Source organism: Tsukamurella sp. USMM236, assembly GCF_037148755.1.
Taxonomy (GTDB): Bacteria; Actinomycetota; Actinomycetes; order Mycobacteriales; family Mycobacteriaceae; genus Tsukamurella.
The window spans coordinates 452,259-508,086 of sequence record NZ_JBBCSS010000001.1 but is presented as its reverse complement, the minus strand read 5'-3'; the positions used below and the strand labels follow the sequence as shown (position 1 = coordinate 508,086).

General features: G+C 71.5%; 55 protein-coding genes (1 of these 55 running past the window's edge). 25 read left to right on the top strand and 30 right to left on the bottom strand.

Annotated elements, in window-relative coordinates; genetic code table 11:
* Window positions 1-551, top strand: the final stretch of a protein-coding gene (locus WFK95_RS02290; RefSeq protein WP_336669764.1) for an Rv0361 family membrane protein. 1,492 nt of this gene lie to the left of the window's left edge; 551 of the gene's 2,043 nt are visible here — the last part of the coding sequence; the start codon falls outside the window, past its left edge; it ends in the stop codon at window positions 549-551.
* Window positions 548-1,048, top strand: coding sequence for a hypothetical protein (locus tag WFK95_RS02285; RefSeq protein ID WP_336669763.1), 501 nt, complete (start codon window positions 548-550; stop codon window positions 1,046-1,048). The genes WFK95_RS02290 and WFK95_RS02285 overlap by 4 nt, the downstream gene beginning before the upstream one ends.
* An 8-nt stretch (window positions 1,049-1,056) precedes the next feature.
* On the opposite strand, the gene fbaA is transcribed toward WFK95_RS02285, so the two are convergent.
* Window positions 1,057-2,085: a class II fructose-bisphosphate aldolase gene (gene fbaA / locus WFK95_RS02280; RefSeq protein WP_336669762.1), complete on the bottom strand. Its 1,029-nt coding sequence runs from the start codon at window positions 2,083-2,085 to the stop codon at window positions 1,057-1,059.
* Window positions 2,086-2,132: 47 nt separating this feature from the next.
* On the opposite strand from fbaA, the gene WFK95_RS02275 reads away from it, so the two are divergent.
* The 5 genes from WFK95_RS02275 (at window position 2,133) to WFK95_RS02255 (ending at window position 8,118) form a co-directional block, all read left to right on the top strand.
* A complete protein-coding gene (locus tag WFK95_RS02275) occupies window positions 2,133-4,004 on the top strand; it encodes a Na+/H+ antiporter (protein ID WP_336669761.1) in 1,872 nt (623 codons plus the stop codon).
* Between the two features lie 19 nt (window positions 4,005-4,023).
* Window positions 4,024-4,737 carry a DedA family protein gene (locus tag WFK95_RS02270; protein ID WP_224651535.1) on the top strand — a complete coding sequence of 238 codons (714 nt, stop codon included), beginning with the start codon at window positions 4,024-4,026 and terminating at the stop codon, window positions 4,735-4,737.
* 9 nt (window positions 4,738-4,746) lie between these two features.
* Window positions 4,747-5,382, top strand: a complete 636-nt coding sequence (locus tag WFK95_RS02265) for a DedA family protein (protein ID WP_336669760.1) — start codon at window positions 4,747-4,749, stop codon at window positions 5,380-5,382.
* A gap of 1 nt (window position 5,383) precedes the next feature.
* Entirely contained in the window at window positions 5,384-7,030 is a 1,647-nt protein-coding gene (locus WFK95_RS02260; RefSeq protein WP_336669759.1) for an ABC-F family ATP-binding cassette domain-containing protein, read from the top strand.
* 197 nt (window positions 7,031-7,227) lie between these two features.
* A complete protein-coding gene (locus WFK95_RS02255; RefSeq protein ID WP_336669758.1) occupies window positions 7,228-8,118 on the top strand; it encodes an oxygenase MpaB family protein in 891 nt (296 codons plus the stop codon).
* 6 nt (window positions 8,119-8,124) lie between these two features.
* Here the strand turns inward: WFK95_RS02255 and WFK95_RS02250 are convergent, their stop codons facing one another.
* Both WFK95_RS02250 and WFK95_RS02245 read right to left on the bottom strand, forming a co-directional pair.
* Window positions 8,125-8,973, bottom strand: coding sequence for an alpha/beta fold hydrolase (locus WFK95_RS02250; RefSeq protein ID WP_336669757.1), 849 nt, complete (start codon window positions 8,971-8,973; stop codon window positions 8,125-8,127).
* A gap of 28 nt (window positions 8,974-9,001) precedes the next feature.
* Window positions 9,002-10,117: a glycoside hydrolase family 76 protein gene (locus WFK95_RS02245; RefSeq protein WP_224651545.1), complete on the bottom strand. Its 1,116-nt coding sequence runs from the start codon at window positions 10,115-10,117 to the stop codon at window positions 9,002-9,004.
* A 124-nt stretch (window positions 10,118-10,241) separates the two neighbouring features.
* Between WFK95_RS02245 and WFK95_RS02240 the strand changes: the two genes are divergently transcribed.
* Complete coding sequence (locus WFK95_RS02240; RefSeq protein WP_336669756.1) at window positions 10,242-10,478, top strand: type II toxin-antitoxin system Phd/YefM family antitoxin; 237 nt, start codon at window positions 10,242-10,244, stop codon at window positions 10,476-10,478.
* Window positions 10,475-10,846, top strand: a complete 372-nt coding sequence (locus WFK95_RS02235) for a type II toxin-antitoxin system VapC family toxin (protein ID WP_336669755.1) — start codon at window positions 10,475-10,477, stop codon at window positions 10,844-10,846. Before WFK95_RS02240 ends, WFK95_RS02235 begins: the two co-directional genes overlap by 4 nt.
* A 15-nt stretch (window positions 10,847-10,861) precedes the next feature.
* Here WFK95_RS02235 and WFK95_RS02230 read toward each other — a convergent pair whose 3' ends face one another.
* The 4 genes from WFK95_RS02230 to WFK95_RS02215 are packed head-to-tail and all read right to left on the bottom strand — an operon-like array spanning window position 10,862 to window position 13,282.
* Entirely contained in the window at window positions 10,862-11,569 is a 708-nt protein-coding gene (locus WFK95_RS02230) for a TrmH family RNA methyltransferase (RefSeq protein WP_374201372.1), read from the bottom strand.
* Complete coding sequence (pyrE, locus tag WFK95_RS02225) at window positions 11,566-12,114, bottom strand: orotate phosphoribosyltransferase (RefSeq protein WP_336669754.1); 549 nt, start codon at window positions 12,112-12,114, stop codon at window positions 11,566-11,568. The genes WFK95_RS02230 and pyrE overlap by 4 nt, the downstream gene beginning before the upstream one ends.
* On the bottom strand, window positions 12,111-12,806 hold the full coding sequence (locus WFK95_RS02220) for a hypothetical protein (protein WP_224651553.1): 696 nt from the start codon (window positions 12,804-12,806) through the stop codon (window positions 12,111-12,113). Before WFK95_RS02220 ends, pyrE begins: the two co-directional genes overlap by 4 nt.
* Window positions 12,807-12,838: 32 nt before the next feature.
* On the bottom strand, window positions 12,839-13,282 hold the full coding sequence (locus WFK95_RS02215) for a hypothetical protein (protein ID WP_224651555.1): 444 nt from the start codon (window positions 13,280-13,282) through the stop codon (window positions 12,839-12,841).
* Window positions 13,283-13,399: 117 nt separating this feature from the next.
* On the opposite strand from WFK95_RS02215, the gene WFK95_RS02210 reads away from it, so the two are divergent.
* From WFK95_RS02210 to WFK95_RS02200, 3 genes are all read left to right on the top strand, one after another.
* Entirely contained in the window at window positions 13,400-13,786 is a 387-nt protein-coding gene (locus WFK95_RS02210) for a YidH family protein (RefSeq protein ID WP_224651557.1), read from the top strand.
* Window positions 13,787-13,811: 25 nt separating this feature from the next.
* Window positions 13,812-14,060, top strand: coding sequence for a hypothetical protein (locus WFK95_RS02205; RefSeq protein ID WP_336669753.1), 249 nt, complete (start codon window positions 13,812-13,814; stop codon window positions 14,058-14,060).
* A 61-nt stretch (window positions 14,061-14,121) separates the two neighbouring features.
* Window positions 14,122-15,042 (top strand): phosphotransferase, encoded by a 921-nt coding sequence (locus WFK95_RS02200; protein WP_336670134.1) that lies wholly within the window; start codon window positions 14,122-14,124, stop codon window positions 15,040-15,042.
* Between the two features lie 71 nt (window positions 15,043-15,113).
* Here WFK95_RS02200 and WFK95_RS02195 read toward each other — a convergent pair whose 3' ends face one another.
* Entirely contained in the window at window positions 15,114-15,488 is a 375-nt protein-coding gene (locus WFK95_RS02195) for a PPOX class F420-dependent oxidoreductase (RefSeq protein WP_336669752.1), read from the bottom strand.
* Window positions 15,485-16,510, bottom strand: coding sequence for an alpha/beta hydrolase (locus tag WFK95_RS02190; protein ID WP_224651562.1), 1,026 nt, complete (start codon window positions 16,508-16,510; stop codon window positions 15,485-15,487). The genes WFK95_RS02195 and WFK95_RS02190 overlap by 4 nt, the downstream gene beginning before the upstream one ends.
* A 64-nt stretch (window positions 16,511-16,574) precedes the next feature.
* Here WFK95_RS02190 and WFK95_RS02185 point away from each other — a divergent pair, with 64 nt between their 5' ends.
* Window positions 16,575-18,038, top strand: coding sequence for an FAD-dependent oxidoreductase (locus WFK95_RS02185; RefSeq protein WP_336669751.1), 1,464 nt, complete (start codon window positions 16,575-16,577; stop codon window positions 18,036-18,038).
* A 4-nt stretch (window positions 18,039-18,042) separates the two neighbouring features.
* Here the strand turns inward: WFK95_RS02185 and WFK95_RS02180 are convergent, their stop codons facing one another.
* The 6 genes from WFK95_RS02180 to WFK95_RS02155 all read right to left on the bottom strand — a co-directional run bounded on the left by WFK95_RS02180 (window position 18,043) and on the right by WFK95_RS02155 (window position 26,972).
* The gene (locus WFK95_RS02180) at window positions 18,043-18,681 is read right to left on the bottom strand and encodes a TetR/AcrR family transcriptional regulator (protein ID WP_224651566.1); all 639 of its coding nucleotides are present in this window, start codon (window positions 18,679-18,681) and stop codon (window positions 18,043-18,045) included.
* Between the two features lie 10 nt (window positions 18,682-18,691).
* Window positions 18,692-20,452 (bottom strand): ABC transporter ATP-binding protein, encoded by a 1,761-nt coding sequence (locus WFK95_RS02175; protein WP_336669750.1) that lies wholly within the window; start codon window positions 20,450-20,452, stop codon window positions 18,692-18,694.
* Window positions 20,449-22,302: an ABC transporter ATP-binding protein gene (locus WFK95_RS02170; RefSeq protein ID WP_336669749.1), complete on the bottom strand. Its 1,854-nt coding sequence runs from the start codon at window positions 22,300-22,302 to the stop codon at window positions 20,449-20,451. The genes WFK95_RS02175 and WFK95_RS02170 overlap by 4 nt, the downstream gene beginning before the upstream one ends.
* A 170-nt stretch (window positions 22,303-22,472) precedes the next feature.
* A complete protein-coding gene (gene clpB, locus WFK95_RS02165) occupies window positions 22,473-25,025 on the bottom strand; it encodes an ATP-dependent chaperone ClpB (RefSeq protein ID WP_224651571.1) in 2,553 nt (850 codons plus the stop codon).
* 234 nt (window positions 25,026-25,259) lie between these two features.
* Complete coding sequence (locus tag WFK95_RS02160) at window positions 25,260-25,901, bottom strand: SGNH/GDSL hydrolase family protein (RefSeq protein WP_224651574.1); 642 nt, start codon at window positions 25,899-25,901, stop codon at window positions 25,260-25,262.
* A gap of 246 nt (window positions 25,902-26,147) precedes the next feature.
* Window positions 26,148-26,972, bottom strand: coding sequence for an SGNH/GDSL hydrolase family protein (locus WFK95_RS02155; RefSeq protein ID WP_336669748.1), 825 nt, complete (start codon window positions 26,970-26,972; stop codon window positions 26,148-26,150).
* Between the two features lie 189 nt (window positions 26,973-27,161).
* On the opposite strand from WFK95_RS02155, the gene WFK95_RS02150 reads away from it, so the two are divergent.
* Entirely contained in the window at window positions 27,162-28,310 is a 1,149-nt protein-coding gene (locus WFK95_RS02150) for an FAD-binding oxidoreductase (RefSeq protein ID WP_336669747.1), read from the top strand.
* Between the two features lie 84 nt (window positions 28,311-28,394).
* On the opposite strand, the gene WFK95_RS02145 is transcribed toward WFK95_RS02150, so the two are convergent.
* Genes WFK95_RS02145 through dnaK form a run of 4 tightly spaced genes read right to left on the bottom strand, consistent with a single transcriptional unit; the run spans window position 28,395 to window position 32,445 of the window.
* Window positions 28,395-28,790: a heat shock protein transcriptional repressor HspR gene (locus tag WFK95_RS02145; protein ID WP_336669746.1), complete on the bottom strand. Its 396-nt coding sequence runs from the start codon at window positions 28,788-28,790 to the stop codon at window positions 28,395-28,397.
* A 2-nt stretch (window positions 28,791-28,792) separates the two neighbouring features.
* Window positions 28,793-30,034, bottom strand: a complete 1,242-nt coding sequence (dnaJ, locus tag WFK95_RS02140) for a molecular chaperone DnaJ (RefSeq protein ID WP_336669745.1) — start codon at window positions 30,032-30,034, stop codon at window positions 28,793-28,795.
* Between the two features lie 15 nt (window positions 30,035-30,049).
* Window positions 30,050-30,601 carry a nucleotide exchange factor GrpE gene (gene grpE, locus WFK95_RS02135; protein WP_224649864.1) on the bottom strand — a complete coding sequence of 184 codons (552 nt, stop codon included), beginning with the start codon at window positions 30,599-30,601 and terminating at the stop codon, window positions 30,050-30,052.
* Window positions 30,601-32,445 carry a molecular chaperone DnaK gene (dnaK, locus tag WFK95_RS02130; protein ID WP_336669744.1) on the bottom strand — a complete coding sequence of 615 codons (1,845 nt, stop codon included), beginning with the start codon at window positions 32,443-32,445 and terminating at the stop codon, window positions 30,601-30,603. The genes grpE and dnaK overlap by 1 nt, the downstream gene beginning before the upstream one ends.
* Window positions 32,446-32,886: 441 nt before the next feature.
* Between dnaK and WFK95_RS02125 the strand changes: the two genes are divergently transcribed.
* Window positions 32,887-33,201 (top strand): hypothetical protein, encoded by a 315-nt coding sequence (locus WFK95_RS02125; protein ID WP_336669743.1) that lies wholly within the window; start codon window positions 32,887-32,889, stop codon window positions 33,199-33,201.
* Between the two features lie 253 nt (window positions 33,202-33,454).
* Here WFK95_RS02125 and lon read toward each other — a convergent pair whose 3' ends face one another.
* Complete coding sequence (lon, locus tag WFK95_RS02120) at window positions 33,455-35,794, bottom strand: endopeptidase La (protein WP_336669742.1); 2,340 nt, start codon at window positions 35,792-35,794, stop codon at window positions 33,455-33,457.
* 147 nt (window positions 35,795-35,941) lie between these two features.
* Window positions 35,942-37,960, bottom strand: coding sequence for a heavy metal translocating P-type ATPase (locus WFK95_RS02115; RefSeq protein ID WP_336669741.1), 2,019 nt, complete (start codon window positions 37,958-37,960; stop codon window positions 35,942-35,944).
* Window positions 37,961-38,028: 68 nt separating this feature from the next.
* Here WFK95_RS02115 and crtI point away from each other — a divergent pair, with 68 nt between their 5' ends.
* Window positions 38,029-39,477, top strand: coding sequence for a phytoene desaturase family protein (crtI, locus tag WFK95_RS02110; RefSeq protein WP_336669740.1), 1,449 nt, complete (start codon window positions 38,029-38,031; stop codon window positions 39,475-39,477).
* Window positions 39,478-39,539: 62 nt separating this feature from the next.
* Here crtI and WFK95_RS02105 read toward each other — a convergent pair whose 3' ends face one another.
* The 3 genes from WFK95_RS02105 to WFK95_RS02095 form a co-directional block, all read right to left on the bottom strand.
* Window positions 39,540-40,865 (bottom strand): MFS transporter, encoded by a 1,326-nt coding sequence (locus WFK95_RS02105; RefSeq protein WP_336669739.1) that lies wholly within the window; start codon window positions 40,863-40,865, stop codon window positions 39,540-39,542.
* 158 nt (window positions 40,866-41,023) lie between these two features.
* Window positions 41,024-41,503: an SRPBCC family protein gene (locus tag WFK95_RS02100; RefSeq protein WP_224649850.1), complete on the bottom strand. Its 480-nt coding sequence runs from the start codon at window positions 41,501-41,503 to the stop codon at window positions 41,024-41,026.
* Window positions 41,504-41,514: 11 nt separating this feature from the next.
* Window positions 41,515-41,853: an ArsR/SmtB family transcription factor gene (locus WFK95_RS02095; RefSeq protein WP_336669738.1), complete on the bottom strand. Its 339-nt coding sequence runs from the start codon at window positions 41,851-41,853 to the stop codon at window positions 41,515-41,517.
* A gap of 157 nt (window positions 41,854-42,010) precedes the next feature.
* Here WFK95_RS02095 and WFK95_RS02090 point away from each other — a divergent pair, with 157 nt between their 5' ends.
* The 4 genes from WFK95_RS02090 (at window position 42,011) to WFK95_RS02075 (ending at window position 45,815) form a co-directional block, all read left to right on the top strand.
* Window positions 42,011-42,907, top strand: coding sequence for a metal-dependent hydrolase (locus tag WFK95_RS02090; protein ID WP_224649846.1), 897 nt, complete (start codon window positions 42,011-42,013; stop codon window positions 42,905-42,907).
* A 124-nt stretch (window positions 42,908-43,031) separates the two neighbouring features.
* Complete coding sequence (locus tag WFK95_RS02085; RefSeq protein ID WP_336669737.1) at window positions 43,032-44,039, top strand: PDR/VanB family oxidoreductase; 1,008 nt, start codon at window positions 43,032-43,034, stop codon at window positions 44,037-44,039.
* Window positions 44,040-44,049: 10 nt separating this feature from the next.
* Window positions 44,050-44,946 (top strand): alpha/beta fold hydrolase, encoded by an 897-nt coding sequence (locus WFK95_RS02080; RefSeq protein WP_336669736.1) that lies wholly within the window; start codon window positions 44,050-44,052, stop codon window positions 44,944-44,946.
* The gene (locus WFK95_RS02075) at window positions 44,943-45,815 is read left to right on the top strand and encodes an alpha/beta fold hydrolase (protein ID WP_336669735.1); all 873 of its coding nucleotides are present in this window, start codon (window positions 44,943-44,945) and stop codon (window positions 45,813-45,815) included. Before WFK95_RS02080 ends, WFK95_RS02075 begins: the two co-directional genes overlap by 4 nt.
* Window positions 45,816-46,035: 220 nt before the next feature.
* Here WFK95_RS02075 and WFK95_RS02070 read toward each other — a convergent pair whose 3' ends face one another.
* The 3 genes from WFK95_RS02070 to WFK95_RS02060 form a co-directional block, all read right to left on the bottom strand.
* Window positions 46,036-46,332: a PadR family transcriptional regulator gene (locus WFK95_RS02070; RefSeq protein ID WP_336669734.1), complete on the bottom strand. Its 297-nt coding sequence runs from the start codon at window positions 46,330-46,332 to the stop codon at window positions 46,036-46,038.
* A 26-nt stretch (window positions 46,333-46,358) separates the two neighbouring features.
* Window positions 46,359-47,366, bottom strand: a complete 1,008-nt coding sequence (locus WFK95_RS02065) for a hypothetical protein (protein ID WP_336669733.1) — start codon at window positions 47,364-47,366, stop codon at window positions 46,359-46,361.
* A 177-nt stretch (window positions 47,367-47,543) separates the two neighbouring features.
* Window positions 47,544-48,362, bottom strand: a complete 819-nt coding sequence (locus WFK95_RS02060; RefSeq protein WP_336669732.1) for a phytoene/squalene synthase family protein — start codon at window positions 48,360-48,362, stop codon at window positions 47,544-47,546.
* Between the two features lie 59 nt (window positions 48,363-48,421).
* On the opposite strand from WFK95_RS02060, the gene WFK95_RS02055 reads away from it, so the two are divergent.
* Window positions 48,422-49,291 carry an exodeoxyribonuclease III gene (locus WFK95_RS02055; protein ID WP_224649836.1) on the top strand — a complete coding sequence of 290 codons (870 nt, stop codon included), beginning with the start codon at window positions 48,422-48,424 and terminating at the stop codon, window positions 49,289-49,291.
* Window positions 49,292-49,361: 70 nt separating this feature from the next.
* On the top strand, window positions 49,362-50,618 hold the full coding sequence (locus WFK95_RS02050) for an oxygenase MpaB family protein (protein ID WP_224649834.1): 1,257 nt from the start codon (window positions 49,362-49,364) through the stop codon (window positions 50,616-50,618).
* Here the strand turns inward: WFK95_RS02050 and WFK95_RS02045 are convergent, their stop codons facing one another.
* The 3 genes from WFK95_RS02045 to WFK95_RS02035 all read right to left on the bottom strand — a co-directional run bounded on the left by WFK95_RS02045 (window position 50,619) and on the right by WFK95_RS02035 (window position 52,379).
* Entirely contained in the window at window positions 50,619-51,113 is a 495-nt protein-coding gene (locus tag WFK95_RS02045) for an FBP domain-containing protein (protein WP_336669731.1), read from the bottom strand.
* A gap of 241 nt (window positions 51,114-51,354) precedes the next feature.
* The gene (locus WFK95_RS02040; RefSeq protein ID WP_336669730.1) at window positions 51,355-51,876 is read right to left on the bottom strand and encodes a TetR/AcrR family transcriptional regulator; all 522 of its coding nucleotides are present in this window, start codon (window positions 51,874-51,876) and stop codon (window positions 51,355-51,357) included.
* Window positions 51,873-52,379 carry an SRPBCC domain-containing protein gene (locus tag WFK95_RS02035; protein WP_336669729.1) on the bottom strand — a complete coding sequence of 169 codons (507 nt, stop codon included), beginning with the start codon at window positions 52,377-52,379 and terminating at the stop codon, window positions 51,873-51,875. Before WFK95_RS02035 ends, WFK95_RS02040 begins: the two co-directional genes overlap by 4 nt.
* A 130-nt stretch (window positions 52,380-52,509) precedes the next feature.
* On the opposite strand from WFK95_RS02035, the gene WFK95_RS02030 reads away from it, so the two are divergent.
* The 3 genes from WFK95_RS02030 (at window position 52,510) to WFK95_RS02020 (ending at window position 55,771) form a co-directional block, all read left to right on the top strand.
* Window positions 52,510-54,021: a flavin-containing monooxygenase gene (locus WFK95_RS02030; RefSeq protein WP_336669728.1), complete on the top strand. Its 1,512-nt coding sequence runs from the start codon at window positions 52,510-52,512 to the stop codon at window positions 54,019-54,021.
* Window positions 54,022-54,101: 80 nt separating this feature from the next.
* A complete protein-coding gene (locus tag WFK95_RS02025) occupies window positions 54,102-54,728 on the top strand; it encodes a TetR/AcrR family transcriptional regulator (protein WP_336670133.1) in 627 nt (208 codons plus the stop codon).
* Between the two features lie 5 nt (window positions 54,729-54,733).
* Window positions 54,734-55,771 carry a DUF6670 family protein gene (locus tag WFK95_RS02020; protein ID WP_336670132.1) on the top strand — a complete coding sequence of 346 codons (1,038 nt, stop codon included), beginning with the start codon at window positions 54,734-54,736 and terminating at the stop codon, window positions 55,769-55,771.
* The last annotated feature ends 57 nt before the right edge of the window (window positions 55,772-55,828 follow it).

The following is a 55,828-nucleotide window of genomic DNA, read 5'->3' as shown; positions in this document are numbered from 1 at the left end:
CGCCCGATCTCGCGAAGCCGGACACCGCGCAGACGCCGCAGGAGAACGCGGCGCGGCAGTCGCCCGAGTACTACGCGCCGCAGGGCGGCCAGGAAGCCCCGTCGAAGGGCAAGCGCACGCTGTGGATCGTGGCGGCCGCGGTGGTGGCGGTGGTGGTGATCGTCGCGGCGATCGCGCTGCTGGTGCCCAAGTCGGGCTCCGGCTCGTCGACCGACCCGCGGCAGCAGGCGGCGAACGCGACGACGTCGTTCATCGACGCGGTGGGCCGCGGCGACCTCGCCGCCCTGCGCCAGCAGACCTGCGGCAACGCCAAGGTGTACTACGACGGGCTCAACGACGGCCAGTGGCAGCGCGTCTACGGCAACGCCAAGGCCGACGGCCTGCTGCCCGAACTCGACGGCCTGCAGGCCGTGGACGTGCGCGGCGACAAGGCGGAGGTCCAGGTCGAGGTGCACTACGCCAACAACCCGAGCGCGAAGGTGCGCAACACCCTCACGCTGGAGAAGGACGCGGACACCTGGAAGGTGTGCACGCGCGTCGGGGCGCGATGAGCACCCCGTCGGAGGAGCCCACACTCCGCAATCCGAAGCCCGAGCCCAAGCCGGAACCCCCGCAGGCCCCGAAGCCGGAGCCGCGGACGGCACCGTCGGAACCCAAGCTCGCGTACTCCGAAGTGCCGGACCGGCCCACGCCGCGGACCGACCGGATCGCCCGCGGCGCGGGCCGCGTGACGCCGCCCCGGCGCACCGCGACGCCGCCGATGGCCGCCCCGCACCCGATGGCGCCGCGCCCGCACCCGACGCACGGCGCGCAGCAGCCGCACCGTCCGCCCGCCGCGCAGAGCCGCGCGCCGCATGCCCGGCCCCCGCAGGCTCCCCACCGACCCGCCGGGCCGGCGCAGGGCGCACCGTCGAACCAGCCCGCCCCGCAGGCGCCGGATCCGGCCCCGAAACGCGCACGGCCGCTGCTCACCGGCCCGGAGTGGGCGGCGGCAGCGGCCATGATCGTGCTCGTGCTGGCGGTCCTCCTGGGACTGGCGCTGGCCTGAGCTACTAGCTACTTCGCGCTGATGGACTTGCCGGCGGAGTGCAGGTCGTTGCACGCCTCGACGACCCGCTCGGCCATCGACGTCTCCGCCTTCTTCAGGTAGGAGCGGGGGTCGTAGACCTTCTTGTTGCCGACCTCACCGTCGATCTTGAGCACCCCGTCGTAGTTCGACAGCATGTGCCCCGCCACCGGCCGGGTGAACGCGTACTGGGTATCGGTGTCGACGTTCATCTTCACCACGCCATAGCTCAGGGAGTCCTCGATCTCCGACTTCAGCGACCCCGAACCGCCGTGGAACACGAAATCGAAGGGCTTGCTCCCCGCCGGCAGGCCCAGCTTCGCCGACGCCACCGCCTGACCGTCCCGCAGCACCTCCGGCCGCAGCTTCACGTTGCCCGGCTTGTAGACGCCGTGGACGTTGCCGAACGTCGCCGCCAGCAGATACCCCTCCGCGCCCAGCGCGTCGACGGTCTTCGCGAAGTCCTCATCCGAGGTGAACAGCTTGTCGTTGATCTCGTTCTCGACGCCGTCCTCCTCGCCGCCGACCACGCCGATCTCGATCTCCAGGATGATCTTCGCCGCCTTCGCCTTCGCCAAAAGGTCCTGCGCGATCTCCAGATTCTCCTCCAGCGGCACCGCCGAGCCGTCCCACATGTGCGACTGGAACAACGGGTTCTGGCCCTTGTCCACCCGCTCCTGCGAGATCGCCAGCAGCGGCCGCACATAGCTGTCGAGCTTGTCCTTCGGGCAGTGATCGGTGTGCAGGGCGACGGTCACGTCGTACTGCGCCGCCACCACATGCGCGAACTCGGCCAACGCGACCGCGCCGACCACCATGTCCTTGACACCCAGGCCGGAGCCGAACTCGGCGCCGCCGGTGGAGAACTGGATGATCCCGTCGCTGCCCGCATCGGCGAAGCCCTTGATCGCCGCGTTGATCGTCTCGCTCGACGTGCAGTTGATCGCCGGATAGGCGTAACCGCCCTCACGGGCGCGGTCCAGCATCTCCCGGTAGGCCTCGGGGGTGGCGATGGGCATGTCTGTCCTCCTGAGCGGTTCGGCGTTTCAGTGAAAGACTATCGCCCATGGAGCTCGCTGTTGGGCTGGTCGCCCTCGTCGCCACCGTTCTGGTGGTCAGTGCATTCTGTGACCGTCTCGGTCTCGCCGCGCCGTTGGTGCTGACGGTGGTCGGCATCGGGGTGTCGTTCATCCCCGCGGTGCCCGAGGTGCCGCTCAACCCCGACGTGGTGCTGCTGGGCCTGTTGCCGCCGCTGTTGTACGCGGCGGCGTCGAAGGCCTCCCTCGTCGACTTCAAGGAGAACATCCGGCCGATCGGGATGCTCTCGGTCGGGCTGGTGCTCTTCACGGCCGGCGCCGTCGGCGTGGTGACCTCGTACCTGCTCGACATCCCGTTCGCCGCCGGGCTCGCGCTGGGCGCCATCGTCGGGCCGCCCGACGCGGTGGCCGCGACCGCGGTGGGCCGGCGCATCGGCCTGCCCCGCCGGGTGACGACGCTGCTCGAGGGCGAGTCGCTGTTCAACGACGCCACGTCGATCGTCCTGCTGCGGACCGCGATCGCGGCGGTCGCCGGCACCATCGGCTTCTGGCAGGTGCTGGGCTCGTTCGCGCTCAGCGCGGTGGGCGGCGTGGCCGTCGGCGTCCTCGCCGCGCTCGCGATCCGATTCGCGCTGCGCCGGCTGACGGACCCGGTGCTCACCACCGGCATCAGCCTGATCAGCCCCTGGATCGCCTACCTGCCCGCCGAGCACATCCACGCCTCGGGCGTCGTCGCGACGGTCGTCGCGGGGCTCATCGTCGCGTATCGAGCACCCACCGACCAGACGGCCATCGGCCGGATGTCGGCGCGGATCAACTGGAGCACCATCCAGTTCCTGCTGGAGAACGCCGTCTTCCTCCTCATCGGCCTGCAGATGCGGACGATCTTCGTGGGCGCGGACAACTCGCCGATCGGCTGGCCGCTGATCATCACGACGTGCATCGCCGTGATGATCACGGTGATCCTCGCGCGGATGGTGTGGTGCGCGCCGTCGGCGCTCATCGCGATCAAGGTGGACGACGCCGACGAGCGCCTCACCGCCGGCGAGACGACGGTGCTGTCCTGGGCCGGCATGCGCGGCGTGGTCACCCTCGCGGCCGCGTTCATCCTCCCGCTGGACTTCCCCGACCGCGAGGTGCTCGTGTTCGCCGCGATGGTCGTGGTGGCCGGCAGCCTCCTGATCCAGGGTTCGACGCTGCCCGCGCTGGCCAAGCTGCTCAAGGTGCAGGGGCCGAACGCGCGCACCGACGCCCTGCAGCAGGCCGTGGTGATGCGGTCCGCCCTCAACGCGGGCCTGGCGCGACTCGACGAGATCGCGGCGAGCCCGGAGAACACCGTGCCGGCCACCGTGCTCGACGGGGTGCGGGAACACACCATCAACCGCGAGCGCGCCTTCTGGGAACGACTCGGCCCGGACTCCGCGAACACCCCCGCCGCGCAGCTGCGCGCGGTCCGGCTGCAGATGATCGACGCCGAGCGGGCGGAGGTGCTGCGGATGCGCGACGCCGGCCAGGGCGATCACGAGGTGCTCGAGCAGGTGCTGTCCAACTTCGACGTCGAGGAGGCGATGCTGGAGGTCTCGGCGGTGCGCAGCGAGCGCATCGCGGTGGCCGAACTGCTCACGCCGCCGTGGGCGCAGGACGAATGTGACCATCTTCGCGTTTCGGACGATTTCGCCGACCCGGTGCCGCTCAGCGAGACCTGCGTCGAGTGCGTGGAATCGGGGCAGAACCCCGTTGCCCTGCGACTGTGCCTGACCTGCGGACACGTCGGCTGCTGCGACTCCTCCGAGGGCAAGCACGCGACGGTCCACCACGAGCTCACCAACCACCCCGTGATCCGGAGCTTCCAGCCCGGGGAGTCGTGGCGCTGGTGCTACATCGACGAATTGCTGAAATAGAGCCGGTATCCTGGCAGGCGTGTATGTCAACGACCTGACTCTGGCCGCCTCGACCACCATGCAGGCGTTCGCCCTCAAGGACATCACCGATCCGGTGGCCGTCCTCAACGCCTTCGGCGGCATCGCCCTGGTGGGCCTGCTGCTCGTGGTGTTCATCGAATCCGGCGTGCTGTTCCCGGTGCTCCCGGGTGACTCGCTGCTGTTCGTCGCGGGTCTGCTGACCGCGGCCGGGACCGGCGCCGCCGTCGGCGAGGCCACCTACACGGGCTCGGCGATGTCGCTGCCGGTGCTGTTGATCGCGACGCCCATCGCGGCGATCCTCGGCTCCCAGGTCGGCTACTTCATCGGCCGGTTCGGCGGCGAGAAGTTCTTCACGCCCGACGCGCGCTTCCTCAAGACGAAGTACCTCGACGAGTCGCACGAGTTCTTCGAGAAGTACGGCCCCGCCACGCTGATCCTGGCCCGCTTCGTCCCGTTCGTGCGCACGTTCGCGCCGATCGCCGCCGGAGCCGCGAAGATGAGCTACAGCAAGTTCGTCATCTGGAACGCGATCGGCGCCGTGATCTGGGCCGACGGCATCATCCTGCTCGGCGTGTGGCTCGGCAAGATCTCGTGGGTCCGCGAGAACATCGACATCATCTTCCTGGCGATCGTCGCCGTCTCCGTGCTGCCGATCGTGTGGGGCGTGGTCAAGAAGTTCCTCGCGGGACGCCGCGCCGACGCGGCCGCCTAGGCCCCGTCCGTGCTCGAATTCGTCCAGACCGCCGGGCCGGTGATGATCTGGCTCGTCGTGGCCGGGTTCGTCTTCTGCGAGTGCGCCTTCATCATCGGGCTGTTCCTGCCCGGCGATTCGCTGCTGCTCACCGCCGGCCTCGCCATGGCCACCACCGGCCACTCCGCGGCGTCGGTGTGGGGGCTCGCGCTGGCGGCCTTCCTCGCGGCGATCGCCGGTAACCACGTGGGCTACGGCATCGGCGTCACGATGGGCGACCACGTGCTGGCCAAGCAGGACGGCCGCTACCTCAACGCGCACAACCTGCACCGGGTCAAGGAGTTGATGGACAAGCACGGCTTCTTCTCCGTGCTCATCGCCCGCTGGATCCCCTGGGTCCGCACGCTGTGCCCGCTCGTCGCCGGCGCGGTCGGCATGGACAAGCGGAAGTTCACCGTCGCCTCGGTACTCGGCTCGCTGATCTGGGCGCCGTTCCTGCTGCTGGTGGGCTACTACGCCTCGTCGGCGCTGCAGGACTACAAGTGGATCCTCGACTGGGCGCTGCGCGGCATGATCGTCATGCTCGTCGCCGGCACCATCGTCGGGATCGTCGGCTACCGGCGCGAGATGCGCAAGCCCAACGTCACCGTGGACCTCGACGACTGACATGACCGTCCTGCAGACCCGCGACCTGACGGTCGCGTACGCCGATCGCACCCTGTTCTCCGGCCTCGACCTCGTGATCGCGCCGGGCGACGTGGTGGGCCTCGTCGGCGCCAACGGCGCCGGGAAGTCGACGCTGCTCAAGCTGCTCGCCGGGGTGGGCGCGGACGGCGGCCCCGACGTGAGCGGCGCCGTCGACCTCTCCCCCGCCGACGCGGAAGTCGGGTACCTGGCGCAGGAGCACGAGCGCCGGCCCGGCGAGACGGTCGCCGAGTTCGTCGCGCGGCGCACCGGCGTCGCGGCCGCGCAGGAGGCGATGGACGCGGCCGCGCTCGCTCTCGGCGACGATCCCGACACCGACCTCTACACGCCCGCCCTGGACCGGTGGCTCGCCCTCGGCGGCGCCGACCTGGAGCAACGCCTGGACGCGATCCTGTCCGACGTGGGGCTGGACAGCCCGGACTCGGAGATGACGGGGCTCTCCGGCGGGCAGGCAGCGCGCGCGGGCCTCGCGGCCGTGCTGGCCTCGCGGTACGACGTGCTGCTGCTCGACGAGCCCACCAACGACCTGGACCTCGCCGGCCTGGAGCTGCTGGAGCGCTTCGTCGCGGACGCGGCGACCGCGATCGTCGTGGTCTCGCACGACCGGGAGTTCCTGGCCCGGACGGTGACCACCGTGGTGGAGCTGGATCTCGCGCAGCAGCAGATCGGCGTCTATGGCGGCGGCTACGAGGCGTACCTCGTCGAGCGCGACGTCGCGCGGCGGCACGCGCGCGAGGAGTACGAGGAGTACTCGGGCAAGCTCTCCGACCTGCAGGACCGCGCGCAGATGCAGCGGAACTGGATGGAGCACGGGGTGCGCAACGCGCGCCGGAAGATGAAGAGCGGCACGGATTCCGACAAGGCCGGCCGGAAGGCGCGGCTCGAGTCGACGGAGAAGCAGGCGTCGAAGGCGCGGCAGACCGAGCGCGCGATCGAGCGGCTCGAGGTGGTCGCCGAGCCGCGCAAGGAGTGGGAGCTGCGGATGTCGATCCTCTCGGCTCCCCGCAGCGGCACGGTCGTGGTGACCGCGTCCGGGGCGTGCGTCTCCTATCCCGGGCTGACCGTCGGGCCCGTGACGGTGTCCGTCGAGTACGGCGACCGGATCCTGCTCACCGGTCCGAACGGCGCCGGCAAGTCGACGCTGCTGGGGCTGTTGCTGGGGCGCCTCACGCCCTCCGCCGGGACGGTGACGCTCGGCTCCGGGGTCGAGGTGGGCGAGGTCGACCAGGCCCGCGGGCGCTTCCTGTCCGACGGTCCGCTGCTCGACGCCTTCTGCGCGGAGGTACCGGAGACGCCGCCCGCCGACGTGCGGACGCTGCTCGCCAAGTTCGGGCTGCGCGGCCACCACGTGCTGCGGCCGGCCTCGTCGCTCTCCCCCGGTGAACGGACCCGCGCCGCGCTGGCGCTGCTGCAGGCCCGCGGCGTGAACCTGCTCGTCCTCGACGAGCCGACCAACCACCTCGACCTGCCCGCGATCGAGCAGCTCGAGGAGGCCGTCGAGTCCTTCGACGGCACCGTCATCCTGGTGACCCACGACCGCCGGATGCTCGACACCGTCCGCGCGACGCGCCGCTGGCGCATGGCCGACGGTGCCCTGACCGAGGACTGACGCCGGTGCGGCGCCGCTGCGCGCCCTGTTCGTCCGGCGCGCTCTCGGATTCTGTCCGTTGCGGACACGGTGTCCGTCGTGGACAGGATCCGAGAGTCGCGCCATCGCTCCCCACGCCCGTTGTCGACCGTCCGTGTGACCTCTTGCACATCTGTATAAGTCGACTTACAGTGAGGTCAGCCCACCGAGGAGACGTCATGCAGAAGATCGACCGCAACCGCGGCCTGAACCCGGAGACCGACTTCGTCGAGATCTCGCGGAATCTCGGGACGTACGACTTCCCGTGGGACATCACCCAGGCCCTGAGCTTCGCACTCTTCCGCACCTACGCCGTGCCCAGCATCGGCCGCCTCCTCGCGGACACGGGCGAGTTCACCGAGCGGGTGCAGAAGCGCTACGACGACACGGCCCTCCTCCTCGAGGTGCCGCTGCTCAAGGGCTTCGCCAGCCCCGAGGGCAAGGCCGCCGTCCGGCGCATCAACCAGATGCACAAGATGTACGACATCTCCGACGACGACATGCGGTACGTGCTGTGCACCTTCGTCGTGGTGCCGATCCGCTGGAACGCCGACTACGGCTGGCGGAAGCTGACCGAGGCGGAGAAGCTCGCGACGGTCCGCTACTACCAGACCCTCGGCAAGCACATGGCGATCCCCGACATCCCCGCCACGTACGACGAGTTCGCCGACTACATGGACCGCTACGAGGCCGAGCACTTCGCCTTCGACGAGGGCGCCCGCCGCGTCGCCGACTCCACTCTCGAGCTGCTCAAGAGCTTCTACTTCGCGCCCGTCCGCCCCGCGATCGGCGTCTTCAGCCGCGCTCTCATGGACCCGCCGCTGCTCGCCGCCTTCCACTACGACGATCCGGGTCCCGTCGTGCGCCGGATCTCCGTCGGCGCGATGAAGCTCCGCGCCCGGCTTCTCGCGGTCCTGCCGTCCCGGCGCCGCCCCGCGCTGGTGAAGAACAACCACCGGATCCGCAGCTACCCGAAGGGCTTCCGCACCGAGGGCCTCGGCACCTTCGCGCCGGGCTGCCCCGTGCATCGGGGCGCCACATCCGACGCCCCGAGCCTGGAAGCGCACTAGCCGCGCTCAGGCCTCCCCGCCGAGCACGTGGCGGCGGATCTCCGGGATCACGACGTCCCACGTCGCGGGCGGCGGGATCTCGTGGCCGGCGCCGTGCAGCACCACGAGGCGCGCGTCCGGGATCAGCCGCGCCAGCGCCTCGCCGTGCGGCAGCGGGAACAGCGGGTCGTCGGCGCTGTGGATCACCAGCGTCGGGGCGACGATCGCCGCGGGGTCGACGGGCGGCGCCGGCTCCGCGAGGAAGTGGTTGTTCAGCGACGACTCCATGGTCCGCGTGCGGCGCACCTCCCGCGTCGCGATCGCCCGCGTCCGCTCCTCGTCGAGCCCCGCAGGGCCGGCGTAGGGCCGCTCGACGTCGACCCGGTAGTCGATGACGGCCGCCTCGTCGGACCAGTCTATCTCGGGCGGCGGCTCCGAGAACGTCGCCGCCACGGCGGGCGTCGGGCCGGGCAGCGGGTCGTGATCGCCGCCCGCGGGGCTGGACTCGATGAGCGTCAGCGACAGCACCCGCGCGGGTGCGCGGACCGCCAGCGTCTGCCCGATCCCGGCGCCCATCGACATCCCGACGACGTGCGCGGCGCCGACGCCGAGGGCATCGAGGATCCGCAGCGGGTCGGCCGCGAGGTCGGCGCCGGTGTACGTGGGCGCGCCGGGCGGCGAGGTCGACGATTCGCCGCTGTCGCGGTGGTCGTAGCGGATCACCCGCAGGTCGTCGCCCGCGAGCCGGGCGCAGAACTCGGGCGTCCACCAGTCCATGGATTGCCCGCCGCCGGCGACAAGCAGCACCGTCGGCCCGTCGGCGCGGCCGATGACGTCCACCGCGAGCGCGGCACCGTCGACCTCGATGACCTCCATGGCGACCTCCTGGGTCTCGGTGCCCGGCTCAGTGTCGCGCGAGCGCTGCCGCAGCCTCCATCGCCATCCAACCACCGACCTGCACGGACAGGTCGCGTTCGGGCGTCTCGCTGGAGCGCACGGTGCCGCCGGTGAAGTAGGCGGGCGCGTCGGTGCTGCCGGGGATGCGGGCGTCGCGGGTCCAGTCCGCGGAGAACAGCACGCGGCCGTCGAGCTCGCGCGTGCCGTGCCAGGCCGCCTCGGCGGAGGCGAAGACGATCTCCGACGCCAGGGTGCGCGCGTCCTCGGCGTCGGGACCGCGCAGGGCGCGGGCCGCGACCGCGAGGTACCGGATGAGGATGCCGTTGAACAGGCCGCCGTCGCCCCCGTCCCCGCCGGTGATGACGGCACCGTCGGTCATGTGCTCGGCGACCGCGGCGATGAGGCCCGCGGCGCGGACCGCGTGCGTGGGCGCCAGGTCCGAGGAGAGCTCCGCGTCCAGGCCGATGGTGACGCCCTGGTTGTAGGAGTACTTCTCCGGGTAGATCTTCCCGACGTCGGGGCTGTCGTAGTCGCCGTCGACACCGTCGTTGATGAGGCCGGTCTCCAGGTCCAGCAGGCGCCGGTACAGCCAGTCGGAGGTCTCCTCCGCGCGCTCGAAGCGGCCCATCCGGGCGAGGAAGATGCCGGCCGGGCCGTTGGCGGGCGCGTTGAGGAACAGGCCCTTGGTGCGCCAGGTGATGCCGCCGCCGGCGTCGGGCACCCACGCGTCGTAGAGGGTGTCACGGAGCACGCGCAGCCGTCGCGCCGAGTTCAGGCCCGCGTGGCGCTGCGCCCGCTCCAGCGCGAGCCCCATCCACGCCATGTCGTCGTTGTACGAGTTGGTGACGCGGAAGAAGTTCCGCACGCGGTGGCCGCGTGCGATGCGCAGCACCAGCTTCCGGGTCGACGGTGCGCCGTCCCGGACGTAGGCGTCCACCGCCACGTCGAGCAGGTGGGCCTGCCACCAGTAGTTCCAGCTGACGAACAGCGAGTCGCGCCGGGTGGCGGGGTAGGCGGGCGTGCCGAGCAGGGTGCCGGGGATGCCCCACACCGGTTTCAGGTGCCGCTCCACGACCGCGGCCTGCGCCGCGGCCGCGCGCTGATTCCACTCGACCGAACTCATGATGACATCACATCACGGGTCACCGACGAGTGCACGTCGCCGCAGGTCAGGGCAAGCCCCAGGAGGGGGTATCCCCGCCCGACATCATCTGGTCAGACCTGACCAACCCAGGTATCGTGAAAGCATGGGCAGCGCCGAGTTCAACATCTACGCCGCGAAGTCGCAGTTCTCGCGGTTGGTCGCGCGCGCCGAGCAAGGAGACCGGATGACCATCACTCGCAACGGCAAGCCGGTCGCGCGGCTCGTCCCCTACGTCCCCGACCACCCCGCGCGACGGCCCGGGGCGTGGGCCGGGCTCGAGGTCCCGGACGACTTCGACGCGCTCACCGAGCAGGACCTGCAGGACTGGTACGGCGAGTGAGACTCCTCGTCGACACCCACGTCCTGCTGTGGTGGCTCGCGGACAGCCCGAAGCTGAATCCGACGCACCGATCACTGATCCAGGCTCCGGACAACGAGGTGCTCGTCTCCGCGGTCGCGGTCGCCGAGGTCGCCATCAAGGCGTCGCTCGGCAAGCTGGATGCGCCGGCGCTGACCGAGCAGTTCCTCCTCGACGAGGGCTTCGCCCCGCTGCCGCTCGACGCCCGCCACGCCGCGGCCCTCCGCGAGCTGCCCTGGCACCACCGCGACCCGTTCGACCGCATGATGGTCGCGCAATGCCTGGTCGAGCAGGTGCCGCTCCTCACCGTCGATGAACGGATCCGCGAGTACGGGATCGACACCCGCTGAGTCGGCCCGCCGCGGTCATCGGGCGGCGTCGAGGTCCGCGTGCTCGCGGACCCAGGCGTGCATCGCGATGCCGGCGGCCACGCCGACGTTGATCGACCGGGTCGAGCCGAACTGGGCGATCGACACCGTCGTCCCCGCGACGTGCCGCGCGCCCCCGGAGACGCCCGGCCCCTCCTGCCCGAACAGGAGCAGGCACCGTCGGGGCAGGGAGGCGCGCTCGAGCGGCACGGAGCCCGGCAGGTTGTCGACGGCGACGATCGGCAGGTCGCGCTCCGCGCACCACGCGGCCAGCGCGTCCGTGTCCTCGTGGTGGTGCAGGTGCTGGTAGCGGTCGGTGACCATGGCGCCGCGCCGGTTCCAGCGGCGGCGTCCCACGATGTGCACGGCCCGCGCGCCGAAGGCGTTCGCGGTGCGCACGACGGTGCCGATGTTGGCGTCGTGCCCGAGGTTCTCGATCGCCACCTCGAAGGGATGCCGGCGGGCGTCCAGATCGGCGACGATCGCCTCGCGCGTCCAGTACCGGTACGCGTCGACGACGTTGCGGCGGTCGCCCTCCGCGAGCAGGTGGGGGTCGTACCGGGGGTCGGTCGGAGCCGGGACGCCCGGATTCTCCGAAGCCCACGGACCCAGCCCGACGGTGTGCGGTCCGGGCAGGCCCGTCACCCACTCGGTCGGCCCGAGTTGCTCGTCCGGGCCGCCCTCGGCGTCGGACGGGTCGGTCACAGCCCCAGGTCGGCGAGGCCGAGCACCGAGCGGTACTCGAGGCCCTCGGCGGCGATGACGTCGGCGGCGCCGGTCGCGCGGTCCACGACGGTCGCGACGCCGATGACCTCGGCGCCGATGTCGCGCAGCGCTCGGACGGCGGTGAGCGGCGAGTTGCCGGTGGTCGTGGTGTCCTCGACGACGAGGACGCGCTTGCCGACCACGTCGGGGCCCTCGACCTGGCGCTGCATGCCGTGCGCCTTGGCGGCCTTGCGGACGACGAAGGCGTCGATCGGCCGGCCGGGGGCGTGCATGACGGCGGTGGCGACGGGGTCGGCGCCGAGGGTGAGGCCACCGACGGCCGTGAAGTCCCAGTCGGCGGTGAGCTCGCGCAGCAGCGCGCCGATCAGCGGGGAGGCCTCGTGGTGCAGCGTCGCACGGCGCAGGTCGACGTAGTAGTCCGCCTCGCGGCCGCTGGAGAGCGTGACCTTGCCGTGCACGACGGCCAGCTCACGGACGAGCTCGGCGAGCCGGGCCTTGGCGGCCGGGTCGAGAGGAGCGGTCACCGGCCGGACTCCTTGCCCGAGCGGACGGGCACGGGCTGGCCGGGATCGCGGGGCCCGCCCGACGTGACGACGCGGGCGTGGCCCTCCGGCGGGAGGACGCGCAGCAGGTCGCCGAAGCGGCGCACGGCCTCGAGCGCCTCGTCGAGGTCATCCGGGTCGTCGGTCGCCGCCATGGACGCCACGGTCCACTCGCCCTCATTCCACAGGGACTCGATGTAGTCGGGCACCTGCTCGGCGAACGTGATCATGCGGCGATCGGCGACGCGGCGCGCGACCTCGGCGTTGTTCGTGTACAGCACGCGCGGGCCCAGGGCTCCGAGCGGCTCCATGCCGGGCTCCCCGGGGGCGGGGCGACCCTCGGCCCGCAGGTCCAGCAGCGCGCCGGACGCGGCGCCGCGGCTGACGGCCACGATCGTCGCGGCCTCCTGCAGGTCGAAGACGTAGGCGGCGGCCCCGAAGTAGGCGCCGTGGGCCACGTCGACGATCGCGGGGTCACCGGGGACGGCCATGCCGCCGCGGTGGAATTCGTCGTGCAGCGACGGGTCGGCGGCGCTGTAGACGAACTCGCGCTGCGCGGCCCAGTCGGCGCGCTCGGAGTTCACGGCGGGCGAGTGGTTGCGCTCATACCAGATGAGCGCGGCGGCCAGCGCCGCGCAGACCACCGCGAGGATCAGGAACACTACGTACGACATCGCCACCTACAGTAGCGCGTCGACCGGGGAGTTCACCCGACAGACGGGGTACCGGCGACCGAGATCTGACCGGCGTAGATCGCGAGCGCCGACTTACCGTCCGCGCTCACCTGGATCATGACCACGTCGCCCACCTCGAGATCGGACAGCGTGCTGCCGTGTGTGGTGGTCACCTGGGTGGTGGGGCCGGTGCGCAGGACGACGGTGCCGCCGTCGGGCGCCGAGCGCACGGTGATCGCGGCGTCGCCGACGGAGGTGATCGCGCCGATGACCTCGCGGCCGGGCGTGATGGCGACGGACCGCTGGTCACTGACGGAGACGCCGGCGGACTGGGCCGCGGGCAGGACGCGGCGGGCGCTGCCCAGGTCGGCGGACATGTGCAGCGCGTAGGCGATGCCCGCGCCGACGACGCCGATACCCAGCAGGCACAGCACGACGGCGGGCCAGGGGCCGCGGGAGCGTGCGTCACCACCCATCGGCGACCACCTCCTCGCGTCCGTTCGTCAGTTCATCGTGCGCCTCGTCGAGCGCGCCCTGCGCGAAACTATTCGTCGTGTCTGAGACGGGCCTGTGAATGTGGCGGGACAATGTCTATGCACCCCGCTAACGTTGTCGGCGTGGGACGACTGTGGCCGCCGCGCGCCCTCACCGATGGTGAGGCGCCGGACGCGCGGTTCACTCTGGCGAACGAACGCACCTTCCTCGCGTGGATCCGCACGTCGCTGGGGCTCGTCGCCGCCGCGGTCGGCCTGGAGGCCTTCGCGCCGCACGTCGTGCCGGAGCCGGTCCGGACGCCGCTGGTCGTGGCGCTGCTCCTCGTCGCGTCCGCGCTGGCCGGGTACGCGTTCGTCCGCTGGCTGGCGGTGGAGGGCGCGATGCGCACCCGCCGCGAGCTGCGCGGCACCCCGGCGACGCTGGTCCTCGCCGCCCTGATCGTGCTCGCCGGCGCCGTGCTCGCCGTCTCGCTCCTGGTGACGTGAGGGCCCCTGACGTGAGGCCGCCGAGGTGAGCGCACCGTCGACCCAGGCGGCCGAACGGACCCTGCTGGCGCGCGTGCGCACCGCCGTCGCGCTGGTGCTGACCTGCGCGATCGTCGCGCGGGCAGTGCCCGACGCGCCCGCGGCGATCGCGTGCCTCGTCGTGGCCGTCGCCGCCGTGATCACGCTGCGGACGCGGCCGCCCGTCTCGCATCTGGTGCTCGCGGGGTGTGTCGTCGCGCTCGCGGTGGTCGGGCTCCACGCCACGACGCGCTGACGGTTCGGCAAATCCTTCGACTTCGCGCGACGAATCGGACACTATGGCCCGCGTGAACGACATGACCGACACCGAACGCGCCGCCCGCACGGCCGCCGCCGTCGACGCCGCGACCGGCGCCGCCCGCGAGCTGGGCCTCGATGTCGCGGGCACGACGGTGCTGCACGACCTGTTCTCCGTGGTGGTGCGGCTGGAGCCGGCGCCCGTGGTGGTCCGCATCCCGACAGTGCTGCCGTCGACCGAGACCCCGCAGACGCTCGCGCGCCGCCAGGCCGACGAGCTGGCCGTGACCGCCTGGCTCGCCGCGCGCGGCGTCCCGGTGCTGGTCCCGTCTCCGCTGGTGCCCCCGCGGCCGGTGCAGCGCGACGGCTTCTCGATGACCTTCTGGGAGTACGTCGAGGAGGACGGGGCCGCCGAGCCCGACTACGCGGCCAACGCGGAGAGCACCGCGCGGCTGCACGCCGCCCTGCGCGACTACCCCGGCGAGCTGGGCTTCCTCGCCACGGCCGATCCGGACGGCGTCGCAGCCGGCCTCGATCTCCTCGCGGGGCGCCCCGACCTGCTCCCCGCGGAGGACGTCGCGCGCGCCCGCGCCGAGTGGGCTGCGCTCGAGCCGGCGGTCCGGTCCCGCGCCGTCTTCGAGGCCAGGTTCCCCGGCGTGGAGCTGCAGCCGGTGCACGGCGACTGCCCGCCGGCCAACATGTTCGCCGGCGTCGACGGCCTGCGGTACGCGGACTTCGAGCTGGTCACGCTGGGTCCCGTCGAGTGGGATCTCGCGACGCTGGGCCCCGAACTGGAGGCCGCGTACGACCGCGGCGCCGCGGCCGCCGGCATCCGCGGCCTGCGACCCGACGTGCTGGAGTTCGTCACCGCCGTCGGCGTGCTGCGCGCGATCACCGCGCTGGCGCTGGTCCCGCAGCTGCCGGAGCTCGCGGGGTACCTGCAGCCCGTCATCGAGCAGTGGCGCGCCCCATCACGCTGACGGAAACCGCGCTCCAACTCGGCCCCGATGGAAATACTTCGCCCTGACCGAATATCAGCGCGGTTTCGGAATCACACGGCGTCGCGGACCCGGATCCCGACGGTGCCGCCCGCGCCCCGTCGGATCTTGGACCCGGTGACGGTGAGCCAGCCGAGGACGCCGTACTTCTTGGCGATCTTCGACCCGGCCTCGCCGCCGTCGATGACCTCGCCGGCGCCGGCGACCTCGGGGCCGGTGGTCTTCTTGCCGCGGGCGTCGCAGGCCTGGACCAGCACCGACGGGTTGCGCCGCAGCCGCTTGACCTTCCACGAGTCGGCGACGGTCCACACCACGAGGTCGGCGCCGTCGCGCACGGCCCAGATCGGCGTGGCGACGGGGGTGCCGTCCTTGCGGAAGGTGGTCAGCAGGACGTACTTGGCATCGGCGACGTCAGCGACGGTGGTCATGCGCCCAGCGTAACCGGGTAGGACGCCGGCACGCTGCGGGCGATCCAGCCCGCGATCGCGGCGCTGACCTCGGCGGGCTTCTCCTCCCCCATCCAGTGGCCGGAGTCGACGATCAGCTCCGTGAGGTCGGTGCACGCCGCGCGCATCGGCTCGGCCAACCTCGTCCCGACGGTGTCGAGGGTCGCGTCGTACCGGCCGTGCAGGAAGAGGGCGGGCTTGTCGATGCGGCCGCCGTTGAGCTCGGCCTTCGCGTATTCCGCGTCGGCGGGGGTGTTGACGTACCAGGAGTTGGGGCCGGCCATGCCGTTCCGCTCGAAGGCCGCGACGTAGACGGCGTGGTCCTCGGGCGTGAGCACCGCCGGGTCCAGCGGCAGCTGCGGAACCGGGCCGCCGCCGAACCAGCCGCCGTTGCGGGTGACCACCGCGGTCGGGGCGGGCCCGTCGAGGTGCCGCGGGTCGCCGCTGCGGAACAGCGCGGCGACGAGGCCCGGCAGGTCGCTCTCGAACTGGGCCGTCGCCTCGTCGAAGGACTTGAGGTAGTGCACCTGGTAGTCCCACTGGCCGTACGGGTACTCGTCCGCGGGGTACTTCTCGCGGTCGATGAGGTCGAAGGGCGTGGGCCCGGTCGACGGGAAGTGCGGGACGTTGAGCGAGGCCACCGCGTCGACGACCTCTGGGTGGTGGCTCGCGATGTTCCACACCACGGGCCCGCCCCAGTCGTGCCCGATCCAGATCGCGGAGTCGCGGCCGAGCGCGGCGAGCAGCTCCAGCATGTCCGCGACCACCTCCTCGCGGCGGTACGCCGACTTCTCGGAGTGCACCGTCGACGAGCCGTAGCCGCGCATGTCGGGCGCGACGCACCGGAAGCCGAGGGCGCCGAGGGCACGCAGCTGGTGCCGCCAGGTGTAGCCGAGCTCGGGCCAGCCGTGCACGAAGACGAGCAGCGGACCGTCGACGGGGCCCGAGGCGAGGTAGGCGGTGGTGTGGCGCTCGGTCGCGGCGATGTGCGGCGTCAGGGTCATGCCTCCACCCTGACACGCGGCGCGCACCCTTGCCCGCGCGCGGCCCACGGCCCAGTATCGATGCATGCCCCACGTGATCGTCCAGAACTGCTGCAACGACGCGTCGTGCGTCCCCGAGTGCCCCGTCGACTGCATCCACCCCACGCCCGACGAGCCCGACTACGCGACGGCGGAGATGCTCTACATCGACCCGGACGTGTGCATCGACTGCGGCGCCTGCATCGACGCCTGCCCCGTCTCGGCGATCACGACGGACTACGAGCTGACCCCGGAGATGGCCCCGTTCGAGACGATGAACGCGGACTACTACGAGGCCGTGGGCTCGTCCGCGGACCGCGATCACCCGTTCACCGACCCGCGGATCGGCCGCAAGCGCCCCGCCTCGGACGCCGAGACGCTGAGCGTCGCGGTCGTGGGCGCGGGCGCCGCGGGGCACTACGTGGTCAGCGAGTTGCAGCACCGCATCGACGTCCGCGCGACGATCGACGTCTACGAGCGGCTCCCCGAGACCGGCGGGCTGGTGCGCTTCGGGGTGGCCCCCGACCACGCCGACACCAAGAAGGTGCAGGAGCAGTTCGCGAGGTCGCGCAAGCAGTCGGGCGTCACGACGCACCTGGGCGTGCGGATCGGCGAGGACATCACGCACGAGGAGCTCGCGCGCCAGCATCACGCGGTGGTGTACGCGGTGGGCTCGCTGCACGGCCGCGACCTGGGCCTGCCGGGCGCGGACCTGCCCGGCGTCACCGCCGCCGCGGACTTCGTGGCCTGGTACAACGGCCACCCCGACTTCGCCGGGCTCGCCCCCGATCTCACGCACGAACGGGTCGTCGTGCTGGGCAACGGCAACGTCGCGCTCGACGTCGCGCGGATCCTCACCGCCGATCCCGAGACCTTCGTCGGCACCGACCTGACCGACGAGGCCCTCGCCGCGCTCCGGGATTCGCGGGTGCGGGAGGTCGTGATCCTCGCCCGACGGGGCCCGGGGCACGCCGCCTTCACCGCGCCGGAGCTCGTCGGGTTGGCCCGCACGGTGTCCGTGGTGGTCGAGCCCGCTGATCTGGAGGACGCCGGCGACGAGCCCGCCGACGAGCAGCCCCGCTTCTACCGCGCGCAGAAACTCTCCCTGCTGCAGGCGCTTCCGGCGGCGGACTCCGCCCCGGAGGGCCGGAGGGTGGTGCTGCGGTTCGGCACGCCGCCCACTGGCATCACCGCCGCCGACGGCGGGCTCACCGTCGCCTTCGACGACCACGGCGCACCGTCGGAGCTGGCGTGCGGCCTGGTCCTGCCGTCGATCGGGCTGCGCGGCACGTCCGTGCCGGGCGTGCCCTACGACGAGGCCACCGGCACCATTCCGAACGCCGACGGGCGCGTCCTCGGGCCCGACGGTGCCGCCCTCCCCGGCGTGTACGTGGCCGGGTGGTGCAAGCGCGGCCCGACGGGCGTCATCGGCACGAACCGCTTCGACGCCCGCGGCACCGTCGACGCCCTGGTCGCGGATTTCCACGCCGGGGCGCTCCGCGCCGAGTAGGGAGCTACAGACCGGGGCGGCGGTCCGCGAGGCCGGCGATGATGAAGTCGACCTTGGCGTCGAGGGCTGTCCGGTCGGCCCAGGCGGGCTCGGGCCGGAAGACCGCGTCGTCCGCGGCGGACCGGCGCGCCCGTTCGTACCCGGACTCGCCGCTATCGTCCACGTCGCGCATGGCCTGGACACCGAGGTGCGAGGCGAAGACGGTGTCGCCGAGGAAGTCCAGGGCGAAGGCGGCCTGCTCGACGGTCCACCCGTCCGCGCCGAGCGCGCCGGCGTAGGCGGCGGCGACGTGCTCGATGTGGTTGAACGCGATCGGGTTCGCGAACACGGCGCGGTTCAGACCGCGGTGGTCCTCGCAGACCTTCCAGCACTCGTCAGCCCACATCCGCAGGACCGCGCGCCAATCGGATCCGGGAGCGGGGAGTGCGATGCTCGCGGCAGCCCGGTGCAGCGCTGCGGCCTCGATCTCGTCCCGCGACTTGAAGACGCGGTAGATCGCCGGGGTGACAACGCCGAGCCGGTCCGCGACCGCCGCCATCGTGAACCGGTCGACGCCCTCGGCGAACGCCGCGTCGATCACGTCGTCGGCGTCGAAGGCGGGCTTCCGCCCGACCTTCCGCGTGATCTCATCGCCCCGTGCCACACCCGGCACTCTAATTCGTCAGTCGCCATCCCTGTGCGGTCCGCAGGTGCTCCCAGTAGGTGGCGTAGGTGCCGCCGGCCGCGAGGAGCTGGTCGTGCGTGCCGATCGCCTCGACCGATCCGTCGGCGTCGAGCGCCACGATGAGGTCGGCGTGGGCGATCGTGTCCAGGCGGTGCGCGATGATCAGGACCGTGGCCTCGCGCCGCAGCTGCTCCACCGCCGCGACGATGTTGGCCTCGTTCTCCACGTCGAGCGCGGACGTGGCCTCGTCGAGCAGCACGATCGAGGCACGCTTGAGCAGCGCGCGGGCGATGGCCACCCGCTGCCGCTCCCCGCCCGACAGCGCGCGGCCGCCCTCGCCGACCGGCGCGTCCCAGCCCAGCGGCAGCCGGCGCGCGATGTCCGCGACGCCCGCGGTCTCGCCCGCCCGCCGGATCTCCTCGTCGGTCGCGTCCTCGCGCCCCACCGCGATGTTCGCGCGGAGCGTGTCGTCGAAGAGGTAGACGTCCTGGAAGACCATCGACAGCTGCCCCATGAGCTGCTCGGTCGTCTGCGCGGTGACGGGCGCCCCGCCCACGAGCACGCGGCCGGAAGTCGTGTCGTAGAAGCGGCTGACGAGTTTCGCCACCGTCGTCTTGCCGCTGCCGGAGGGCCCGACCAGCGCCACCATGCTGCCGGGCGGCACCCGCAGCGAAACGTCGCGCAGGGCGGGCGGACCGTCGGGCGTGTACCCAAAGGTGACGCCCTCCAACGCGATCGCGCCCGGCTCGGGCAGGTCCGACGGTGCGCCGGGCTCGGGCAGGGGCACGGCCGTCAGCACCTCGTCGAGCTGATCGAGCAGGGGGCGCCGCGATTCGAGCGCCATGGCGCTGCTGGTGATCTCGGACAGGGTGGAGGTGAAGCGGAGCGCGAGTCCGATGAAGGCGAGCGCGGGGATCGGAGCGAGTTCGCCGGAGACGGCGAGGGTCCCGGTGACCGTGATGAGCGCGACGATCACTCCCTGCGAGACCATCCCGCTGGTGAGCAGCCCCGCGGTCTCGAACCACAGCGCCCGCTTCTTGGCCGCGGTGGCGCCGTTCATCGCGTCGGTCAGGGGTTCGAAATCGTCACTGCGGCCGCAGGACCGCAGAGCGCCCTGGCACTGCGAGTACTCGACGATCCGATGCGCGAGCACCGTCTCCTCGGGCTCGTGGATGGATCGTCCCTTGCGCAGCAGGGCCGTCGACACCAGGGTGATCGCGACGAACGCCGGCACTGCGATGGTGAGGACGAGGCCGAGCGCGGGGTTCCACAGCCACGCCGCCACGACCACGACCGCCGCCGCGACCGAGCGCGCCACGATCGGGGAGAGCATGTGCGCCAGGATCTCTCCGGCCATCATCAGCTCGGTCGAGACCACCCGGGACAGCGCGCCGGCCCGCGGCCGGGCGAACCATCCCAGGGGCTGCTTGGACACCTGGTCGCCCACGAGGCGGTGGATGCTGGCGAGGAAGTCGAGGGCGGCGGCGTAGGAGCGGCGGCTGGAGAGGTAGTTGACGCCGAAGCTGGCGGCGGCGAGCGCGGCGAGCACCCACAGCCACCCGGCCAGCCCCATCCCCCACACGGGCCCGCCGCTCGCGAGCGCGGAGATCGCGGGGAGCAGCGCGGCCAGCGCCAGCCCCTCGATGAGACCCGCGAGCACGGCCAGCGCGACGACGAGGCCCAGCGCCTCGGGGCGCGAGAGCATGCGCCGCACCCGCGGAACGATGTCGAGCAGAGGCAGATTCGTCATCGCCGGGTTCCTTCGCTCGAGGTGGACGGGGCCGCGCCGCAGTGCCAGAGCCCGGCGTAGCGGGGCTCGGCGAGCAGGTCGTCGTGGGTACCGGTGGCGACGACCCGGCCCTCGTCCACGAGGACGATCTGGTCGACACCGCTGATGGTCTCGCGGCGGTGCCCGATCACGAGCACGGTGCGGCCCCGCACGAGCGCGGAGAGCGCCTGCTGAATCTCGGCCTGCGCCTCGGGATCGGCCAGCGCGGTCGCCTCGTCGAGCACGAGCACCGGCGCGTCGACGAGGAGCGCGCGGGCGATGGCGATGCGCTGGGCCTGCCCGCCGGAGAGTCCGGTACCGGCGCCGTAGACCGTGGCGAAGCCGTCGGGGAGCCGCTCGATCTCGTCGAGCACGCGGGCGGCGCGGGCCGCCGCCCGCACCTGCTCGTCGTCGGCGTCGGGCCGGCCGAGGGCGATGTTGTCGCGGATGCTGATCGCGAGCAGCTGCGGGTCCTGCAGCACGAAACCCACGTGCGCGTACAGGTCCGCGATCCGGTCGACCGGGACGCCGCCGATGCGGATCGCGCCGGACCGGGGATCGTCGAACCGGGCGAGCAGCGTCGCGATGGTCGACTTCCCCGATCCCGACGGGCCCACCAGCGCCGTGACGGTGCCCTGCCGCAGGGTGAAGCTCACGTCGTCGACGGCGAGCGCACCGTCGTCGCCGTACGAGTACGCGACGTTCTCGAAGACGACGTCGTGTCCCTGCGGCTCCGCGGCGTCGGCGGCGGCCGGCAGCACCGGCGTCTCGAGCACGTCCCGCAGCCGGAGCGCGGCGGCCCCGGCGAGCTGCTGCGACCACGTCGAGTGCATGAGCACCTCCAGCGCGTAGGGGATCAGGAGCGCGATGAGGGACGTGGCGAGCACGTCGGCGGCGGTCACCGCTCCCCCGTGCACCAGGACGGCGCCGCCGCCGACGTTGACGAGCAGGACCAGTGGCACCGCGAGGAACGACGATCCCACGGCGGAGATCCGGACCAGTGGCCGCACCCAGTCCGCGTAGAAGGTGTGGAACTCGTCGGCCGCCTCCTGGTAGTTGCGGTGCGCCCGGCCGACCCGGCCGAAGGCCTTGACCACGGCGATCCCGGTCACGAACTCGACGGTCCGCGCGGACACCGTCGAGAGGCGGCGGTCCATCTGCACGGTCATCTCGCCCATGCCGCGGGCCGAGACCGCCATCGCGAGGGCGTACAGCGGCAGGGTCCCGATCGACAGCAGGCCGAGGCGCCAGTCGATGACGAAGGCGTAGATCATCAGCGCGAGCGGCATGACGACGGCGTTGGTGACGTCCACCGGCTGATGCGCGATCAGCTGGTGCACCGTCCCGATGTCGTCTTGCAGGGACTTGCGCACGCGGCCCGAGTTGGTGGCGGTGAACCAGGCCAGGGGCACGCGGGCGATCCGGTCCACCATCCGCTGCCGGACGTGGTGCCCGAACCGCAGGTCGGCGACGTGGGTGACCGCGAGCGCCGCCAGGTAGATCCCGAGGCGGGCCGCGAAGGTCACGATGAGGATCTGCAGCCAGCGGTCGACCTCGGCCCGATCGACCGCGGCGCCGGTCGCCGCCGCGTCGAGGAGCAGCGCGCCGATGCGGACCAGCGCGATGTACGGCACCACGGCGAGCACCGCCGAGACCACCGCCATCACGCGGCCCAGCGCCAGCCCGCCGGCCACCGGCCGCGTCAGGTCCTTCAGCGCGGCGGCGCCCGCGCGTTGTTGCGTCTTCGCCGAGGCCGCCTCCCCCCGCGGCGGGGTTGTGGGCGACGCCCCCGGTGGGGCGTCGAGAGGGGACGTGGGCAGGTCGGTCGCCATAGCACTCCTAATTAGGTGAGCCATATCTATTTGTGAATGGCATTCACATTAGGTGGCGCGCCCCGGCTTGGCAAGACCGAATCCGCCCCGAGACAGCGAACGGTCCCGCCCTCCAGATGGAGGACGGGACCGTGTCGTGCGCGGATCGCGATCGCGTGGATCGCTCGGCGTCAGCCGACGATGAGCCGGTCGCCGTCGTCGCTGACGGTGACCTTCACCGTGTCGCCGTCGCGGACGTCGCCCGCGAGCAGCGCCTTGGCGAGCTGGTCGCCGATGGCGTGCTGCACCAGGCGGCGCAGCGGCCGGGCGCCGTAGAGCGGGTCGAAGCCGCGCTCCGCGAGCCAGCCCTTGGCCTCGTCGGAGACCTCGAGTCCCAGCCGGCGCTGCGACAGGCGCGTGCGCAGCTGGTCCAGCTGGATGTCGACGATGCCGGTCAGCTGATCCGAGTTCAGCGCGTCGAAGATCAGCACGTCGTCGAGCCGGTTGATGAACTCCGGCTTGAACTTCGCGCGCACCGCGGCCATCACCTGCTCGGGCGTACCGCCCGCGCCGAGGTTCGACGTGAGGATCAGGATCGTGTTACGGAAGTCCACCGTGCGACCCTGGCCGTCGGTGAGCCGGCCCTCGTCGAGCACCTGGAGCAGCACGTCGAAGACGTCCGGGTGCGCCTTCTCGACCTCGTCGAACAGCACCACCGTGTAGGGGCGGCGCCGCACGGCCTCGGTCAGCTGGCCGCCGGCCTCGTAGCCGACGTACCCGGGAGGCGCGCCGACGAGCCGTGCGACGGAGTGCTTCTCGCCGTACTCGGACATGTCGATGCGGACCATGGCGCGCTCGTCGTCGAAGAGGAACTCCGCGAGCCCCTTGGCCAACTCCGTCTTGCCCACGCCCGTCGGGCCGAGGAACAGGAACGAGCCGGTGGGCCGGTTCGGGTCCGCGACGCCGGCGCGAGTGCGGCGCACCGCATCCGAGACGGCGGTGACCGCGGCCTCCTGGCCGATCACGCGCTTGCCGATCTCCGACTCCATGCGCAACAGCTTCTCGGTCTCACCCTCGAGCATGCGTCCGGCGGGGATGCCGGTCCAGGCGGAGACCACGTCGGCAACGTCGTCGGGGCCGACCTCCTCCTTGAGCATGACCTCGCCGTCGGAGGCGGCGCCCGAGGAGGCGACGGCCTCGTCGAGCTGCTTCTCCAGCGCGGGGATCTGGCCGTAGCGCAGCTCCGCGGCGCGACCGAGGTCGCCGTCGCGCTCGGCGCGCTCCGACTCACCCTTCAGCGTCTCGAGCTGCTCCTTGAGCGAGCGCACCGAATCGATGGCGCCCTTCTCGTTCTGCCAGCGGGAGGTGAGCTGGGCCAGCTTCTCCTTGTGATCGGCGAGCTCGCCGCGCAGCTTCTCCAGGCGGTCCTTCGACGCGTCGTCGGACTCCTTGGACAGCGCCATCTCCTCGATCTCGAGGCGGCGGACCAGCCGCTCCTCGGCGTCGATCTCCTCGGGGCGCGAGTCGATCTCCATCCGCAGGCGCGAGGCGGCCTCGTCGACGAGGTCGATCGCCTTGTCGGGCAGGAACCGCGACGTGATGTAGCGGTCGGAGAGGGACGCGGCGGCGACCAGCGCGGAGTCGGTGATGCGCACGCCGTGGTGCACCTCGTACCGCTCCTTGAGGCCGCGCAGGATGCCGACGGTGTCCTCCACCGACGGCTCGCCGACCAGCACCTGCTGGAAGCGGCGCTCGAGCGCGGCGTCCTTCTCGATGTACTGGCGGTACTCGTCGAGCGTGGTGGCGCCGACGAGCCGCAGCTCGCCGCGGGCCAGCATCGGCTTGATCATGTTGCCCGCGTCCATGGCGGAGTCGCCGGTCGCGCCGGCGCCCACGATGGTGTGCAGCTCGTCGATGAAGGTGATGATCTGCCCGGAGCTGGCCTTGATCTCGTCGAGGACGGCCTTGAGCCGCTCCTCGAACTCGCCGCGGTACTTGGCGCCCGCGACCATCGAGCCGAGGTCCAGCGAGACCACGGTCTTGTCGCGCAGCGACTCGGGCACGTCGCCCGTCACCACGCGCTGGGCCAGGCCCTCGACGATGGCCGTCTTGCCGACGCCGGGCTCGCCGATGAGCACCGGGTTGTTCTTGGTGCGGCGCGAGAGCACCTGCACGACACGACGGATCTCGTTGTCGCGCCCGATGACCGGGTCGAGCTTGCCCTCGCGGGCCCGCGCGGTGAGGTCGGTCGAGTACTTCTCGAGCGCCTGGTACTGGCCCTCGGGGTCCTGCGACGTGACCTTCGCGCTGCCGCGGACGGCCGTGAAGGCCTCGCGGATCTCCTGCGGGGTCGCGCCGGCGGAGGTGAGGACCTGCGCGGCCTCACCGCCCGCCTCCGCGAGCCCGTAGAGCACGTGCTCGGTGGAGACGAACTGGTCGCCCATCTCGGTCGCGAGCTTCTGCGCCGCACTGACCGACGCGATCGACTCGCGGGACAGCTGCGGCGTGGTGGTGGAACCGCTGGCCTTCGGCTTGCGGTCCACGAGCTCCTGCGCGCGGTTGCGCACGGTGACGGGATCCACGCCCACCGCCTTGAGCAGCGGCGCGGCGATCCCGTCGGTCTGGTCGAGCAGCGCCACCAGCAGGTGCGCCGGAGAGATCTCCGGGTTCCCCGCGGCGGACGCCGCCTGCAGAGCCGAGGTCAGCGCGGCCTGCGTCTTGGTGGTGGGCTGGAACGAATCCACTTCTGGTGACCTCCTGGGTCGTCTCGAACACGGTCGTGCACCCTGAGCCTTCTCCACTCAAGTATGCCTTCTGTTGTTCTCAACGCGCAGAACCTTGAGTCTGTTCCGCTCAACCCGCGGATTCCGAGTGACCCATCCCACAGGTCCGACGGTCGCGTTGAAACATCACCGTGAGATTCCGGAGATCGGCAGGGTTTCGCACGCGCAACGGCGCGACGTGCGGAGATCTTTCGACTACGCCAGCGCCGCGACGCGCTCCGCGAGCTTCTGGTGTGCGGCGGCGTCGGGGTGGCCGTCGCTGCTGGTGCCGTACACCCAGCCCTCGCTGAGCGGGGAGATGACGGAGATCGACGGATCGATCGCACGGGCGGCGCCGACGATCGCGGACTCGGTGGCGCGGGCGTTCGGGCCGCTGCCGTGGACGGACGGGAAGACGGTGATCAGCGCGACCTTGGCCTTCGGCGCCTGCGAGCGCACCGTGGTGATCACCTGCCGCACCTGACTGTCGATCGCGGCCGTCGAGGCGCCCACGTCGTTGGACCCCGCCTGCACCACGACGAGCGCCGGGTCGCGCTCCGGGAGATTCGCAGCCCGGGTCAGCCCGGCGATCGCGCCGTCGTTGTAGCCGGCGCCGCTGCGGGCGCTGAGGTACACCGATCGCCCGGCGATGGCGCTGATCATGCGCGGGTAGGCGACGACGCCCTCGACCTCGTAGCCGGTCGAGATCGACGCCCCGATCACGACGATGGGCCGGGAATCCGCGGTGCGCACGACGGTGCCCGGGTCAGCGGCGACGGTGCCCGCGGACGCCCCGCCCACCGACGCGATCACCACGGCTCCGATTCCGACCATTGCACCGAAACGCGACACGCTCATGCCGACATCTTGACACAACAGGTGTCACATGCATAACTTCCGCGACTTTCTTCACACAAGTCCCGTGCGCACCGCTCCTCAGTGTCACGACCGGCGAGCCGTCCACCCGCCACCCGCCACCCGCCACCCGCCACCCGCCACCCTGGCGTATCAGGTGCGGAGGATCTCCCGCACCCGAAATACCCGCGAGTGATGCCCGCAGCGGGCAGGTCGTCCCGTCGCAGGCGCTGGGTCGCAGCTCGAGCCTCAGACCAGGCCGGCGACGCGCTCGGCGATCCGCAGGTGCGCGGCGGAACCGGGGTGGCCGTCCTCCGAGGAGGTGTAGTTCCAGCCCTCGCTGAGCGGGGAGATCACGACGACGCTCGGGTCGACGGACCGGGCCGCGCCGATGATCGCGGCGTCCGTGGTGCGCGCCGCGTCGCCGCTGTGGATCGACGGGAACACCGTGACCACGGCGATCTTCGCGCCCGGCGCCTGCTGGCGCACCGTCGAGACGACCTGCCGCACCTGGCCCGCGACGAGAGCCGGCGGCGCGCCGACGTCGTTGGTGCCCGCCTGGAGCACGACCAGCGACGGGTTCTGCGCGGGCAGGTTCGCGGCGCGGGTGAGGCGCGCGATGGAGCCGTCGGCGTAGCCGGCGCCCACGCGGGAGCTGACCTGGACCGGGCGGCCGGAGAGCGCGGCGACGCGGCGCGGGTAGGCCTGCGCGGACGAGACCTCCTTGCCCGAGGAGACCGAGGCGCCGATCACGACGACGGGGCGCCGGTCGGTGGAGCCGCCCCGGACCGCGGCGGGCTTCGCCGCAGCCGGCCTCGCGGCGGGCTTCGCCGCCACGGCCTTCCCGGAGACAGGCTTGGCCACCGGCTTCGCAGCCACGGGCCGGACAACGGCCTTGGGCACGACGACCGGCTTCACGCGCTGCACCGCCGCGGGGGCGGTGGGAGCATCGGCGACCGTCCCCGTGTCGGCGGAGGCGGACCCGGCGGCGATCGGCGCGAGGGCGATGCCCGCTCCGAAGGCGATGCCGTATCCGATGCGGCGCACGCGGCGGCTGACTCGCACAGCGATCATGGCGGTGGAACCCTCTCTTCGAGCTCGTCGATCCCCTCGGCACGGTGTGCGCGCCCGGGAGAAAGATACTCGACGGCCCGGTTCGGCGCAGCACTGGGCACGCCGTCCGCGCAGAGGCGTGACGAACGCAAAGCCGCAGGTAGGATGGGGCCGTCAACGAGCGGTTCGGAAGGCAGGAGCGGAGCGGCAGTGGGTTCGCATGCACGGCACGGTCTGGCGCAGATCGCGGCCGATCTCCGGCCGGTGGCGGACGACTTCACCAAGGGCCTCTTCGCCCGCCTCTTCGCCATGGACCCGTCGCTGCGCGACCTCTTCCCCGCCAGCATGTCGGGGCACCGCGCGACGTTCATGCGCGTGCTCGACCACGTCTTCACCTCGATCCCGAAGACCGACGGGCACGACGAGCTGATCGAGTTCCTCGCGCAGCTCGGGCGCGATCACCGCAAGTACGGGCTCACCGAGGCCCACTACGAGACGATGTCGACGGCGCTCATCGCGGAGGTCCACGCCGTGTACAAGCCGCACGGCGGGCTCGACGAGGAGGACGCCGTGGTGCTCGAGCAGGGCGTCCAGCTGCTCACCGGCGTGATGCGCGGCGGCGCGCACTCCGATCCGACGCCCGCCCGCCGCACCGCCCGCGTGGCGGAGGTGCTGCGTCCGCACCCCGGCCTGTCGGTGGTGCGCCTCGTCGCCGACGAGCCGCTGCTCTTCCGGCCCGGCCAGTACGTCGAGACGCAGATCCCGCAGGTGCCGCGCGTGTGGCGCCCCCTGTCGCTGGCGATGCCGCCGAACACGCAGGGGCAGCTGGAGTTCCACGTCCGCGCGGTGCCGGGCGGCTACCTCTCCAGCACCGTCTTCGGCGAGACCCGCCCGGGCGACGTGTGGCAGTTCGGGCAGGTCCACGGGCTCCTGCGGCCCGACGGTGACCGCCCCATCACGATGATCGCCGGCGGCACCGGCCTCGCGCCGATGAAGTCGATGCTGCTCGCGATGGCCATGAACGCCGACAACCCCGACGTGCACCTCCTCGTGGGGGCGCGATCGCCGGGGCTGCTGTACGACTCGGATTCGCTGGCGCCGCTGGCGGCGACGAATCCGTGGCTCAAGGTGACGCAGGTGACGGACGCACGACGGGATCCGTGGTGGCTCAAGCATCCCGCCACCGCCTACCGCGCGCTGCCGCTGCGGCACGGCTCGCTGGTGGACGCGATGGACGGCCTGGATCTCACCGGGCAACGCGTGCTGATCGCCGGCCCGCGGGGCCTGCTGCGCGCGGCGAGCGAGAAGGCCGTGGCGCGGGGCGCCGCGGCCGAGGACGTGGTGCACGACCCGCTGTGAGCGGACCGAGCGGCACTGCTGCCCGGGACGTGCGACGGCCCCGGGGTCGTCGGACTCCCGGGGCCGTGGCACGGACATCTGATTTCAGGGCTTGCGGCGACTCCGCGGCTGCCACACGACCATGGCGCTCGACTTCGGCACGTGCACCAGTTCGCCACCGCGCCGGACGTTCTCGACCTGCGCGGCGAGTTCCTCGACCCGCCGCTGCAGTGCGTCGACCTGATTCGTCAGGTCGATGATCCGCTTGATCCCGGCGAGGTTCACGCCCTCGTCCTGCGAGAGTCGCTGCACCTCGCGGAGCAGGTCGACGTCGCGCGAGGAGTAGCGCCGACCCCCGCCCGCCGACCGCTCGGGCGTCACGAGCCCGAGGCGGTCGTACGTGCGGAGGGTCTGCGCGTGCATCCCCGCGAGCTGCGCAGCCACCGAGATCATGAACACATGCGCGTCCGGGTCCTCGGGGAACTGCTGGTCGACGTTCATCGCTACGCCCCCGCAGGACTTCCGGCGCCGGCCCAGCCGCCCCGCGGGTCGAAGCCCGCGGCGCGCTCGGCCTCCGCGTAGTCGCGGAGCGCCTGCTGCGCCCGCTCGTCGAGCGACGGGGGCACCGCGACCTGCACCTTGACGAGCAGGTCGCCGTGGCCGCCCGCCCGCTTCGGCACGCCGCGGCCGCGCACCCGCAGGGTGCGACCGTCGGTGGTGCCGGCCGGGATCTTCACGCCCACCGGCTGTCCCAGCGTGGGGACGGTGACGGTGGCGCCCAGCGCCAGCTCCGCGAAGCTCACGGGCAGGGTGACGAGCAGGTCGTCGCCGTTACGGGTGAAGACCTCGTCGGCGCTGACGTGGACCGTGACGAACAGGTCGCCCGAGGGCGCCCCGCGCATCCCGGCCTGCCCCTGGCCGGCCAGGCGGATGCGCTGGCCGTCCTTGACGCCGGGCGGGATCTTCACGTTCACCGTGCGGGTGCGCACGGTGACGCCGGTGCCGCTGCAGTCCGAACAGGGGTCGTCGATCACCGAGCCGGTGCCGCGGCAGTCCGGGCACGGCTCGGAGAAGCTGAACGCCCCCTGGTTCCGACTGACGAGCCCGGAACCGTTGCAGGACTGGCACACCCGCGGGCTGGTGCCCGGCTTGGCGCCGGACCCGTGGCAGGTGGTGCACGGCGACGGCGAGGTCAGCGTGATCGGCGTGGTCACGCCCAGCGTCGCGTCCCGGAAGCCCAGCGTCAGCTCGGACTCCAGATCGCTGCCACGGCGCGGCCGCGTGGGCTGCGGGCCCGGGCCGGAGCCCTGCCCCGCGCCACCGCGGTTGAACAGGCCCTCGAAGATGTCCCCGAAGCCGCCGCCTCCACCGTTGCCGGAGGCGGCACCGTCGAAGATGTCCGAGAACGAGAACCCGCCCGAGCCGCCGCCGGTGTTGCCGAAGCCGCCGGTGCCGAAACCGCCACCGCCGCCGTAGCCGCCCGCGCCGCCGGAGCCGAAGCGACCGCCGCCAAACAGGCGCCGCGTCTCGTCGTACTCCTTGCGCTTGGCCGGGTCGGAGAGCACGGCGTGCGCCTCGGAGACCCGCTTGAACCGCTCCTCGGCCTGAGTATTGCCCGGATTCGCGTCCGGGTGCAGCTCACGGGCCAGCTTGCGGTAGGCCTTCTTGATCTCGTCGGCACTCGCACTGGAGCTGACGCCCAGCTCCTTGTAGAAGTCCTGCTCAACCCATTCCCTCTGTGCCACTGGGCATCACCTCCTTTATTGCTCGTCCTGGCTCGGGGCCTCCGCCGGACGGTCGACCACTGCGACCATCGCGTTACGGATCACCTTGCCATCGATCTGATATCCCTGGCGCAGTACCGCTCCCAGAACGGGATCGGCACCGTCGCCCTCGTGCTGCACGGCCTCGTGGATCGCGGGGTCGAACTCGTCGCCCTCCGCACCGAAGGACTCGAGACCGAGGGTCTTGAGCACGCCGTCGAGCTTGTCGGACACGGACTTCAGCGGCCCGGCCTCGAGATCGCCGTGGTTGCGCGCGCGCTCCAGGTCGTCGAGGACCACGAGCAGCTCGCCGACCACGAAGGCCTTGCCCGCGGCGCGGGCGTCCACCACGTCGCGCGCGGTGCGCTTGCGGTAGTTGGCGTACTCGGCGGTCACGCGCTGCAGATCGGCGGTGAGTTCCGCCTCCTTGTCGGGCGCGGCCTCCTCCACGATCTCGGCGTCGGCCGCGGCCGCGGCGGATTCCTCCGCCGCGACCTCGGACTCCGCGGTCACCTCATCCGGTTCCACCGGATTCTCGGGACTCGTCATTACTTGGCGTCCTTCGGGTCCTCGTCGACGACCTCGGCGTCCACGACGCCGTCGTCCTGCTGGGCGCCGGCGTCGGCACCGTCGGCCTGCGCCTCAGCGGCACCGGCCTGCGCGTACAGCGCCTGGCCCAGCTCCTGCGACTCGGTCGAGAGCTTCTCGACAGCGGCCTTCACGGCGGCGATGTCGGTGCCCTGGAGCGCCTCGTTCGCCTCCTTGATGGCGGCCTCGACCTTCTCCTTGTTCTCGGCCGGGACCTTGTCCTCGTTCTCCTTGAGGAACTTCTCGGTCTGGTTGACCAGCGACTCGGCCTGGTTGCGGGTCTCCGCCTCCTCGCGACGAGCCTTGTCCTCCTGGGCGTGCGCCTCGGCGTCCTTGATCATCCGGTCGATCTCCTCCAGCGACAGACCACTGCCGTCGGAGATCTTGATGGTGTTCTCCTTGCCGGTGCCCTTGTCCTTCGCGGTCACGTGCACGATGCCGTTGGCATCGATGTCGAAGGTGACCTCGATCTGGGGCACGCCGCGCGGCGCCGGCGCGATGCCGGTGAGCTCGAAGCTGCCGAGCAGCTTGTTGTGCGCGGCGATCTCACGCTCGCCCTGGAAGACCTGGATCTGCACCGACGGCTGGTTGTCGTCGGCCGTGGTGAAGGTCTCGGACCGCTTGGTGGGGATGGTGGTGTTGCGCTCGATGAGCTTGGTCATCACGCCGCCCTTGGTCTCGATGCCGAGGGACAGCGGGGTGACGTCGAGCAGCAGCACGTCCTTGACCTCGCCGCGCAGCACGCCGGCCTGCAGGGCGGCGCCGACGGCGACGACCTCGTCCGGGTTGACGCCCTTGTTGGGCTCCTGGCCGCCGGTGAGCTCCTTGACCAGCTCGGTCACGGCGGGCATACGGGTGGAACCGCCGACGAGCACGACGTGGTCGATGTCGCCCACGGCGATGCCGGCGTCCTTGATGACCGCCTGGAAGGGCTTGCGGGTGCGCTCCAGCAGATCGTTGGTGATCTTCTGGAACTCGCTGCGCGACAGGTTCTCATCGAGGAACAGCGGGTTCTTGTCCGCGTCCACCGTGATGTACGGCAGGTTGATCGACGTGCTCTGACCCGAGCTCAGCTCGATCTTCGCCTTCTCAGCGGCCTCACGCAGACGCTGCATGGCCATCTTGTCCTTGGTCAGGTCGATGCCGTGCTGCGCCTTGAACTTCTCGACGAGCCAGTCGACGACGCGCTGATCCCAGTCGTCGCCACCGAGGTTGTTGTCGCCCGAGGTCGCGCGGACCTCGACGACGCCGTCGCCGATCTCCAGCAGCGAGACGTCGAAGGTGCCGCCACCGAGGTCGAAGACCAGGATGGTCTGCTCCTTCTCGCCCTTGTCCAGGCCGTACGCGAGCGCGGCGGCGGTGGGCTCGTTGACGATGCGGAGCACGTTCAGGCCCGCGATCTGGCCGGCCTCCTTGGTGGCCTGGCGCTGCGCGTCGTTGAAGTACGCGGGCACCGTGACGACGGCGTCGGTGACGTCCTCGCCCAGGTAGGCCTCGGCGTCGCGCTTGAGCTTCATCAGCGTGCGGGCGCTGATCTCCTGGCTGGTGTAGTCCTTGTCGTCGATCTTCTGCGTCCAGTCGGTGCCGATGTGGCGCTTGACCGAGCGAATGGTGCGGTCGACGTTCGTGACGGCCTGGTTCTTGGCGGGCTGACCCACCAGGACCTCACCGTTGCGCGCGAAGGCCACCACCGAGGGGGTGGTCCGCGAGCCCTCGGCGTTCGCGATCACGACCGGGTCGCCGCCCTCGAGGACAGCGACGCACGAGTTGGTGGTGCCGAGGTCGATGCCTACTGCACGTCCCATATTGATTTGCCTCCTGAATAGTTCTGCTACAGATCCAGACTTCAGCGCCCCCGACTCAAGGGGCGAACACTTCAGTTCTACCCCATTGAGCGGATCACGCTCAAGTAGTACGTTCTGTCCAACGGACGACCGGACGGGAATGTTCCCGATTTCGCGAAAAAGTTGAGCGCGGGTCGCTCAAGGTGCGTTCTCCCAGGTCGCGCTGTCCGACGGTGCCGCGGCTGCACCTCCGATGTCCCCCACGCGGCGCGTACGCCCCCCACGCGGCGGCACCTCCCCTACAGGAAGCCGGTCGCCTGATGGGGGCCGGGGCGTCCCCTGCGCGACGTGCACGTCCCCCACGCGGCGTCGCACGCCGTCACGCGGACCGCGGAGGATCCCAGGGGTCGACTGGGTAGTTCCACGGATCCGCGGAGCGCCGGAATCGAGTGGACTGGATCTATGAGCAGCCTCGCCCCCACCGACCGCAGGTACGCCGTCCGCGTCGCGATCGCCCGGTACTCGCTATTCGTCGCGGGCTGGGCGTTCGCCGTCGCCGTGCTCCTGGCCTTCGGCTCCCTGGTCAGCGTCGAGACCTGGAACGATCCCGGTTACACCGCCGTCACCCGGACCGCCCTCACCGTTCTGGTGGTGCTGGCGTCGGCCTTCGCTGTGATCGGCGCTGCGTTCGGGCTCGGCCGCTACCGGATCGCCTGCATCGCGATCGTCGGCGTGGTCGCGCTCCTGCTCTCCGTCGCCGCGACCGTCTCCGCGTAGTCGGCGCCCACGCACGAGCGCCGAGCACCCAGCGGTTCGGTTCGAGTTCGTCCCCCACGCCGCGACGACGTCCCCCACGCTGCGTTGGCCAGGCGCGGGGGAGGCCGTCTCCCCCACCGAAGGAACGACGTTCCACCGGGGACCGGTTCTCCCCCGCGCGAAGTCGACGTCCCCCACGCGGCGACGCCGCCCGCATCCAACGACACGACAGCGGGCGGGCCGCCGAAGCGACCCGCCCGCACCGTCGAACCTGTTAGGCGGCGACCTGCGCGCCCTCGGACACCGGCTCGAGGACCAGCGCAACGATCTCGGCGACGTCGACCATGGGCTTCACGTCCAGCGCGTCGAGGACCTCGGCCGGGACGTCGTCCAGGTCGGGCTCGTTGCGCTGCGGGACGAACACCGTCTTCAGGCCGTTGCGCTGCGCGGCCAGCAGCTTCTGCTTGACCCCGCCGATCGGCAGCACCCGGCCGTTCAGCGTGACCTCGCCGGTCATGCCGACGTCGCTGCGCACGCGCCGCCCCGTCAGCATCGACACCAGCGCGGTGACCATCGTGACGCCCGCCGACGGCCCGTCCTTGGGGACGGCGCCGGCCGGGAAGTGGATGTGCACCGTGCCGTTCAGCGCGGCCGGATCGATGCCGAAGTCGGCGGCGTGCGCCTGCACGTACGACAGAGCGATCTGCGCCGACTCCTTCATCACGTCGCCGAGCTGACCCGTCAGCTTCAGCTCCGGGCCGGACTCGCCGGGCGTGTGCAGCGCCTCGATGAACAGGACGTCACCGCCCATGCCGGTCACGGCGAGGCCCGTCGCGACGCCCGGCACCTCGGTGCGCTCCGCGGTCTCCGGGGTGAACCGGGGCCGGCCGAGGTAGCCCTGCAGGTCCCCGACATCGACGACGGTGCGCCCGCCCTCCGAGGAGGAGGACTGCTCCACCGCGACCTTGCGCAGCGCCTTCGCCAGCAGCCGCTCGAACTGCCGCACGCCCGGCTCGCGGGTGTAGCTCGCGGCGATCTCGCGCAACGCCTCGTCGGTGACGGTCACCTCGTCGGCGGTGAGCGCGGCCCGCTCGAGCTGCCGTGGCACCAGGTAGTCCCGGGCGATCGCGACCTTGTCGTCCTCGGTGTAGCCGTCGAGGGTGACGAGCTCCATGCGGTCGAGCAGCGCCGACGGGATGTTCTCCACCACGTTGGCCGTCGCCAGGAAGACGACGTCGGACAGGTCCAGATCGAGGTCCAGGTAGTGGTCGCGGAAGGTGTGGTTCTGCGCGGGGTCGAGGACCTCGAGCAGGGCAGCCGCGGGGTCGCCGCGGTAGTCGGAGCCCACCTTGTCGATCTCGTCGAGCAGCACCACCGGGTTCATCGCTCCGGCCTCGCCGATCGCGCGCACGATCCGGCCGGGCAGCGCGCCGACGTAGGTGCGACGGTGCCCGCGGATCTCGGCCTCGTCGCGCACGCCGCCGAGTGCCACGCGCACGAACTTCCGACCCAGCGCCCGGGCGACGGACTCGCCGAGGGAGGTCTTGCCGACCCCGGGAGGGCCGGCGAGCACCATGACGGCGCCCGAGCCGCGGCCGCCGACCAGCGACATGCCGCGCTGCGACCGGCGCGACCGCACGGCGAGGTACTCGACGATGCGATCCTTCACGTCGTCGAGGCCGTGGTGGTCGGCGTCGAGGATCGCCCGCGCGCCGGCCAGGTCGTCCGAGTCTTCGGTCGTGACGTTCCACGGCAGGTCGAGGACGGTGTCGAGCCAGGTGCGGATCCAGCCCGCCTCGGGGCTCTGGTCGGTGCCGCGCTCCAGCTTGCCGACCTCGCGCAGCGCCGCCTCGCGGACCTTCTCCGGGAGGTCGGCGGCCTCGACACGGGACCGGTAGTCGTCGGCACCGTCGGGCTCGTCCTCCCCGAGCTCCTTGCGGATGGCGTTGAGCTGCTGCCGGAGCAGGAACTCCTTCTGCTGCTTCTCCATCCCGTCGCGGACGTCGGAGGCGATCTTGTCACTCACCTCGGTCTCGGCGAGGTGCTCGCCGGTCCAGTCGATGAGCCGCTGCAGGCGCGCGTCGACGTCGCCGGTCTCGAGCAGCTCGCGCTTCTGCTCGTTCGTCAGCCAGGACGAGTAGCCCGACGTGTCCGCCAGCGCGGCGGGGTCGGTGAGCCGATTGACGGCGTCGATGACCTGCCACGCCTCGCGGCGCTGCAGCATCGCGAGCACGACCTTCTTGTACTCGGCGGCCAGCTCGCGGGTGCGCTCGGTGACGGGCGCGTCGTCGACGAGCTCGACCTCGACCCACAGGGCCGCGCCGGGGCCGGTGGTGCCGGAGCCGATGTGGGCGCGCTGCTCGCCGCGGAGCACCGCGACGTACTCGGACTGCCCGGGAACGCGGCCGACCTGCACGATCGACGCGACGACGCCGTGGGTCGGGTAGCGGTCGTCCAGCCGCGGGGCGATGAGGAGCTTGCCGCGCTCGCTCGCGCGGCCGGCGTCGACGGCCGCCTGCGCGGCGGCGTCGTCGAGGGGGATCGGCACGACCATGCCGGGGAGCACGACGAGGTCGGGGACGAAGAGAACGGGCAGCGAGATCTGCTCAGACATGGGACCTCCAAAGTTCAGTCTGCCCCGCTCAACGCCGACGCCCGGCCGGGTTGTTCCGGCCGGGCATCGACGTTCGCCCTCAGCGGATTTCAGGCCGCCGCAGGCTCCCGCTCCGGGCGCACCTCGTGCACCGCTGCGCTTCCCCGATCACGCGGCCACGGGCTCGCGTTCGGGGCGCGCCTCGTGCTCGACGCCCTCGTGCTCCCTTCCCACCTCGAAGCGCAGCAGCCGCAGCGCGTTGGCCACGACGATGAGCGTCGAGCCCTCGTGGATGAAGACCACCGGCCCCATCGGCATACCGAGGAAGGTGACGATCACCAGGAACACGACGATGCCGAGCGCGGCGATGAGGTTCTGCCGGATGATGCGGCTGGTCTGCCGGCTCAGCCGCACCGCGAAGGGCAACCGGCCCAGGTCGTCGCTCATCAGCGCGACGTCGGCAGTCTCCAGCGCGACCGCCGAGCCGGCGGCGCCCATCGCGATGCCCACGTCGGCCTGCGCCATCGCTGGGGCGTCGTTGACGCCGTCGCCGACCATGGCGCACCGTCGGGCGTCCGGCCCGGCGCCACTGAGGCCCCGGACGTGGGTCACCTTGTCCTCGGGCAGCAGCCCGCCGAGCGCGCGGTCGACGCCCACCTCGCGACCCACGGCCTCGGCCACCTGCTGGTGGTCGCCGGAGATCATCACGATGTCGGTCATGCCGGACTCGCGCAGCCGGTCGAGCACCTGCCCGGCCTCCCGACGGGGCGTGTCCATCACGCCGATCACGCCGAGGAAGCGGCCGCCGCGGCGCACGATCATCAGGGTGCGGCCGCCGGCCTGGAGTCGCTCGACGTCGGCGGCGACGGCACCGTCGATCTCGATGGCGGCGTCGGTGAAGAGGCGCTCGTTGCCGATCTCGACCCGCTCCCCGTCGACGAGGGCGCGGACGCCGCGTCCGGTGACGGACTGCAGATCGGAGGCGGTGAGCACCGTCGACGTGCGGGCGGCGACGGCCTCGGCGACCGCGGCCGCGAGCGGGTGGTCCGAGAGCTTCTCGACGGCGAGGGTGGTCGCGAGCAGCTCGTCGAGCTCGACGCCGGGCGCGGCGACGGTATCGGTGACCCGCGGCTCGCCCCAGGTGAGCGTGCCGGTCTTGTCGAACGCGATCGACGTGACCCGGCCCAGCGTCTCGAGCGGGGCGCCGCCCTTGACGAGCACGCCGGCGCGGGCCGCGCGGGCGACCCCGGCGAGCACGGCCGACGGGGTGGCCAGCGCCAGCGCGCAGGGGCTCGCGGCGACGAGGACGGCCATCGCGAGGTAGAAGGCGTCGTCGAAGGGGTTGCCGAGCGCGAAGTAGCCGACGAGGAAGACGCCGATGACGAAGGCGATCACTGAGGGCACGTAGATGCGCTGGAACTTGTCGAGGAAGCGCTGCGTGGGCGACTTGGCCTGGTCGGTGGACGCGACGAGCTCGACCACCTTGCTCAGCGTGGAGTCCTTCGCCAGCGCCGTGACCTGCACGACGAGCGCGCCGGAGCCGTTGACGGTGCCCGCGAAGACCTTGTTCTCGTCGGCGACGCGGCCGGTGCGGGCGGGATCGAGCGGCTCCTTCTCGACGGGCATCGACTCGCCCGTGACCGCGCTCTGGTCGATCGCGGACCGGCCGTCGACGACCACGCCGTCGGAGCTGACGCGGGCATTGGGGCGGATCAGCACGAGGTCTCCGACGGCGACGTCCTCCACCTGCCGGTCGACGAACTCGCCCGCCGTGGTCGACGGTCCGCCGACGTGCACCAGCGCGGTGCGGGGCGCGAGGCCGGCCAGGGCCTCGATCGACTTCGACGCGCGGGCCAGCGCGAATTCCTCCAGCGCGTGGCCGAGGCTGAACAGGAACAGCAGCACCGCGCCCTCGGCGAACCGGCCGATGGAGGCGGCACCGATCGCCGCGACCAGCATGAGGAAGTCGACCTCGAACTTGCCGTTCAGCGTGGACTTGATCGCGGAGCGGATGGTGAAGAAGCCGCCGAAGAAGTAGGTGGCGAGGAAGAGGGCGGTGCCGACGTCGGGCAGCTTCAGGGCGTACTCGGCGATCATGCCCGCGGTGTAGGTGACGCCCGAGGCGATGGCGAAGCCGATCTCCCACCGCGCCGAGTGGCCGGATTCGTGGTCGTGTTCTGCGCTCATGTCCTGAGCGTATGCCACATATGCATACATTGCAATATGTTGCTCCGAGACCTTTCTAGACTCGTCCCGTGCACATCGGAATCATCGGGGCGGGACTGTCCGGACTGTCGGCGGCGCTGCACCTGCTCGGGGCGGGCCACGAGGTCACCGTGATCGAGCGGTCGCGACACGTGGGCGGGCGCGCGGGCACGGTGCGGATCGGCGGCCACGTCGTCGATCCGGGCGCGAGCGTGCTGACCATGCCGGAGCTGGTCTTCGACGCCCTCGCGGCGGGCGGCCTGGACCGTTTCGCCGCCGAGGACGAGCTGGACCTCCTTCCCGTCACGCCCGCGTACGCGGGCCGCTTCCCCGCGCTGGACGGCCTGCCGCCGAGCGTGTTGCACGTGCCCGACGACCTCGCCGTCCCCGAGCACATGCGCTGGCAGCAGGGCATGTTCGACGCCGCCTACGAGCGGTTCATCGCCGGCGACGCCGCGTGGGGCTCGTACGCGAACCCGCGCGACCTGGCCCGGCTCGGCGGGCTGGTGCGACGCGGCGCGCTGCGCTCGATGCAGCACCAGGTGGACCGCCGCGTCGACGACCCGCGCGCCCGCCGCATGCTCACCTTCCAGGCGCTGTACGCGGGGGTCTCGCCGTCGGCGGCGCGGGCGGTGTACGCGGTGATCTCGCACATGGACGTCGGCCTGGGCGTCTGGTACCCGCGGGCGGGCATGGGCTGGGTGGCGTCCGTCATGGCCCGGCAGATCCAACGGGCCGGAGGCCGGCTCCTCTTCGACCACGAGGTGATCGGCCTCGATGGCCGACGGGGCCGTGTGACGGGGCTGCGGGCCCGGACGATCACCCGCGTGCACCAGTTCCCGTTCGACGGGGTGGTGCTCACGGCCGACTCTCCCGTCACCGACCGGCTCATCGCGCCGCTCGGCGGGCGGGCGCCGCGGAGGGTGCGGTTGTCGCCGTCGGCGGTGGTCGCGCACCTCGACGTGGACCCGGACCTGCAGGACCACTGGCCCACGCAGGCCCACCACACGCTGGACTTCGGTGCCGCGTGGGAGCAGACCTTCGCGGAGATCACCGCGACGCGGGGCCGCGGGCGGCTCATGAGCGACCCGTCGTTCCTCATCACCCGGCCGTCGGTCACGACGGGCGAGCCCGGGCCGGTGAGCGTGCTGGCCCCCTGCCCGAACCTGGAATCGGCGCCGCTGGACTGGGACACGATGGGCACCGACTACGCGCGCGACGTGCTGCGAACCCTGGAGGGCCGCGGCTACCGCGGGATCTCCGACGCGGAGGTGATCCACGTGGACACCCCCGCCGACTGGGCGCGACAGGGCATGTCGGCGGGCACCCCGTTCGCCGCGGCCCACACCCTCACCCAGACGGGGCCGCTGCGCCGCCCGCAGCGGGTGCCCGGCCTCGCGAACGCCGTGCTCGCCGGGTCGATGACGCACCCCGGCGTCGGGGTGCCGCCCGCACTGATCTCCGGCCGACTGGCGGCGGAGGCGATCAGTTCCTCGTGAAACCGGCCGATTCCTCGGTCACGAGGGAAGATTCGGCCTCGTGCCGCGGTATTCGGCCGGTTTCACGAGCGCACCGCGGCGGAGGCGGCGAGGGCGGCCAGGCAGACGACCGCCGCGAACACCATCGCTCCGGGCAGCGCGCCGTGGGCGAGCACCGCGGCGACCGCGGCCGCACCGAACGCCGAGCCCAACTGCCGCGTCGTGTTGAAGACGCCGGCGCCCGCGCCCACCAGGTCGCGCGGCAGCTCGGAGGTCGCGAGCAGCGACATCGGGCCCCACATCATCGCGCTGCCCACGCCGACCACCGCGGCCGGCACCGTCAGCCACCCGGCCGGCAGCGCCGCGGCGAGGACGGCCACGAACAGCGCCAGGCCGAGGGCGCACACCGCGAGACCGGCCGACAGGACTCCGCGCGGGTCGCGCCGGCGCAGCGACCGCCCGACCCGCGGCGCGAGCAGGGCCGAGACCAGGGCCATCGGCGCCAGCAGCAGCGCGGCGCCGCCCGGGGAGACGCCGTGCCGGGCCTGCGCGTAGAGCGTCGCCGGGAAGACGTAGGCGGTCACCCACGCACCGGCGAGCAGGTTGACGCCCGACGACGCGGCGAAGCTGCGAATGCGGAAGAGCCGCAGCGGGACGAGCGCGTCCTCGCTCCGTCGGCGCTGGCGGGAGAGGAAGGCGAGAGTCGCTGCGGCGCCCGCTGCGAGCGCGATCCACGGCATCGCGCCGGGTCGCCCGAGCTCCTGCAGACCGAGGATCAGCCCGAACACGGCGGCTGCGGACAGGACGGCCCCAGGAATATCGAGCCGGCGGGCGTCCGCCGTCGACCGCGGGACGAACCGGAGGGTAAGGACGATCCCCGCGACGCCCACGGGGACGTTGAGCCAGAACACCCAGCGCCAGCTCGCGACGTCGGCGAGGAGGCCACCGAGGAGCGGGCCCGCCAGCGTCGCGACGCCGGTGACGGAGCCCCAGACGCCGAGGGCCGCACCGCGGGTCTCGATCGGGAAGACGAGGGTGATGATCGCCATGACCTGCGGCGTCATCAGCGCCGCGCCGATCCCCTGCACGACGCGCATCGCCACCAGCACGCCGAGGGTCGGCGCGAAGCCGCAGGCGAGCGACGCGAGGAGGAAGACGGCGAGGCCAAGTAGGTACATGCGGCGGTGCCCGAACCGGTCACCGAGGCGGCCGCACAGCAGCATCGGGACGGCGAAGGCGAGCAGGTACGCGGACGAGACCCACAGCACCGAGCGGACGTCGGTGTGCAGGCCGTCCATGAGGCGGACGGTGACGACGGATAGCGCCGTCGCGTCCACCAGGATCATGGCGTAGCCGAGGGCGAGAGCGCCGAGCGCGGCCCACCGGTCGGCGGAGACGGACGTGGACATGGGCGTGGAGGTACGCAAAAGGAGAGACTCCTGACACGGGAGGCACGGATGGGGGCATCCGTCGACGCCGCGCAGGGCGTCGACACGTGTCAGGAGTTCATGCGCGGCAGCCTATCCCGGGACGACGGGGCGCCGTCAACGGGATTTCCGGCACACGCTCAGAGCAGGGCGTCGATCTGGTTCATCGCCTGGGTCATGCCCTCCTCCATGCCCATCTCGAGGACCTGCTCGAGCTGCTCGAGCGAACGGTGCGTCGCGGTGAGGGTCATGCGCGTCACGTCGCCGGTGGGCGTGATGACGACGGTGGTCGTGGAGTGATCCTCGGGGTCGAGGGGCTCGCCGTCCTCGCCGGCGAAGCCGTCGCGGAAGGTGAAGGTCGACGGGGCGTCGGTGGACACCGTCGAGAACCAGCCGCCGGCCTTCGTGCCGTCCGGGCCGGTCATGTAGTAGCGGGACTCACCGCCGGGCCGCAGCTCGTGGCGGACGAAGGTGGCGGGCCATCCGGGCGGGCCCCACCACTTCTCCAGCAGCCGGGGGTCCTCCCAGAGCTGCCAGACGCGCTCCGGGGAGGCGGCGAACTCCGCCTCGAGGGTGAAGGTGAGCGCCTCGCGATCGGCGCCGGTGGTGAGCACGGGCATGACGGAACTCCTCAATCGGTCGGGGGGTCGAGCAGCGCGTCCATGCGCGCGACTCTTCCCCGCCACAGGTCCTCGTATCCGCGCAGCAGGCGGGCGCCGCGCGCGATGGTGTCGACGTCCGGGCCGACCAGGGCCTCGCGCCCCCGCCGGGTCTTGACGACCAGGCCGGCCTTCTCCAGCACCGCCACGTGTTTCTGCACCGCCGCGAAGCTCATCTCGTAACCGCGGGCGAGCTCCGAGACGGAGCACTCCCGCTCGATCACCCGGACGACGATGTCGCGCCGGGTGCGATCCGCGAGGGCGTGGAAAAGGCGGTCCGCCTCGTCCGGTGCCAGTTCATCTACAACCATCAAGTTGTACGTTACCGCCGTCACATCCGGCCCGCAAGAGCTTCGGCCCGGCCACCCGAAAGTGATAGGTTCCGTGCCGAGTGCTCTCACAGCCGGTAGCGCTCACTGGACATCAGGGTGTTGAATGTCAAGACACCCACGTGGAAGGAGTCGGACGATGAGTTCGCGCACATCGGCCCAGCAGCACGAGCCCGCGGAGGTCGAGATCCACGCCCGGAACGTGGAGTTCGACTGGGAGAACGTGCCGCTGGAGTGGATCCCCGGCGAGCCCGTGGCCAGCGACATCATCAGCAGCATCCTGCACTCCGTGCTCCCCGAGGGCGAGCGCTGGTTCTGCGAGGTCTACACCGAGGCGCTGCCCTTCGTGAAGGACGAGAACCTCGCCCGCACGATGCGCGGCTTCATCGGCCAGGAGGCCATGCACGCCGAGTCGCACGATCGGGCCCTCTCCGAGTACCTGCAGCGCTGCGGCATCGACACCCAGCCCGTGGCCCGGCAGTTCGAGTACATCTTCCGCAAGATCCTCGCGCCGCGGACCTACCACTCGGACCGCGCCCAGTACAACGACATGGTGCAGCGGCTCTGGCTGATCGCGGCGGTGGAGCACTACACCGCGATCCTGGGCGTGTTCGCGCTGAACAACGCCTGGGACGACTTCGACGTGGACCCGACGATGGCCGACATCTGTCGCTGGCACGGCGCCGAGGAGGTCGAGCACCGGTCCGTCGCGCACGACGTGGCGAACTACTTCGACCCGAGCTACTTCCACCGTTGCCGCGCGATGATCGTCGGCATCGTCTTCCTCATCCTCGCGCTGCACCGCACGTCGGGCTACATGCTGCGCAAGGATCCGAACTTCAGCTACTCCTACCCGCGGCTGTGGTGGGAGTACCTCAAGGGCTCCCGCAAGAACATCCTGCCGAAGCTGCGGGACGTCGTGAAGTTCACGCTCATCTACTTCAAGCCGAGCTTCGATCCCGCGTCGATCGGGTCGACCGCGCAGGCCGTCGCGTACCTCGCGAAGTCGCCGGCCGCCCGGGCGGCGAACGGATGACGGGCGAGCGCAAGGCACCGTCGGTCTTCCGCCCCTGGGGCGAGCCCGTCACGGAGATCCTCCGCACCTGTACGGCCGCTGGAAGCGGGATCCGCTGCTGCGCTTCGCCAACGCCTTCTTCGGCGTGACCATCCCGGCGTTCGCGCACCTGATGAAGCCGCGGCACCTGGCCGAGCCCAGCACCAGCCGCGACCTGCGGGTGGTCTCGCGCGAGATCGTCGCGCACGACAAGGACGTCGTCGCCCTGACCTTCGTCTCGGCCGACGATTCCCCGCTCCCCCGCTGGACGCCCGGCGCGCACCTCGACCTGCTGCTGCCCTCGGGCCGCATGCGCGAGTACTCGCTGTGCGGCGACCCCGCGGACTCCGACACCTACCGGATCGCGGTGCGCCGCATACCGAACGGCGGCGGTGGTTCCGTCGAGGTGCACGAGACCCTGCACGTCGGTGCGACGGTGACCGTCAAGGGGCCCCGCAACGGCATGCCGATGGCGGTGCCGGGCCACGGCTCCTCCGCGGAGCACCTGCGGTTCGTCGCCGGCGGCATCGGCATCACGCCGATCCTGCCGATGATGATCGCCGCCGAGCGCCTGGGACTGAGCTGGTCGATGCTCTACTCCGGTCGCTCCACCGACACGATCCCGTTCATCGCCGAGGTGGAGCGGTTCGGCGACAAGGTGGAGATCCGGACCGACGACGAGCACGGCATCCCCACCGCCGAGACGCTCATCGGCGAGACCCCGGGCCCGACGGCGCTGTACGCCTGCGGCCCGATCCCGATGCTCGAGTCCCTGCGCGTGGGCCTGATCGGCCGCACGGACGTCGAGCTGCATTACGAGCGCTTCTCGGCGCCGCCGGTGGTGGACGGCAAGCCCTTCACCGCCACCCTCGCCCAGTCCGGACAGACCCTGGACGTGGCCGCGGACGAGACCCTGCTGGCCGCGATCCTCAAGGCCAAGCCCGACGCCCCGTACTCCTGTAAGCAGGGCTTCTGCGGCACCTGCCGGATGACGGTGACCGAGGGCACCGTCGACCACCGGGACAAGACCCTGACGCCCTTCGAGCGGGAGCAGGGCCAGATGCTGACCTGCGTCTCGCGCGCTGCCGGCGACCACCTGACCATCGATCTGTAAGGCGCACACCATGACCGATCAGCACCGCTTCGACGTGACCACGTCCGACGGCCTCACCCTGGCGGGCTTCCGCTACGGCACCCACGACGCCGCGCGCCCGACGGTGCTCGCGATCCACGGCTATCCCGACAACCACCACGTGTGGGACGGCGTCGCGGCGGCCCTCGACGGTCGCGCGAACGTCTACACCTACGACGTGCGCGGCGCGGGCGACTCCGAGGCGCCGGCCGGCAAGGCCGGGTACCGGTTCGACCGCCTCATCTCCGACATCTCGCGGGTGATCGACGCGGTACGCGAGGTCAGCGGCGACCGCTCGAAGGTGCACCTCCTCGGCCACGACTGGGGCTCGATCCAGGGCTGGCACGCCGTGGTCGACCCCGCGGTCGCGGACAAGACCGCCTCCTACACCTCGGTGTCCGGGCCGAACTTGAACCACGCGGGCGAGTACCTGCAGGGCGTGCGCAGCGCGAAGGAGCTGCCGGCGCGGCTGCGCCAGGCGGCGGGCTCGACGTACATCCCGTTCTTCCTCGTTCCGGGACTGGCGGATTCGCTGTACAAGCGCGGCTGGGGCCAGAAGCTGATCGAGACGCTGGAGAAGCGCGGCACCGGCGGCAAGGTCGCCGAGGGCTACACGCGCAGCGACCGCGACTTCACCAACGGCCTGAACCTCTACCGCGCCAACATGCCCGCCCCGTTCCTCAAGCCGGCGGACGCCACGACGTCGGTGCCCGTGCAGGTGGTCACGCCCGAGGGCGACCTGTTCGTCACGCCGCCGCTGCAGCTGGCCGGCCTGGAGAAGTCGCCGAAGTCGCGGCACGTCTCGGTGCCCGGCGGGCACTGGGTGGTCGCGCAGAACCCCGGCCCACTGGCCGATGCGACCTTCGAGTGGGTCGAGGCGAACCGGTGATCCGCAGCATCCCCGTCCGCGGTCGCTGGGTGCGGGTCCGCGAGTCGGGCGACGCGTCGCTGCCCACTCTGGTTCTGCTGCACGGCATCACGCGCAGCCTGGAGGACTGGGACCCGACCTTCGAGGCGCTCGAGGGGGAGTACCGGCTCATCGCGCCCGACCTCGCCGGGTACGGCTGGTCCGCTCCGCATCCCGACGGTGCCGGCCTCGCCGCGCTCGCCGACGGGGTCGCGGAGACCCTGGCTGCGCTGAACGTCTCGGGACCGGTGCACGTCGCGGGCAATTCGCTGGGCGGCGCGGTGACGATGATGCTGCTCGCCCGGCACCCGGAGCTGGTCGCATCGATGACGCTCGTGGATCCCGCCGGCTTCGGCAAGGAGGTGACGCCGCTGCTGCGCCTGCTCGGGGTTCCCGTGCTGGGCAAGCTGATCGCGACCACGCCGAGCCGCCCCGGTGCGATCATCCAGGAGCGGTTGATCTTCGCCGACAAGTCCTACGCCACCCGCGCGCGGGTCGATCACGCGATGGCCATCGCCCGGGAGACCGACGCCGGCCTCACCGCGTGGAAGACCGCGGACGAGCTCGGCTCCGTGCTCGGCGGCGTGCGCCAGAACTGGCGCGACGAGCTGCACCGGACCATCGCTCGGACCCCGCGGCCCACGATGGTGCTGTGGGGTGCGCGCGACAAGGTGCTGCCGCCCGTGCATCTCGAGGCCGCGCGGAGGCTCATTCCGCACGCCGAGGCGCACCTGATTCCCGGGGTCGGCCACATGCCGCAGCTCGAGTGCACGCGCGAGTTCGCCGCGCTGATCACGTCGTTCCTGCAGCGGAATCCGGTGGCGGAGCTGCCACAGGCCGCGTCGCAGTAGATCATCGGCGCCACCGCGGGGGTGGTAGTCGTTCACGGAGGGTACGCGTCCAACGCATACCCTCCGTTCTCGTAGTGCCTCAGCAGTATTGGTGCGTGCGCCCGCGGAGCGGGCACGGCTCTCACACCGGACCGCGGTCCTCAGCCCGCTTCCGCTTGCTCATACCGTTGCAACGCTATGAAGAAGCGGAAACGTCAGCGGGAAGCCGGATCGCGACGACTCAGCGCGCGGGCGCGGCCCCGAGCGCGGCGGCCGCCGCAGTGAACTCGCGCCACTCCTCACGCAGGCGGGCGAGTTCCGCGCGGCCGGCGTCGGTGAGCTCGTACACCTTCCGCGCCGGGCCGGATTCGCTCTGCTCCCACTCCGCGGCGATGCAGCCGTCGTTCTCCAGCTTCACCAGGGCGGGGTAGAGCTGCGCACCCTTGATCGGCTGCAGCCCCACCTCGACCAGTGCGGCGGAGACCCCGTACCCGTGCCGCGGCGCCGACTCCAGCACCCCGAGGATCAAGAGCGGCAACGTCGCTCTCTGCCACGCCGCGGTACTCACGCTGCAGCCCCCGGTGATGGTGCGTTCGGCCGCGCACGTCGAGCGCGAAAGGCGCTGCGCGCCGCCAAAGCCACCAGTCCGATGACGAAGCCGATGCGCAGCACGAGCCACACGCCGGTGTCACTCGGAATGAAGCTCGCCTGCAGCAGCGCGAAGGCGAACCACCCTGCCGCGCCCCACCAATACCTGCGGCCCGGCGTCGCCGGATCGTCTGCCACGAGCCTGAGTGCGAGAGCGTCGGGGCGGCCGTACTCGTCGAAAGCCGTGGTGGTCAGCCCTTCGCGCAGGGCGCGTTCGTGCTCACTCGCGGCGGCGCGTGGCGTTCCCTTCGCCATGAGCACGCCACGGAACCGTGCGAACCACTCATCGTCACTCCACGTCGTCTGCGGGGAACGCGGCGGAACGAGGCGGGCGACGAAAATCGCCAGAACACCGGGAAGGAGGAGTGCGAGTGACGCTCCCCACCGCGGTAGGTCGGCTACCACCACGACGCCGCGTCCAGACCACGAGACCTGGGACGCACCGACCAGCACCGCGACGATGGCGGCCGCCCCGAGGTATGCCGCCACCCCGATTCGCCCCGCGACGAACTGCATCATCGCAGCTCCCCCCAGGATCAGTCCGGCGACGATGGCGAGGCCCACTGCAAGGATTCCCACGGTGACATCCACGGGTCCGCCGCCGCCGATCTGAAGCCTGACCGCCGCGATGACACCGATGACGAGCAGCCCCGCGCCGCCGTATGCCAGTGCTTCGCGCGCCCCGGCACCATCCGCTTCCTCGGCCGCGGCATCGGCATCCTCGAGGTCCGGGGCGTCAGCCGCCGCCGCCTCGGCGGGGTCGCCGAACAGCTCCGCCGCGGGAACATCGGCGGCGCTGACCGCGGCGATGAGTTCGGCCTGCCGCGCAGCGGTGGACGACACAGGCACTCCCAACCTGGCCAGCCCGAGGATGTACCGCCCCGCCCACGCCCGGTCGTGCTCAGGCCAATCGTTCACCGCCATCTCGACTCCTACCTAGATCCAATTTGTATCTAGGTATAGCAGTCGGCTCTACGGCGAACAACACCATCGGCGGGGAGGTGATGCGGATACTGCATAGCAACGCGGCCGGAGACACGTCGTGAGCAGGCGTTTCACGGGTATGCGGCAGGCGCATAGCCATTCAGAACGACTACTGCGTCACCGCGAGGAGGAGAGCGAGCGGGCGATCACCGCCGCCTTCCGTGGCCCGGGGACGCGGACGCGGCCGGATCGCGCACCGTCGAGCCCGGCGGCCCGGAGACGAACCAGAAGCTCGCCGTAGAGGTCCGCGGCGACGCGGACGCCGCGCTGCACGTCCCGCGGGAGCCGCGCGATACCGGCGCGCCCGGCGGCGAGGTCGGCGACGGCGTCGTCGAGGGCCTCGTCGTAGGCGCGCTGCGTGAGCTCAGGCAGGTAGGCCCGGCCGAGGCGGAGCTCGTCGTCGGTGAGGTCGCGGAGGAAGTTGACCTTCTGGAACGCGGCGCCGAGGCGCGCGGCGTCGGGGGCCAGCCTGTCGTAGTCCGACGGTGCGACCCCCACCAGGTAGGCGCGCAGGCACATGAGCCCGACGACCTCGGCGGAACCGTGGATGTACTCGGCGAGGGACTCCGCCGTGTGCGGGGCGGGGGTGAGGTCGGCGCGCATGGAGGCGAAGAAGGGCCTGGTCAACTCCGTCCCGAAGCCCGTCGCGCGGGCGGTGCTCGCGAAGGCGTGCACCACGAGGTTCGCGCTGAAACCCTCTGCGATCGCGCGCTCCACGGCCTCCTCGAGCGCGTCGAGATGAGCCCGTGGATCTGTGGGGCAGGCACCGTCGACGATCTCGTCCGCGACCCGCACCAGCCCGTAGATCGACGTGATGTGGTCGCGGACGCGATGCGGCATCAGGCGGGCGGCCAACGAGAACGAGGTGGAGTAGTCGCGGATCACGACCGCGGAGGCCGCGACAGCGGCGCGACCGTATCGTTCGGCGGAATCCATGCCTCCAGTCTCCCGACCGCCCCGCCGGGCCTGTCAGGGCACCCCGATACGGTGGGGGCATGCGCGTCGCCACGTGGAATGTGAACTCGGTCAAGCAGCGGCACGGCAGGCTGCTGGAGTGGCTGGACTCGCGTCGGCCGGACGTCGTCTGCCTGCAGGAACTCAAGATGACCGACGACGCCTTCGCCACCCTCATCGGCCCCGATCTCGAGGAACGCGGCTACGAGTTCGCCACCGCGGGGCAGCCGCAGTGGAACGGCTCGGCACTGCTGTCCAAGGTGGGCCTGGAGGACGTGATCGTCGGAATCCCCGATGGGCCCGCGTTCGACGGGATCGTCGAGGGGCGTGCGATCTCGGGCGTCTGCGACGGGATCCGGGTGCACTCGCTGTACACACCGAACGGCCGCGAGATCGATTCCGACCACTACGCGTACAAGCTCGAGTGGCTCGCCGCCCTCGTCGCGCAGGTGAAGGCCGATACCGTCCCCCAGCTGGTCTGCGGCGACATGAACATCGCGCCCACCGATGCCGACGTCTTCGATCCGGCCGCCTTCGCCGGCCACACCCACGTGACGGCGCCCGAACGCGCCGCCCTGGCGGCACTCGCGGACGCCGGCCTGCGCGACGTGGTGCGCGATCACTGGCCGGACGAGCAGGTGTTCTCGTACTGGGACTACCGCGCCGGCATGTTCAACAAGAACCTCGGCATGCGCATCGACCTCATCCTTGCCAGCGGCGAGGTCGCCGACCGCACCGCCGCGGCCTGGATCGACCGGCAGGCGCGCAAGGGCAAGGGCCCGTCGGACCACGCGCCCGTCATGCTCGACCTCGACGCGGCACCGGACGGCGACGTGGGCCCGATGGTGCCGCCACCGTCGGCCGGGCGGGTCTCGCCCAAGGGCGCGAAGCTGCCCCAGGCCAAGGACTGACAGCTTCATGTTGCAATAGCAATACTTCACTCGCTACCCTTCGCCGAGATCACAGGCGAGAGGGAGTGGCGTGGACAGGACCGCGGTACAGGACGGCATCACCAGGCGGGACGCGCTCCGCGCCGCCGGCGTGGGCGCGGCGGGCGCCGGAGTGGCCGCACTCGCAGGGACGCTGGGCACGGGGCTCGCCTCGGCCGATCCCGGCGTGCGCACCGCGGCCACCCCCGACTCCGCCACGACGTGGGACCCGGAGTGCGACGCGCTCATGAAGTCGGTGCTCGAACGCGGCGACGTCGAGCGGACCAACCGCGCCCTCGCCCAGTGGGAGACGAACTCCCAGCCGCTGCCGGCCGGCCTACCGTCGGACGTGCGGGACTTCATCGAGGAGGCCCGGAAGCTCCCCGAGTGGCTCGACCCGCGCCTGATGAAGGGCGCCGACAAGTTCTACACCACCCGCAGCTTCTACCTCTCCACGATCATCGGGCTCTGCGGCGGCATCATGATGTCCGTCATCCCCCGCGAGTCGCGGGCCGTGTACTGGTCCGCGGGCGGCGCCGACATGAAGGACCGCATCGCCAAGACCTACCGCCTGGTGTACGACCAGATCGCCGTCGGCGCGTACGGCCCCAGCGGCCGCGCCGCCACCACCGCGGTGAAGGTCCGCCTCACGCACGGCGCCGTCCGGCACCTCCTCCCGCAGTCGCCGCACTGGAAGAAGGTCGCCGACCAGCCCAAGCCCATCTCCCAGGCCGACATGATGGTCACCTGGCACACGCTCGCCACCATGGGCATGCGCATCATGCGGAACTGGGGCGTCCACCTGCCGCAGGACGAGGTCGACGGGCTGCTGCACTCGTGGCAGGTCAACGGGCACATGCTGGGCATTCGCGACGAGTACATCCCGTCGAGCTGGGACCAGGCCGAGCGACAAGCGCAGAAGGACCTCGACACGATCATGGGTCCGACCCCCGAGGGGGTCAAGATCGCGAACATGCTCGTGGACCTGGGGCGTGACCTCGACGCGCGGATCGTCTCGCGCCCCGCCATCGAGGCCTTCACCCGCTACTCCCTCGGCGACAAGCTGACCGACTGGATGCAGCTGCCTCCGCAGCCGCTGTACCAGGGCCTGCTCACGGTGGCGTGGCCCACCTACGTCGCGATCCGGGAGGGCGGACTCACGCAGGCCGCCCTCCCGCCCGAGCTGTATCACCAGATGGACCAGATCGCGAACACGTTCGAGCTGGTCTACCTGGGCGGCTTCCGGCCGATCAACATCGCGATCCCCACCGGGAACAACCCGAACTACAGCAAGCCGAAGTACCGGTGATCAGTCCTCGGTACTGAGCACCTCGGCGACGAAGCCGGTCACCCGGCGCCGCAGGTCGGCGAGGTTCTGCTCGCGGATCTGCTCGACGTCGGTGCCCTTGTGGAAGGCGGGCGGCAGCTTGCGCGCGTTGGCGGCACAACGGAAGTCCTCGCACACGAGGACGCCGAGGGTGTCGCCCTTGCGGCCGGCCGATCCGCCCCGTCGCACCGAGAACAGGACCGCCTGGCTCGAAATGTTGACGTCGCGGCACCAGGTGCACATGGCCTTCGCCGAGGGCTTGGCGTCGGCCTGGGTGAGCAGGAGGGTGACCAGCCCGTCGTCGGTGGGCACGCTGACGTAGGCGCGACGCGGGATCTTCTTGTCGCGCCAGCCGACGAATTCGAGGGCGGCGAAGTCGAATTCGTCGAAGTTCGACGGGAACGCGACCCGCTTGACCTCGCTCTTGGTGGCGCCGCGGAAGGCGTCGACGACCTGCTGCTGGGATACGGGATCCATGAGTGAACCGTTCTGTTGCTCCCGGGCGTGAATGCCGGGGAGTGGGAGTGTGTGGGCAGGGCTGCGCGGCCGGTCCGGTGGATCGGCCGCGGGGCGGGATCATCTGCCGTGGCGCAGGGCGCCGGACACTCCTCCTCGGTTCATGGGCCCCACCCTACGCGCGGCCGCGGTGAAACTTCGACGCCTTTTCGCGCCCAGGGCCCGTCTTCGCACGCGAAACCGCCTCGGTGACGTCGATGTTTCACGCGAAGCGGCGGGCCAGCTCGTCCCAGGTCTCGTCGGGCGCGGAGCCCGTGGGGAACCGCCCGTCGATCTCCAGGATCGCGAGGCCGTGCGCGGCCGCCCAGAGCGCCTGCGCGGCGTGCGGATCGCCGGTGACCTCGTAGAACGGGCTGCCCGACCATTCCTCGAGACCGTCCGGCAGTGCCTCCCGGTCGAGCGGCCCGACGGTGGCGAGGCGGTACAGGTTCGGGTTGTTCCGGGCCACTGCTCGGTAGTCCCGCAGCAGCGCCGCGACATCGGTGACGGGCCGCAGCGCCGCGCCGGACTCGGCGAGCGCCACCCCGACCAGCGCGGACTTCACCGCGTCCTTGCTCGCGAAGTGCTTGTACAGCGACGGTGCGCGGATGCCGACCTCGTCGGCGAGGTCGCGCATCGTGACGCGTTCCCACCCGTCGCGCTCGAGGAGCGCGCGGGCGGTCTCCACGATCTGGCGCGCACGCGGGGACGCCGTGCGCAGGGGCGCCAGCTCGTCGGGAATCACCGGGCGATCGTAGCCAGGACGCGGTCGCGCAGCGCGGCGTTCATCGCGTCGAAGCCGCCCGCCACGTCGATCGACGAGCCGGCCACCGGCACGAGGACTCCCCGGAACCGCTCCCCCTGCGCGAACCGCGTCCCCTGCGCCGTGGCCTCCAAGCGGAACGAGTGCTCACCGTCGAGGACGCCGGGGAGCAGCACGCGGCCCCGCCACCGCAGCTCGCGGTCCGGCTCCACGGCCAGCACCGCGGGCCGGAAGCCCGTCTCGGAGCCGCCGTTGCTGATCCGCACGTCGAGGTCGCGCCCCACTTCCAGGCCGTCGGGCGCGGCGGCGCGGATCACGAACGGGTTCCACTGCGGATAGGCCGCGAAGTCGACGAGGACGCGCCACACCTCGGCCGGCGGCGCGGCGATCTCGATGGACCGCTCGACCGTCCGCTCCCGGTGGAGCACCACCGCCGCGCCCGCCACCAGTGCGATCGCCGCCGCGATCGACAGGATCCACTTCATGATTCCTCCTAGGCTAACAGCGTTAGCCCGACCCTAAGCGAACGACGTTAGCCGCGCAACACGGGTAATTGACCGACGAGTCAATCCGTGTTTATATGACTTGGTAGTCATATCTAGGAGGGAACGGGACATGGCCTCAGTCATCGTCATCGGAGCCGGCTTCTCGGGCATCGCCGCCGCGATCGAACTGCTCCGCGGCGGCCACGACGTGACCGTCCTCGAGCGCGGCCCCGACGTGGGAGGCGTCTGGCGCGAGAACGCCTACCCGGGCGCCGCGTGCGACGTCCCGTCGGCCTACTACTCGCTCTCGTACTCCCCCAACCCGCGCTGGAGCCGGCGCTACGCCCCGCAGGCGGAGATCCTCGGATACCTCCGCGACAACGCCGACAAATACGGCCTGTACGAGCGCATCCGGTTCGGCGTGACGGTCCGCGAGGCGCGCTTCGACGACGACGCCCACCGCTGGACGGTGCGCCTCGACGACGGCGAGGACCAGGACGTCGTCGCCGAGCTCGACGCCGATTTCCTGGTGCCGGCCGTCGGGCAGCTCTCCACCCCGATTCTCGCGGACCTGCCCGGGCACAACGGATTCACCGGCGCCGCCTTCCATTCCGCGCAGTGGGACGAGTCGATCGACCTCGCCGGCAAGAAGATCGCGGTGATCGGCACAGGCGCGAGCAGCATCCAGATCGTGCCCGAGATCGCGCAGGTCGCGCGGTCGGTCACCGTCTACCAGCGGTCCGCGCCGCACATCCTGCCGCGCCCCGACTCCCGGCTCACCCGGGCGCACGCGATCCTCGCCCGCCGCGCGCCCGTCACCCTCCGCACCCAGCGCCTGCTGTGGCAGGGAATCACCGAGGGGTTCACGGCCGCACTGCATTACGCGCCACCGGTGGCCCGCGCCCTCGAACTCGTCTGCCTCGCCTTCATGCGAGCGCAGGCCGGTGACGCCGAGCTGTACCGCACCATCCGGCCCGAGTACCCGCTCGGCTGCAAGCGGGTCCTGTTCTCCAACCGCTACATCCCGGCGCTGCGCCGGCCGAACGTGGAGCTCGTCACCGATCGCATCGCGCAGGTGGGAGCCACGTCGATCACCACGGCCGACGAGGTGCGACGCGAGACCGACGTCATCGTCCACGGCACCGGCTTCGCCGCGGGCACCTTCCTCGACCACGTGTCGATCCGGGGAAGGGACGGCGCCGAACTCAGCGCCGCCTGGGCCGACGGGCCGCGCGCCCACCTGGGCATCGCGGTCCCCGGCTTCCCCAACATGTTCCTCATGTACGGCCCCAACACCAACCTCGGATCGGGGTCGATCGTCGCGATGCTCGAGTGTCAGGCGCGCTACATCCGGCAGGCCCTCGCCGCGATTCCCGACGGTGCCGCCGCCGAGGTCCTGCCCGAGGTTGAGGCCGCGCACGACGAGGCCCTGCAGGCGCGGCTCGCGAACGGCGTCTGGTCCCGGTGCGACAGCTGGTACGTCGCCGGATCGGGACGCGTCGTCTCGAACTGGCCCGGCACGGTTCGCGAGTATCGCCACCGGACCGACCGATTCGACCCCGCCGAGTACACCCTCCGCCCGGCCCCGTGGGACGCCCCTCGCGACGTCCGGCGCGACGGCACGAGCTTGACCGCCCGGTGAGCGATCCCGAAGATGGACGGTGTGAACGGGGTGCCACGGTGACGCGGGAGGCGACGCGTCCGCGCTCCGGCACCCGCGGCGTGCCGCGCGAGGTGCGGGCCGCGGAGATCCTCGAAGCCGCCGCCGCCGAGTTCGGCACCCACGGCTACGCCGGGGCTCAGGTGACGGCCGTCGCCGAACGCGCCGGAGTCTCGAAAGCCCTGGTGCTGGCCTACTTCGGCTCCAAGGAGAAGCTGTACATCGCGTGCGTGCAGAAGGCCGGGCCCCTCGTCTTCGACGCGGTCCGCGACGCCTTCGCCCAGCCGGACCCCGATCCCCTGCCCGGTTCGTTGTTCAATCGCGCCGCCGTCCGGGTGCTCACCGGCATCGTCACCTCCCTGGAGGGCCGCATCGGGTACTGGGCGCTGCTCTACGACCGGTCGGTGCCCGACGGCGACGGCCGGGTCGTGGCACGCGGGCAGCGACACCGCCTGCGGGAGCAGTCCTCCTCCGCCGTCGCCGGCGTGGTGCGCGCCGCAGGACTCACCGATCCGCGCGACCAGGCCGCCGCCGTCATCGTCTGGGAATCCATGATCTCCGGCGTCATGCAGTGGTGGCGCCTGAACCCCGAACTGTCCGCCGCCGAAGTCTCGGCGAGCGCCACCCGCATCCTCGCGGCCTGGGCGATCCCCGCGCCGTCCCCCTCCCCCGATACGGAGAACCCGTGAGCCACATGATTTCCACCCTGCTGTCCCGCGCCGTCGTCGACGGGGCGCTCCCCCTGCTGGACCGACGGATCGAGGCCTCCCGCCGACCCTTCGACCAGCCGGAGATCCTGCGGCCGCACGCCACCTCGAAGGCATGGTCCACCACCCACTACGGCGTCTTCGTGCCGGACCTGCCGGAGCCGTACCGGTACGTGAACACCATGACGTTGATCGGCGCCGCGGGCGCGGCGCTCTTCGACCAGGACCACCTCTCGGCCGCGGATGCGCGGAACACGACGACGGTGCTCTCCTCCACCGCCTACGCCGACCAGCACTTCTACCGCGCCTACGACGCGTCGCGCGAATGCCGTTTCGCCGCAGACGGTTCCGAGCTGCGGTGGGGTGACGAGCTCGCCATCGACGTGGATCTGCCCCGCGTCACGGTGCGCGGCCGCTACCCGGGCTTCGACGTCGACCTGGAACTCGAGGTCTCCGACCAGGTCTCGTACTTCGTCAAGACCCCGATCTACGACCACCTCAGCCTGACCGCGCCGTACACCGGCACCGTCGACGGCGATCCCGTCGAAGGCGTCGGCACGTTCGAGTACGCCCGCATCCGCAGCCACCAGGCGCTCACCCGCCGCGCGATGCCCACGGCGCTCAAGCTGCCGATCGACTTCTTCACCTACCAGATCATCGACATCGACCCCACCACCCAGATCCTCCTCACCGACGTCCGCGCGCGCGGCCACATCGCGTGCCGGCTCGCGCACGTCCGGCGCCTCGGCGAACCGGCCGAGGTCTACGACGACGTCCGGATGGACGTGATCGAGTCGCGCCGGGTCGTCGACGACCGGGGCCGCGCGATGACGGTGCCCGTCCTGCTGAAGTGGACCGTCCGGGACGGCGAGGACGAGGTCCTCACGATCGACGGATCCGTCGACAGCGAGCTCCGGTACGGGCACGGCCGCGGCTACGTGGGCGCCTACACCTACCTCGGCAGCTACCGATCCCAGCCGGTCGCCGGCAGCGCCTACCTGGAGTGGATCGACACGCAGCCCTGAGGTCGGTGCCGTCGAAGCGGCCTCAGGCATCCGGAAGCATCGATCGAACGGACCGTT

Bases quoted from the DNA above. Each gene is read 5' to 3' on its own strand.
- WFK95_RS02055 (WP_224649836.1), top strand. From the start codon at position 48,422: ATGCGCGTCGCCACGTGGAATGTGAACTCGGTCAAGCAGCGGCACGGC.
- dnaK (WP_336669744.1), bottom strand. From the start codon at position 32,445: ATGGGACGTGCAGTAGGCATCGACCTCGGCACCACCAACTCGTGCGTC.
- WFK95_RS02100 (WP_224649850.1), bottom strand. From the start codon at position 41,503: ATGCCCGTGCTCACCACCGGCGCCGATCGCGAGGCGCTCACCTTCACC.
- WFK95_RS02020 (WP_336670132.1), top strand. From the start codon at position 54,734: ATGATTTCCACCCTGCTGTCCCGCGCCGTCGTCGACGGGGCGCTCCCC.
- WFK95_RS02275 (WP_336669761.1), top strand. From the start codon at position 2,133: ATGGAGCTCGCTGTTGGGCTGGTCGCCCTCGTCGCCACCGTTCTGGTG.
- WFK95_RS02080 (WP_336669736.1), top strand. From the start codon at position 44,050: ATGACCGATCAGCACCGCTTCGACGTGACCACGTCCGACGGCCTCACC.
- grpE (WP_224649864.1), bottom strand. From the start codon at position 30,601: ATGACGAGTCCCGAGAATCCGGTGGAACCGGATGAGGTGACCGCGGAG.
- WFK95_RS02170 (WP_336669749.1), bottom strand. From the start codon at position 22,302: ATGGCGACCGACCTGCCCACGTCCCCTCTCGACGCCCCACCGGGGGCG.
- WFK95_RS02200 (WP_336670134.1), top strand. From the start codon at position 14,122: ATGACCGACACCGAACGCGCCGCCCGCACGGCCGCCGCCGTCGACGCC.
- WFK95_RS02125 (WP_336669743.1), top strand. From the start codon at position 32,887: ATGAGCAGCCTCGCCCCCACCGACCGCAGGTACGCCGTCCGCGTCGCG.
- WFK95_RS02285 (WP_336669763.1), top strand. From the start codon at position 548: ATGAGCACCCCGTCGGAGGAGCCCACACTCCGCAATCCGAAGCCCGAG.
- WFK95_RS02215 (WP_224651555.1), bottom strand. From the start codon at position 13,282: ATGGGTGGTGACGCACGCTCCCGCGGCCCCTGGCCCGCCGTCGTGCTG.
- WFK95_RS02090 (WP_224649846.1), top strand. From the start codon at position 42,011: ATGAGTTCGCGCACATCGGCCCAGCAGCACGAGCCCGCGGAGGTCGAG.
- WFK95_RS02160 (WP_224651574.1), bottom strand. From the start codon at position 25,901: ATGAGCGTGTCGCGTTTCGGTGCAATGGTCGGAATCGGAGCCGTGGTG.
- WFK95_RS02060 (WP_336669732.1), bottom strand. From the start codon at position 48,362: ATGGATTCCGCCGAACGATACGGTCGCGCCGCTGTCGCGGCCTCCGCG.
- WFK95_RS02115 (WP_336669741.1), bottom strand. From the start codon at position 37,960: ATGAGCGCAGAACACGACCACGAATCCGGCCACTCGGCGCGGTGGGAG.
- WFK95_RS02195 (WP_336669752.1), bottom strand. From the start codon at position 15,488: ATGACCACCGTCGCTGACGTCGCCGATGCCAAGTACGTCCTGCTGACC.
- WFK95_RS02155 (WP_336669748.1), bottom strand. From the start codon at position 26,972: ATGATCGCTGTGCGAGTCAGCCGCCGCGTGCGCCGCATCGGATACGGC.
- WFK95_RS02065 (WP_336669733.1), bottom strand. From the start codon at position 47,366: ATGGCGGTGAACGATTGGCCTGAGCACGACCGGGCGTGGGCGGGGCGG.
- WFK95_RS02220 (WP_224651553.1), bottom strand. From the start codon at position 12,806: ATGTCGTACGTAGTGTTCCTGATCCTCGCGGTGGTCTGCGCGGCGCTG.
- fbaA (WP_336669762.1), bottom strand. From the start codon at position 2,085: ATGCCCATCGCCACCCCCGAGGCCTACCGGGAGATGCTGGACCGCGCC.
- WFK95_RS02035 (WP_336669729.1), bottom strand. From the start codon at position 52,379: ATGAAGTGGATCCTGTCGATCGCGGCGGCGATCGCACTGGTGGCGGGC.
- WFK95_RS02030 (WP_336669728.1), top strand. From the start codon at position 52,510: ATGGCCTCAGTCATCGTCATCGGAGCCGGCTTCTCGGGCATCGCCGCC.
- WFK95_RS02255 (WP_336669758.1), top strand. From the start codon at position 7,228: ATGCAGAAGATCGACCGCAACCGCGGCCTGAACCCGGAGACCGACTTC.
- WFK95_RS02095 (WP_336669738.1), bottom strand. From the start codon at position 41,853: ATGGTTGTAGATGAACTGGCACCGGACGAGGCGGACCGCCTTTTCCAC.
- WFK95_RS02190 (WP_224651562.1), bottom strand. From the start codon at position 16,510: ATGACCCTGACGCCGCACATCGCCGCGACCGAGCGCCACACCACCGCC.
- WFK95_RS02175 (WP_336669750.1), bottom strand. From the start codon at position 20,452: ATGACGAATCTGCCTCTGCTCGACATCGTTCCGCGGGTGCGGCGCATG.
- WFK95_RS02185 (WP_336669751.1), top strand. From the start codon at position 16,575: ATGCCCCACGTGATCGTCCAGAACTGCTGCAACGACGCGTCGTGCGTC.
- WFK95_RS02245 (WP_224651545.1), bottom strand. From the start codon at position 10,117: ATGAGTTCGGTCGAGTGGAATCAGCGCGCGGCCGCGGCGCAGGCCGCG.
- WFK95_RS02145 (WP_336669746.1), bottom strand. From the start codon at position 28,790: ATGAACGTCGACCAGCAGTTCCCCGAGGACCCGGACGCGCATGTGTTC.
- WFK95_RS02105 (WP_336669739.1), bottom strand. From the start codon at position 40,865: ATGTCCACGTCCGTCTCCGCCGACCGGTGGGCCGCGCTCGGCGCTCTC.
- WFK95_RS02210 (WP_224651557.1), top strand. From the start codon at position 13,400: ATGCACCCCGCTAACGTTGTCGGCGTGGGACGACTGTGGCCGCCGCGC.
- lon (WP_336669742.1), bottom strand. From the start codon at position 35,794: ATGTCTGAGCAGATCTCGCTGCCCGTTCTCTTCGTCCCCGACCTCGTC.
- WFK95_RS02260 (WP_336669759.1), top strand. From the start codon at position 5,384: ATGACCGTCCTGCAGACCCGCGACCTGACGGTCGCGTACGCCGATCGC.
- WFK95_RS02045 (WP_336669731.1), bottom strand. From the start codon at position 51,113: ATGGATCCCGTATCCCAGCAGCAGGTCGTCGACGCCTTCCGCGGCGCC.
- WFK95_RS02250 (WP_336669757.1), bottom strand. From the start codon at position 8,973: ATGGAGGTCATCGAGGTCGACGGTGCCGCGCTCGCGGTGGACGTCATC.
- WFK95_RS02240 (WP_336669756.1), top strand. From the start codon at position 10,242: ATGGGCAGCGCCGAGTTCAACATCTACGCCGCGAAGTCGCAGTTCTCG.